Origin of the sequence: Cellulophaga geojensis KL-A (assembly GCF_000568425.1) — a bacterium.
Classification (GTDB): Bacteria; Bacteroidota; Bacteroidia; order Flavobacteriales; family Flavobacteriaceae; genus Cellulophaga; species Cellulophaga lytica.
In genome coordinates this window covers 57672-101130 of the sequence record NZ_ARZX01000015.1, presented here as the reverse complement: position 1 = coordinate 101130, position 43459 = coordinate 57672, and the positions used below count along the sequence as shown (strand labels likewise).

The 43459-nt window shown below is 33.1% G+C and carries 41 protein-coding genes, 1 tRNA gene and 1 pseudogene (1 of these 43 running past the window's edge); 21 read left to right on the top strand and 22 right to left on the bottom strand.

What is annotated here, in order from left to right; all coding sequences use genetic code 11:
- Positions 1-265, bottom strand: a pseudogene (locus KLA_RS11920) (hypothetical protein); the annotation flags it as partial.
- Positions 266-267: 2 nt separating this feature from the next.
- Entirely contained in the window at positions 268-636 is a 369-nt protein-coding gene (locus KLA_RS11915; protein WP_013620427.1) for a BlaI/MecI/CopY family transcriptional regulator, read from the bottom strand.
- 165 nt (positions 637-801) lie between these two features.
- Between KLA_RS11915 and KLA_RS11910 the strand changes: the two genes are divergently transcribed.
- Both KLA_RS11910 and KLA_RS11905 read left to right on the top strand, forming a co-directional pair.
- Positions 802-1320, top strand: a complete 519-nt coding sequence (locus KLA_RS11910; RefSeq protein ID WP_013620428.1) for a DUF456 domain-containing protein — start codon at positions 802-804, stop codon at positions 1318-1320.
- Between the two features lie 10 nt (positions 1321-1330).
- Entirely contained in the window at positions 1331-2266 is a 936-nt protein-coding gene (locus KLA_RS11905; RefSeq protein ID WP_034646116.1) for a M28 family peptidase, read from the top strand.
- 3 nt (positions 2267-2269) lie between these two features.
- Here KLA_RS11905 and KLA_RS11900 read toward each other — a convergent pair whose 3' ends face one another.
- Both KLA_RS11900 and KLA_RS11895 read right to left on the bottom strand, forming a co-directional pair.
- Positions 2270-2821: a nitroreductase gene (locus tag KLA_RS11900; RefSeq protein WP_013620430.1), complete on the bottom strand. Its 552-nt coding sequence runs from the start codon at positions 2819-2821 to the stop codon at positions 2270-2272.
- Between the two features lie 75 nt (positions 2822-2896).
- Positions 2897-3790 carry a LysR family transcriptional regulator gene (locus tag KLA_RS11895; RefSeq protein WP_034646114.1) on the bottom strand — a complete coding sequence of 298 codons (894 nt, stop codon included), beginning with the start codon at positions 3788-3790 and terminating at the stop codon, positions 2897-2899.
- A gap of 78 nt (positions 3791-3868) precedes the next feature.
- Between KLA_RS11895 and hutH the strand changes: the two genes are divergently transcribed.
- From hutH to KLA_RS11855, 8 genes are all read left to right on the top strand, one after another.
- Positions 3869-5449 (top strand): histidine ammonia-lyase, encoded by a 1581-nt coding sequence (gene hutH / locus KLA_RS11890; protein ID WP_034646112.1) that lies wholly within the window; start codon positions 3869-3871, stop codon positions 5447-5449.
- A 1-nt stretch (position 5450) separates the two neighbouring features.
- The gene (hutI, locus tag KLA_RS11885; protein ID WP_034646135.1) at positions 5451-6689 is read left to right on the top strand and encodes an imidazolonepropionase; all 1239 of its coding nucleotides are present in this window, start codon (positions 5451-5453) and stop codon (positions 6687-6689) included.
- A 38-nt stretch (positions 6690-6727) separates the two neighbouring features.
- Positions 6728-8731 (top strand): urocanate hydratase, encoded by a 2004-nt coding sequence (locus KLA_RS11880; protein ID WP_034646110.1) that lies wholly within the window; start codon positions 6728-6730, stop codon positions 8729-8731.
- Positions 8732-8891: 160 nt separating this feature from the next.
- Complete coding sequence (trxA, locus tag KLA_RS11875) at positions 8892-9209, top strand: thioredoxin (protein ID WP_013620436.1); 318 nt, start codon at positions 8892-8894, stop codon at positions 9207-9209.
- An 80-nt stretch (positions 9210-9289) separates the two neighbouring features.
- Positions 9290-11851, top strand: coding sequence for a M1 family metallopeptidase (locus KLA_RS11870; RefSeq protein WP_034646108.1), 2562 nt, complete (start codon positions 9290-9292; stop codon positions 11849-11851).
- Positions 11852-11854: 3 nt separating this feature from the next.
- Positions 11855-12778 carry a DUF58 domain-containing protein gene (locus tag KLA_RS11865; protein ID WP_013620438.1) on the top strand — a complete coding sequence of 308 codons (924 nt, stop codon included), beginning with the start codon at positions 11855-11857 and terminating at the stop codon, positions 12776-12778.
- 76 nt (positions 12779-12854) lie between these two features.
- Positions 12855-12928: transfer RNA gene (locus KLA_RS11860), tRNA-Asp, on the top strand.
- Positions 12929-13155: 227 nt separating this feature from the next.
- On the top strand, positions 13156-14043 hold the full coding sequence (locus KLA_RS11855) for a DUF808 domain-containing protein (protein WP_013620439.1): 888 nt from the start codon (positions 13156-13158) through the stop codon (positions 14041-14043).
- Between the two features lie 70 nt (positions 14044-14113).
- On the opposite strand, the gene KLA_RS11850 is transcribed toward KLA_RS11855, so the two are convergent.
- From KLA_RS11850 to modA, 4 genes are all read right to left on the bottom strand, one after another.
- Positions 14114-14671 (bottom strand): helix-turn-helix domain-containing protein, encoded by a 558-nt coding sequence (locus KLA_RS11850; protein WP_013620440.1) that lies wholly within the window; start codon positions 14669-14671, stop codon positions 14114-14116.
- A gap of 119 nt (positions 14672-14790) precedes the next feature.
- A complete protein-coding gene (locus tag KLA_RS11845; RefSeq protein ID WP_013620441.1) occupies positions 14791-15435 on the bottom strand; it encodes an ATP-binding cassette domain-containing protein in 645 nt (214 codons plus the stop codon).
- Between the two features lie 3 nt (positions 15436-15438).
- A complete protein-coding gene (locus KLA_RS11840) occupies positions 15439-16194 on the bottom strand; it encodes an ABC transporter permease (protein ID WP_013620442.1) in 756 nt (251 codons plus the stop codon).
- 80 nt (positions 16195-16274) lie between these two features.
- Positions 16275-17039 carry a molybdate ABC transporter substrate-binding protein gene (gene modA / locus KLA_RS11835; protein WP_034646104.1) on the bottom strand — a complete coding sequence of 255 codons (765 nt, stop codon included), beginning with the start codon at positions 17037-17039 and terminating at the stop codon, positions 16275-16277.
- A gap of 133 nt (positions 17040-17172) precedes the next feature.
- Between modA and hutG the strand changes: the two genes are divergently transcribed.
- Positions 17173-18120: a formimidoylglutamase gene (gene hutG, locus KLA_RS11830; protein ID WP_034646102.1), complete on the top strand. Its 948-nt coding sequence runs from the start codon at positions 17173-17175 to the stop codon at positions 18118-18120.
- 49 nt (positions 18121-18169) lie between these two features.
- On the opposite strand, the gene KLA_RS11825 is transcribed toward hutG, so the two are convergent.
- Positions 18170-19327: a homogentisate 1,2-dioxygenase gene (locus tag KLA_RS11825; protein WP_034646100.1), complete on the bottom strand. Its 1158-nt coding sequence runs from the start codon at positions 19325-19327 to the stop codon at positions 18170-18172.
- A gap of 379 nt (positions 19328-19706) precedes the next feature.
- Between KLA_RS11825 and KLA_RS11820 the strand changes: the two genes are divergently transcribed.
- The 6 genes from KLA_RS11820 (at position 19707) to KLA_RS11795 (ending at position 24518) form a co-directional block, all read left to right on the top strand.
- The gene (locus KLA_RS11820; RefSeq protein ID WP_013620446.1) at positions 19707-20594 is read left to right on the top strand and encodes an NDP-sugar synthase; all 888 of its coding nucleotides are present in this window, start codon (positions 19707-19709) and stop codon (positions 20592-20594) included.
- Entirely contained in the window at positions 20579-21649 is a 1071-nt protein-coding gene (locus tag KLA_RS11815) for a phosphotransferase enzyme family protein (protein ID WP_235183564.1), read from the top strand. The genes KLA_RS11820 and KLA_RS11815 overlap by 16 nt, the downstream gene beginning before the upstream one ends.
- 60 nt (positions 21650-21709) lie before the next feature.
- Complete coding sequence (locus tag KLA_RS11810) at positions 21710-22165, top strand: tRNA (cytidine(34)-2'-O)-methyltransferase (protein WP_013620448.1); 456 nt, start codon at positions 21710-21712, stop codon at positions 22163-22165.
- 108 nt (positions 22166-22273) lie between these two features.
- On the top strand, positions 22274-23266 hold the full coding sequence (lpxD, locus tag KLA_RS11805) for a UDP-3-O-(3-hydroxymyristoyl)glucosamine N-acyltransferase (protein ID WP_034646098.1): 993 nt from the start codon (positions 22274-22276) through the stop codon (positions 23264-23266).
- A 5-nt stretch (positions 23267-23271) separates the two neighbouring features.
- Positions 23272-23610 carry a hypothetical protein gene (locus KLA_RS11800; RefSeq protein WP_034646095.1) on the top strand — a complete coding sequence of 113 codons (339 nt, stop codon included), beginning with the start codon at positions 23272-23274 and terminating at the stop codon, positions 23608-23610.
- Positions 23611-23735: 125 nt separating this feature from the next.
- Positions 23736-24518 (top strand): DUF3050 domain-containing protein, encoded by a 783-nt coding sequence (locus KLA_RS11795; RefSeq protein WP_034646131.1) that lies wholly within the window; start codon positions 23736-23738, stop codon positions 24516-24518.
- A 3-nt stretch (positions 24519-24521) separates the two neighbouring features.
- Here KLA_RS11795 and KLA_RS11790 read toward each other — a convergent pair whose 3' ends face one another.
- A complete protein-coding gene (locus KLA_RS11790; RefSeq protein WP_013620452.1) occupies positions 24522-25412 on the bottom strand; it encodes a DMT family transporter in 891 nt (296 codons plus the stop codon).
- A gap of 201 nt (positions 25413-25613) precedes the next feature.
- On the opposite strand from KLA_RS11790, the gene KLA_RS11785 reads away from it, so the two are divergent.
- Positions 25614-26246 (top strand): hypothetical protein, encoded by a 633-nt coding sequence (locus KLA_RS11785; protein WP_034646093.1) that lies wholly within the window; start codon positions 25614-25616, stop codon positions 26244-26246.
- 1 nt (position 26247) lies between these two features.
- Here KLA_RS11785 and KLA_RS11780 read toward each other — a convergent pair whose 3' ends face one another.
- The 3 genes from KLA_RS11780 to KLA_RS11770 all read right to left on the bottom strand — a co-directional run bounded on the left by KLA_RS11780 (position 26248) and on the right by KLA_RS11770 (position 31333).
- Entirely contained in the window at positions 26248-27933 is a 1686-nt protein-coding gene (locus KLA_RS11780) for a helix-turn-helix domain-containing protein (protein WP_034646091.1), read from the bottom strand.
- A 130-nt stretch (positions 27934-28063) separates the two neighbouring features.
- Positions 28064-29143 (bottom strand): TPM domain-containing protein, encoded by a 1080-nt coding sequence (locus tag KLA_RS11775; protein WP_034646089.1) that lies wholly within the window; start codon positions 29141-29143, stop codon positions 28064-28066.
- Positions 29144-29149: 6 nt separating this feature from the next.
- Positions 29150-31333: an acylase gene (locus KLA_RS11770; protein ID WP_034646087.1), complete on the bottom strand. Its 2184-nt coding sequence runs from the start codon at positions 31331-31333 to the stop codon at positions 29150-29152.
- A gap of 158 nt (positions 31334-31491) precedes the next feature.
- On the opposite strand from KLA_RS11770, the gene KLA_RS11765 reads away from it, so the two are divergent.
- Positions 31492-33231 carry an ABC transporter ATP-binding protein gene (locus KLA_RS11765; RefSeq protein ID WP_034646085.1) on the top strand — a complete coding sequence of 580 codons (1740 nt, stop codon included), beginning with the start codon at positions 31492-31494 and terminating at the stop codon, positions 33229-33231.
- Between the two features lie 80 nt (positions 33232-33311).
- Here the strand turns inward: KLA_RS11765 and KLA_RS11760 are convergent, their stop codons facing one another.
- The 7 genes from KLA_RS11760 to trmB form a co-directional block, all read right to left on the bottom strand.
- Positions 33312-33641 carry a 2Fe-2S iron-sulfur cluster-binding protein gene (locus tag KLA_RS11760; protein ID WP_034646083.1) on the bottom strand — a complete coding sequence of 110 codons (330 nt, stop codon included), beginning with the start codon at positions 33639-33641 and terminating at the stop codon, positions 33312-33314.
- Positions 33641-34699: an NAD(P)/FAD-dependent oxidoreductase gene (locus KLA_RS11755; protein ID WP_013620459.1), complete on the bottom strand. Its 1059-nt coding sequence runs from the start codon at positions 34697-34699 to the stop codon at positions 33641-33643. The genes KLA_RS11760 and KLA_RS11755 overlap by 1 nt, the downstream gene beginning before the upstream one ends.
- A 75-nt stretch (positions 34700-34774) precedes the next feature.
- Positions 34775-35014 (bottom strand): NifU family protein, encoded by a 240-nt coding sequence (locus KLA_RS11750; protein ID WP_013620460.1) that lies wholly within the window; start codon positions 35012-35014, stop codon positions 34775-34777.
- A gap of 4 nt (positions 35015-35018) precedes the next feature.
- A complete protein-coding gene (locus tag KLA_RS11745; protein ID WP_013620461.1) occupies positions 35019-36161 on the bottom strand; it encodes an Mrp/NBP35 family ATP-binding protein in 1143 nt (380 codons plus the stop codon).
- A gap of 158 nt (positions 36162-36319) precedes the next feature.
- Positions 36320-36655, bottom strand: a complete 336-nt coding sequence (locus KLA_RS11740) for an MGMT family protein (RefSeq protein WP_034646081.1) — start codon at positions 36653-36655, stop codon at positions 36320-36322.
- Between the two features lie 2 nt (positions 36656-36657).
- The gene (locus tag KLA_RS11735; protein ID WP_013620463.1) at positions 36658-37290 is read right to left on the bottom strand and encodes a LysE family transporter; all 633 of its coding nucleotides are present in this window, start codon (positions 37288-37290) and stop codon (positions 36658-36660) included.
- Positions 37291-37293: 3 nt separating this feature from the next.
- The gene (trmB, locus tag KLA_RS11730; RefSeq protein WP_013620464.1) at positions 37294-37965 is read right to left on the bottom strand and encodes a tRNA (guanosine(46)-N7)-methyltransferase TrmB; all 672 of its coding nucleotides are present in this window, start codon (positions 37963-37965) and stop codon (positions 37294-37296) included.
- 70 nt (positions 37966-38035) lie between these two features.
- Between trmB and KLA_RS11725 the strand changes: the two genes are divergently transcribed.
- Entirely contained in the window at positions 38036-39139 is a 1104-nt protein-coding gene (locus KLA_RS11725; RefSeq protein ID WP_034646077.1) for a glycosyltransferase family protein, read from the top strand.
- Here the strand turns inward: KLA_RS11725 and KLA_RS11720 are convergent.
- Both KLA_RS11720 and KLA_RS11715 read right to left on the bottom strand, forming a co-directional pair.
- Positions 39064-40119 carry a sensor histidine kinase gene (locus KLA_RS11720; RefSeq protein WP_013620466.1) on the bottom strand — a complete coding sequence of 352 codons (1056 nt, stop codon included), beginning with the start codon at positions 40117-40119 and terminating at the stop codon, positions 39064-39066. The two genes, KLA_RS11725 and KLA_RS11720, sit on opposite strands and share 76 nt — an antisense overlap.
- A complete protein-coding gene (locus tag KLA_RS11715) occupies positions 40119-40808 on the bottom strand; it encodes a response regulator transcription factor (RefSeq protein ID WP_034646075.1) in 690 nt (229 codons plus the stop codon). Before KLA_RS11715 ends, KLA_RS11720 begins: the two co-directional genes overlap by 1 nt.
- Positions 40809-40987: 179 nt before the next feature.
- Between KLA_RS11715 and KLA_RS11710 the strand changes: the two genes are divergently transcribed.
- Positions 40988-43459, top strand: partial view of a TonB-dependent receptor gene (locus KLA_RS11710; protein WP_013620468.1) — the 5' portion only. 354 nt of this gene lie beyond the right edge of the window; 2472 of the gene's 2826 nt are visible here — the first part of the coding sequence; the start codon lies at positions 40988-40990; its stop codon lies beyond the right edge, outside the window.

Genomic DNA, 43459 nt, shown 5'->3' with positions numbered 1-43459 from the left:
CTTTAAGCCAAGGAAAACTGCTCTCTGCTGCCTGTGATGAATTTGCTGTTAATACAATTTCATCTAAAACAATGGCCGCATATTGTTGTGACACTACAGTTTTAAATACTGGCAACTTTACAAAAGGTAAAAATAAAGACACTAAAAACGTACCTATTAAATACACACGGTTGCTTTGAAAAAAAGTCTCCTTTTTTAAAAACAAATCATAAATTGCCAAAAACAACAACTGAAATGTGATTACTAAAACTATATACTGTACCATAACTATTCTTTTTTATCGTCCTCTTTAATATCTTCTAAAATAGATTCCAATTCAGATAAACTCATATCGTTCTTTTTCATAAAAAAAGAAACCATACTTTTAAATGAACCTTGAAAATATCCTTCCATTAATTTATTTATAGACTGATTGCTATAATCTGCTTTTTTTATCAACGGAAAATACAGGTATCCTCTTCCTAATTTTTCGTGGCCAACAAAGCCTTTATTTTCTAAAATACGTACAATAGTAGATACTGTATTATAGGCTGGTTTTGGTGTTGGCAATTTTTCTATAACAGCTGCTACAGTTGTTTTTTCTAACTCCCATAGCACTTGCATAATTTCTTCCTCTGCCTTTGTTAATTGCTTCATTCTCTTTTATTTTATATATATTCTAGAATATTTTGAATATTAAATTAGTACTATTTATCTTATATTCTTCTGCTAATATAACTAATATTTTAGTTTAAACTAATTTTTTAGGTAAAAAATTTGTAACAAATTGTTGTTATCTTCGTCAAACAAGTAAACTATTGTATGGATATAGCGCTTTTAATAATTGGTTTTGTTCTAATACTAACTGGTATTATAGGGAGTTTTTTACCAGTATTACCTGGGCCTCCAATTAGTTGGTTGGGTCTATTAGTACTTTATTTAACCAAAGCTATACCTAACGATTGGGTTTTTCTTGGTATAACTTTAGCAGTAGCTCTAATAGTTTTTGCATTAGATTATATTATTCCTGCAATTGGAACTAAAAAATTTGGAGGCACAAAAGCTGGTATGATAGGTACAACTATTGGCCTATTAGTAGCTGTATTTTTTCCTGTTCTTGGAGTATTTGGAATTGTAGTTTGGCCTTTTGTTGGTGCTTTAGTAGGTGAGCTTTTAAATAAAGCCGACCAAAAAACAGCTTTAAAAGCTGCTTTTGGTTCCTTTATTGGTTTTTTAACAGGTACTTTTTTAAAATTTATTGTTGCTATAGTATACCTTGGTTTATTTGTATCTAAAGTATGGGAATATAGTGAAGCGTTGTTTCCGTTTTTTTATAATTAAAACCACAAGTATGAGAAAAATACTATCAGCCATTCTACTACTTTCCTTTTTAATTTCTTGTGGACAAAAAAAGGTTAGCACCCAAACTGCAACTAATATAGATACGGTACGTATTAAAAATGACTTGCTAAAAATTACAAAAACACAAAATAGCCGGAATTATAAAAATATAAAAACTCTTAACTCAATTGCTAGCTACATTAAAGTGGAACTTGCTAAGGTGTGCGACACTACTGCTTACCAAGAATATAAGGTTGAGAATGAAACTTATAAAAATGTCCTTGGCTCTATTGGCACAGAATATAAAGAACGGTTAATTATTGGTGCCCACTATGATGTATACGGCGATCAAGAAGGTGCAGATGATAATGCAAGTGGTGTTGCAGGATTATTAGAATTAGCACGTTTATTAGCCAAAGAGAAACTTGATTATAGAATAGATTTTGTTGCCTATACTTTAGAAGAACCTCCTTTTTTTAGAACTGAGAAAATGGGAAGTTATGTGCATGCTAATTACTTAAAGGAAAACAACATAACCGTAAAAGGTATGATTTGCTTAGAAATGATTGGTTATTATAAGGACGAACCCAATACACAAACCTACCCAATTAAAGAGATGAGCACCATTTACGGCAATCGTGCTAATTTTATAACTGTTGTTCAAAATGAAAAAAGCGGCAATTTTGGTGCTGAAATTGAAAACTTAATGAAGAAACAGAAACTTATACCTACTGTATCTTTTAAAGGCTCTTCTCTTGTTACTGGCGTGGATTTTTCAGATCATTTAAACTACTGGAATTTAAATTACCCAGCAGTTATGATCACCAATACCTCTTTTTACCGCAACAAGAATTATCACACAAATAAGGATTCTCTTGAAACATTAAACATAAACAAGATGAGTGCGGTTATTCAGCAACTCTACTTTACTATTAAGGAACTCTAATAGTTAAAGCCAAGTTGTTTTATCTTCAACAGCACCTCTAGTTGCTTCCGGAAGTTCATCATCTGTGTACCCCATATAAAAGAAACCTAAACAAACTTCTCCTTCTTCCATTGCAAAAAAATCGCCCATATGTTTTATTAAGCCAGGAGAACTCCAATAACTACCTATACCTAAATCTGTGCACATAAGCCACATATTTTGTACTGCCATTGCCGTTGCCGCAACTTCTTCCCATTCTGGCACAGACTCATTAGGGTCTCTCTGCATACAAATAGCTATTATTGCTCCTGCCTTTTGCGGATTGTTTATTAGTTTTTCTACCTTAAATTTCTTTGGATTTGGGTCGTTTTCCATATATTTTAAAGACAAAAACATTCCTAGTTTTGCTCTAGTTTCTCCTTGTATTACTTTAAAACGCCAAGGTTCAGTTTTTTTGTGAGATGGTGCCCAATTACCTGCCTCCAAAACCTTTTCAATTAATTCTTTAGCTATTGGTTTGCTATTGTATTGCGCAGGAAACACAGATCTCCTCTTCTTTATTATATCAAAAATCATAATTCAATTTTAAGTTTTACAAAGATATAGCTTATGGTAATGTACGTTTTAAAAGTATTTGTTAATTGTTTAGTGTTATTTTTCATCACCCAACAACAACTGCATACAATGTTTTAAAACCGGGTTTCTATTGTCTTCTTTCCAAATAACAGACAATACGGCTCGCTGCGGTATTTTTTTTAGTTCTATAAATTTTACATTCATGTTAAAACCTTGTTGCAAAGATGTAGGTACAATGGCAACTCCCAAATTGTTTTCTACCAATGTAAAAATAGTTTGCGCATGTACAGACTTATGAGAAACCTTTGGAGTAAAACCAGCATCTTCACAAATACTCATTACCGTATCATAATACAGCGGACTATAATCTTGTGAAAACAGAATAAAATTTTCTCCTTTAAACTGTTCCATTCCATTAAATTTAGTTTCTGTTATTTTATAGTTTGCTGGTACAACCACAGAAAATGTATCATTAAATACTGGTTTAATACACAAACCCTTTGGTACCCTAACCATACGCACAAAACCAATATCTAAACCATCTTTTAAAACAGCATTTAACTGTGCATTGTTAGAGAGTTCTTCTAAACTTGTATTAATTTCTGGGAAAGCATCTTTCAGCTTTAATAACAAATCCGGAATTACGGTTTGCATTGCAGAACCCAAAAAACCTATGTTAAGCTCACCAAACTTACCCTGACTTACCAATTTTATATGTCGTTTTGTTAACTCTAAATGGTTTAAAATAAACTCTATTTCATCTTTTAAGTAAACTCCAGCAGCTGTTAAGGAAACCTTTTTTTTATTTCTAATAAAAAGCTGTGTCTCTAAAATTTCTTCCATTTGCTTTATTTGTCTACTTAAACCTGGTTGCGATATAAACAAACGTTCTGCTGCTTTTCTAAAGTGTAATTCTTCTGCTACAGCTAAAAAATAATTAAAATGGCGTAACTCTATTTGATAACTCATAGTTATTAATTATTGATAAATATGATATTGGTAATCATCAAACATAATCAATAATTTTATAGTATTAAAATATATGCTATGCGTAACGCACCTAAGACCTTTAATTTTGGAGAAGATCATTTAACGGCTGGTATTGCTCTTTCAATTGCAAGAGGCAAAACCAAAGGGTTAATTTCAGATTTTTCTCGCATAAAAATAAGAAACAGCAGTAAAACTGTTGCTAATATTGTAAAAAAAGGAGATCCTGTTTATGGTATAAACACCGGGTTTGGACCTTTATGTACTACTAAAATATCTAAAGAAGAAACAAAAATATTACAAAGTAACATTTTAAAAAGTCATAGTGTTGGTGTTGGCGAACCAATAGATAAAGAGATTGCTAAACTTATGCTTATCTTAAAAATGAATAGTCTTGCACAAGGATATTCTGGTATTGCAGAAGCAACTTTAGACCGTATTTTATGGCATATAAATACTGATGCTATTCCTGTTGTGCCGGCTCAAGGTTCTGTTGGCGCATCTGGTGATTTGGCTCCGCTTTCTCATTTGTTTTTACCATTAATTGGTTTGGGTAAGGTTAATTATATGGGTGAGATTATGGAAACCTCATCTTTGTTTGATAAAACAGAAATGCAAAGCATAAACTTAGGTCCTAAAGAAGGTTTAGCGCTAATTAACGGCACACAGTTTATTGCTGCACACGCTGTAAAAGTGGTAGAAAAATTGCAAAGTTGCCTTGCACAAGCAGATATTATTGGTGCAATGATGATTGAAGGCTTGCAAGGTTCTATTAAACCATTTTATAATGAACTGCACGCATTACGCCCTTTTAAAGGCAATATGTATGTTGCAAAAAAAGTAAAACGCTTGCTTAAAGGATCTGAGATAATGGAAGATCATGCAAATTGCAATAGGGTACAAGATCCTTATTCTTTGCGTTGTATTCCGCAAGTTCACGGTGCATCTAGAAATGCGTGGTTGCATTTAAAAGAATTGTTAGAAATTGAGTTAAATTCGGTTACAGATAATCCTATTATTATAGATGAAGAACTAACAATTAGTGGTGGTAGTTTTCACGGTCAGCCTTTAGCTATGGCATTAGATTATGCATGTTTAGCTGCGTCTGAGGTTGGTAACATATCTGACCGAAGAATATACTTAGCCTTAGAAGGTAATAGCCCTGGAGTGCCTAAATTATTAATGAATGAAACCGGAATTAACTCTGGTTATATGATATTGCAATACACTACTGCTGCCTTAGCTAGTGAAAATAAAGGTCTTTGTTTTCCTTCTAGTGCAGATAGTATACCAACGTCTTTAGGACAAGAAGACCACGTAAGTATGGGATCTATTGGAGGACGCAAAGCACTACAAGTTATTGGTAATGTAGAAAAAATATTAGCTATAGAAATGCTAACTGCTGCACAAGCTTTTGAATTTAGAAAACCACTTAAATCGGGCTTATTTTTAGAAGTAGTACATAAAAAAATTAGAGAAAAAGTTGCCTTTGCAGATAAAGATCGTGTGTTTGCTACCGATATTGAAGCAGGAATAGAAATGATACAAAACCAAACCATTTTAAATGCTATTGAAGAGGTAAAAGAACGAGAAAATTTAGAAATGGAAATTCCGTTTGCAGATGAATTTGAAATCTACTAATATGAAACAAAAACTTATAGGTCCGTTTACACAACTATTACCAATGACAGGCATTGCCGTTAAAGGTGCCGTTAAGGATGAAGAACTTGTAGTTATAGAAAATGGCGGCATTATAGTTGAAAATAATACTATAATAGCTGTTGACACATACAAAGAGTTATTAAAACAAATAGACATTAAAAATACCTTGTTAGAAGAAGTAATAAGTGATAGTGTTTGCTTCCCTGGTTTTATAGATTCTCATACACATATTTGTTTTGGTGGCACCAGAGCTAATGATTATGCTATGCGTAATGCCGGCAAAACTTATTTAGAAATTTCTAAAGCTGGTGGTGGCATTTGGGACACAGTAACACAAACCAGAAAAGCTAGTATTTTAGAATTAGAAGATGGCATTACTAAAAGAGCTAACAAACATTTAAAAAATGGCGTTACTACTATAGAGGTTAAAAGTGGCTACGGTTTATCGGTTTATGAAGAACTTAAAATGCTACGCGCTATAAAAAATGTAGATAACAGAATTAAAGCAGATTTAATCTCTACTTGCTTGGCTGCACATATGCACCCTAAAGATTACTCTGGTACGGCAAGTGAGTATTTAGAAGAAATAAGCATCTCCCTTTTCCCCCTTTTAAAAGAAGAACGTTTAACAACCAGAATTGATGCTTTTATTGAAGAAGGTGCTTTTACAGCAGAAGTAATTGCACCTTACTTTAAAAAGGCAAAGGAAATGGGCTTTACAATAACGGTACATGCAGATCAGTTTTCTACAAGTGGTAGCAAAGTGGCTGTAGATTTTAATGCTATAAGTGCAGACCATTTAGAAGCAAGTACTACAGAAGAAATAAATATTTTAGCAAAAAGCAATGTTATTGCTACAGCTTTACCTGGCGCTAGTATTGGTTTAGGTTGTGCGTTTACACCTGCTCGTAAGTTATTAGATGCTGGTGGTGCAGTTGCTATTGCTAGTGACCACAATCCGGGTTCTGCTCCTATGGGAGACTTACTTACCCAAGCCTCAATCTTAGGAACTTTTCAAAAACTGAGTAATGCAGAGGTTTTATCTGGTATTACTTTTAGAGCGGCGGCGGCACTAGGCCTTAAAGATAGAGGTGTGTTAAACAGTGGGTTTATGGCAGATTTTATTGCTTTTCCAACAGCAAACTATAAAGAAATTTTATACCAACAAGGACAACTAAAACCAAATATGGTTTGGAAAAAAGGAACTAAAATAGCTTAAAAAAATAACGAATTCAGCTTCATTATAACATATAAAAAATGGATTTTAAATCTCAAATTCTGCAAGGTATTCCATCTCTATTACCTCCAAAAAAAAATTACACCACAAATGCTAATCACGCTCCAAAAAGAAAAGACATTCTTTCTTTAGACGAAAAAAAATTGGCTCTAAAAAATGCCTTGCGTTATTTTCCTGTTGCTTGGCACGCAGAATTATCAAAAGAGTTTGCTAATGAACTACTAAGTTATGGACGTATTTATATGTTTAGGTTTAAGCCCAAATATGATATTTATGCCAGACCAATATCAGAATATCCAGCAAAAACACCACAAGCTGCTGCATTGCAATTAATGATTATGAATAACTTAGACCCTGCAGTTGCACAACATCCAGAGGAACTTATTACCTATGGTGGTAATGGTGCTGTTTTTCAGAATTGGGCGCAATACTTGTTAACTATGCAATATTTAGCAACAATGACAGAAGAACAAACTCTGCATATCTATTCTGGTCATCCAATGGGACTTTTTCCTTCTACCAAAGATGCACCTAGAGTTGTTGTTACTAATGGTATGATGATTCCTAACTATTCTAAGCCAGATGATTGGGAAAAATACAATGCACTTGGGGTTACCCAGTACGGACAAATGACTGCTGGTTCTTATATGTACATTGGCCCACAAGGTATTGTACACGGAACCACAATTACAGTTATGAATGCCTTTAGAAAAGTACTGCAACCTAATGAAACACCTTCTGGAAAAATATTTTTAACTGCTGGTTTGGGTGGTATGAGTGGAGCACAACCAAAAGCTGGTAATATAGCTGGTTGCATTACTATTTGTGCAGAAGTTAATGCTGCAGCTGCCACCAAAAGACATACACAAGGCTGGGTAGACGTTTTAATTGACTCTATTGACGATTTAGTTGATAGAACTAAAAAAGCACAAGAGAATAAAGAGGTTGTTTCTATTGCTTACATTGGAAATATTGTAGAAGTTTGGGAACGTTTTTATGATGAAAATATTTTTATTCATTTAGGGTCAGATCAAACATCTTTACACAACCCTTGGGCAGGTGGTTATTACCCTGCAGGTATTTCTTTTGAAGAATCTAATGAGTTAATGAGTACCAATCCTGATGCTTTTAAGCAAAAAGTACAAGAATCTTTAAAAAGACAGGTAGCTGCAATTAATAAGCATACAGCAAATGGCACTTACTTTTTTGATTATGGCAATGCCTTTTTACTTGAAGCATCGCGTGCAGGCGGCGATGTTATGGCAGAAAACAATATAGATTTTAAGTACCCATCTTATGTACAAGATATATTAGGACCTATGTGTTTTGATTATGGTTTTGGTCCTTTTCGCTGGGTATGTTCTTCTGGTAAACCTGAAGATTTACAAAAAACAGATGCTATTGCTTTAAAAGTAATGGAAGAAATTAAGGCTACTGCTCCAGAAGAAATTCAGCAACAAATGCAAGATAATATTACTTGGATTAGAGAAGCTGAACAAAACAAGCTGGTTGTTGGCTCACAAGCGCGTATTTTATATGCAGACGCAGAAGGTAGAGCTAAAATTGCAGAAGCTTTTAATAAAGCTATAAAAACAGGAGAACTTTCTGCCCCTGTAGTTTTAGGTAGAGACCACCATGATGTTAGTGGTACAGATTCTCCGTTTAGAGAAACCAGTAATATTTATGATGGCAGTAAATTTACCGCAGATATGGCCATACATAATGTAATTGGAGACAGTTTTAGAGGTGCCACTTGGGTATCTATACATAACGGTGGCGGTGTTGGCTGGGGAGAAGTTATTAATGGCGGTTTTGGCATGGTGTTAGATGGTTCTACAGAGGCTTCAAAAAAGTTGAAAAATATGCTTTTTTACGATGTTAATAACGGAATATCTAGACGTAGTTGGGCACGTAACAAAGAGGCTATTTTTGCCATAGAACGAGAGATGAAAAGAACACCAGAACTAAAAGTTACTGTTCCTAATTTGGTTGAAGAGCATTTATTAGATAATTTATTTGCGTAGCCGTAGAATTACAATTAATTTTAAAACATTAAAAAATAACTATACCCCTTATGTTCTGTTATAAAAATAATTAATAGAACAATAGATAATAGGTATAGTTCGTTGTTAAGGAAATAGGAATTTATTTGACTAACTTTGTATAATATTAAAAAATAAAATTATGGCATTAGAAATAACAGACGCAACTTTTGACGAAGTTGTTTTAAAAAGTGACAAACCAGTTGTTGTAGATTTTTGGGCAGCTTGGTGTGGTCCATGTAGAATGGTTGGTCCTATTATTGACGAAGTTAGTTCTGAGTACGAAGGAAAAGCTGTTGTTGGTAAAGTAGATGTAGATGCAAACCAAGAATTTGCAGCTAAATATGGTGTACGTAATATACCAACAGTATTAGTATTTAAAGGTGGTGAAATGGTTAGCAGACAAGTTGGCGTTTCTCCTAAACAAGTTTACACAGACGCAATAGACGCTTTATTATAGTCTATAAGCATATAATTATAAAAAAGGGTTTGGCGTTTGTCAAACCCTTTTTTATTTTTACTACTTACCTTTTTTTATTTATGAAAAAAATTACGCTCCTTACACTACTAGCCTTAACCTTAATTGGTTGTCCTCAAAAAAAAGAAATTAAACCTTTACAAGTTGAAAAAGGAATTTCTTTAGACCTTGCAAATTATAGAAAAGAACAAATTAAGAACTTGCATTATGCGCTAAATTTTTCTATTCCTAAAAGTCAAGAAGATCCAATACCTGCTACATTAGTACTTGCTGCAAAGATTACCGACCTGCAATATGATCTAATTTTAGATTTTAATGAAAATAAAGATCATTTAAAAACACTTAGCGTAAATGGTAAAAGCACTCCAATTAACCATACCAACGAGCATTTAATTATAGATAAAAATGCATTAGTAATAGGAGAAAATAAAATTGAAATTTCTTTTAACGCAGGTGAGTTATCACTTAACAGAAACAAAGAGTTTTTATATACGTTATTAGTGCCAGACAGGGCTAGCACACTGTTTCCGTGTTTAGACCAACCTAACTTAAAAGCAACTTACGACTTAACCATTACTGCTCCTAAAGATTGGAAAGTGCTTTGCGGTGGTACAGAAAAAGAACAAATAGAAAAAGAAGAGTACACTACCCATATTTTTAATACCACTGATAAAATGAGTACTTACTTGTTTTCATTTGTTGCAGGTAAATTTACTGAAGAAGCTAAAAACCCTGGTGCTTTTGATATGCGCTTTTTATATAGAGAAAATAATAAAGAAAAAATTGCAGAGAGTACAAATGAGGTTTTTAACATTCACCAACAGTCTTTAGATTTTTTAATAGATTATACCAACTATGATTTTCCTTTTCAGAAAATGGACTTTGCTAGTATTCCTCCTTTTCAATATGGTGGTATGGAGCACGTAGGTGCTATACAATATAGAGAGTCGTCTTTATTTTTAGATAAGAATGCTACGCAGAACCAAAAGTTATCTCGTGCTAAATTAATAGCACATGAAACATCACATATGTGGTTTGGAGATTTGGTTACTATGCAATGGTTTGATGATGTTTGGCTAAAAGAAGTGTTTGCCAACTTTATGGCAGATAAGATTATGAATCCGCTTTTTCCAGATATAGATCATCAATTAAAATTTATGATGACACACTACCCTAGTGCATATTCTGAAGATCGTACTAAAGGCACAAATCCTATTAAGCAACATTTGGGCAATTTAAAAAATGCAGGCTCTTTATATGGTCGTATTATTTACAACAAAGCACCAATAATGATGCAGCAATTAGAAGCCGTATTAGGAAAAGATGCTTTTAAAGAGGGAATGCAAGAGTATATAAAAACGTATGCCAATGACAATGCAGATTGGGACGACTTGGTTTCTATTTTAGATAAAAAATCTGACGTAGATATTAAACAATGGTCTAATGTGTGGGTAAACCAACCTGGAAGACCAGTTTTTACAGATAATATTACCTACAAGGATAACAAAATAATCAATTTTACAATTACGCAAAAGGCAGAAGATGGTACAGATAAAATATGGCCACAATCTTTTGCTATACAACTTGTGTATAAAGACAGTGTAAAAACTATAAATGCAGCAATAAATAGTAAAAACCTTCAACTAAAAGAAACTATAGGACTTGCAAAGCCCGAGCAAATTATATACAACGCTAACGGTTTTGGATATGGAGTTTTTCCGGTTAATGTTGCTCATATTTCTAAAATAAAAGAAATTAAAGATGCTACCGCTCGTGGTTACAGCTATATAAATTTATATGAAGTGTTTTTAAATAATAAGGTACCAGCTTTAGATGCTTTTAATATATTTTTAAACGGAGTAGCATCAGAAAAAAATGAGCTTGTTTCAAATTATATTACAGGAAGAACCAGAGATATTTACTGGAAATTTTTATCAGAAAAACATAAAGAAAAAATTCAGACTACAACAGAAAATAAGTTGTTTGCATTATTAAACAGCTCTAAACCAAAGGCTTTCAAAAAAGATATATTTAATCTGTATAAATCGCTTGCCATATCTTCTAAAGCATTAGAAAATTTACACGCTATTTGGACAAAAGAATTGAGTATACCACAATTATTTTTAAATGAGGATGATTACACTAGTCTTGCAAGCGAATTATCTTTAAAAAAGCACCCAAAGGCTACAGAAATTATAAAAGAACAAGAAAAGCGTATTAGCAACCCAGATAAACTTGCCAAATTTATATGGCTACAACCATCTATAAGTAACAATGTAAAGCAAAGAGATGCTTTTATGGTTTCTTTATTTGATGCCAAAAACAGAGAAAAAGAATCTTGGGTTACAACAGCACTAAGCTACATTCACCATCCGCTACGCCAAAATGAAAGTAAAAAGCATTTGACAAAATGTTTACAAAAGTTAGAAGAGGTGCAACTTACAGGAGATATATTTTTTCCAAAAAACTGGTTGGCAAGTTGTATTGGTAAATACAGCTCTAAAGATGCTTACCAAATACGTGAAGATTTTTTAAGCAAAAATCCTAACTTTAACCCTATTCTACTAAAAAAACTATTGCAAACTACAGATGATTTAGAAAGAGCGCAAACCATAAAAAAGTAAATTATGAACCTAAAGGACAATTTAAATGCGCAACCACTGCTAAACCTAGAGTTACTAGCAAAACAGGTCGTAGAGGGTTTTATTAGCGGAATACATAAAAGTCCGTTTCATGGGTTTTCTGCCGAGTTTGCAGAGCACAAAATTTACAACAAAGGAGAAAGTACCAAGCATATAGACTGGAAACTTTTTGCAAAAACAGATAAGTTATACACTAAAAGATATGAGGAAGAAACCAATTTAAGGTGTCATATGATCTTAGACAACTCTGCCTCTATGTATTATCCTGAAACAAAAAAACTAGATGTAAATAACCTAAATAAAATAGGGTTTGGCGTTTTAGCCATTGCCGGTTTAATGAATATTTTAAAAAAACAGAGAGATGCTGTTGGTTTAAGTATTTATTCTGATGCTTACAACTATTATGTATCAGAAAAAAGTAGTGAACGCCACCACCAAATGTTGTTGGCAAAGCTTACAGAAGTGGTAACAGATAAAAATCCGGCTCAAAAAACAAAAACATATACCTATTTACACCAGATAGCCGAAAAAATGCACAGGCGTAGTTTGGTTTTTCTTTTTACTGATATGTTTCAGACCGAAGAAGAGGACATAAAATTGTTTGAAGCATTACAACATTTAAAATATAATAAACATGAAGTTGTACTTTTTCATCTCCTTGATAAAGAAAAAGAACATTTTTTTAATTTTGATGATGCACCAAAGCGTTTTGTAGATGTAGAGACCAAACAAGAGATAGATTTGTATGCTGAAAACGTAAAAGAAGCTTACCAAAAAGAGCTAACTAATTACTTATCAGACATTAAATTAAAATGCGCACAATACAAGATAAAATATGTTGGCGTAGATATTGCTAAAAATTTTGCTTCGGTTTTTAACACGTATATGGTGGAGCGACAAAAATTTTAATTTTTTTTGAAAATTTCTTCAAAAAAGTTTTGCTGAATTAAATAACCTCTGTATATTTGCAACCGCTAAACGCCACGGTCTGGTAGTTCAGTTGGTTAGAATACCTGCCTGTCACGCAGGGGGTCGCGGGTTCGAGTCCCGTCCAGACCGCAAAAACCTTCAACATTTGTTGAAGGTTTTTTTGGTTTTATACCTTTTTTAAGGTGAAAAAAATCAGATCATCTTATAAAAGTTTTTAGCTCTAATTCTGTTTTTTATCAAAATCACTCGCCAAAACATCTCTCCTAAATTAAACTTTATTTTAATCATTTATATTTGTGACTTCATCAGTTTAAAGAAAAACTCTAATTTTAGACTTTAAAAAAAGATAGACATATATGGCATCAGGTTTTTTTGCATTATTAGATGATATAGCAGCGCTTATGGATGACGTTGCTGTAATGAGTAAAGTTGCTGCTAAAAAGACAGCAGGTATACTTGGAGACGATTTAGCGGTGAATGCAGAAAAGGCTTCAGGGTTTATATCAGACAGAGAATTACCTGTACTTTGGGCAATTACAAAAGGATCGTTTTTAAATAAACTTATAATACTTCCCTTTGCGTTTTTATTAAGTGCTTTTATACCAATTGCGGTAACCATTATACTTGTTTTAGGCGGATTGTATTTGGCTTATGAAGGTGCAGAAAAAATTTATGAGTTTTTAGCCGGTCATAAACACGAGAGTAATGAGCTTTTAGATGAAGACATTACTATTGAAGAACTACAAAAACTTGAAAAAGGACGTATTAAATCGGCCATATTTACAGATTTCATCCTTTCTGTAGAAATTGTAATTATTGCATTAGGTACAGTTACAGATCAGCCAATTTCTACACAAATAATGGTGGTAACAGTAATTGCCATTATTGCCACTGTTGGTGTTTATGGTATAGTTGCACTAATTGTTAGAATGGATGAATTTGGTTTAAAACTAATTAACCTAAACGAACAAGACAATAGCTTTTCTGACAAAGTAGGCAGACTGCTAGTAAACGCTTTACCTTGGGTAATTAAATTTTTAGCCGTTGTAGGCACACTAGCACTACTTTCTGTTGCTGGTGGCGTATTTGCACACAACATAGACTTTTTACACCACTTAATTGAAGATGTTCCGTTACCAGCTATGCTAAAAGAATTTTTATTAGGACTAGTAATTGGACTCTTAACTTTACCTATTATTGGCTTGTTTAAAAAGCTTTTTGGCAAAAAGAAAGATAAACATTAAACATAATATTTATACAAAACAAAAAACCTTCAGTTAACTGAAGGTTTTTGTTTTTTAAGCTTGTAGCTATTTAATGCAGTAAGTAAACTTTTAACAATACTGCAGGCTCATTAAACTTGTTAGATATACCATGTGCAACGGTACCATCAAAAAATAATAAATCTCCTTGGTCTAATGTTACCTCGTTGCCTTTTAGTGTATAAGTTGGCGAACCACTTAACACATAAACAAGTTCATTTGCATTGGTAGAAATAGGTTTTCTAACCGCTAATGGTAGTACAGTTATTAAATATACACGTATACTTTCTCCTTTAGAAGTATTAGATAATAAATGTGTATACTCTAATTGTTCAGAGTCTTCTCGGTCTTCTCTGGTTCCTGTACCCTTTTTAATAAGAATATAATCTCCATCAATACTAGAAGAAAGTTCTAATTCAGACAACTCTATCTGCAAGGTTTGCATAATTTTAAGCAAAACCGGTAAAGAGGGAGTTGTTCTAAGGTTCTCAATCTTTGAAATTAACCCTGCGCTTACGCCCGTTCTTTTGGCGACTTGCTGTAGGGTTAAGTTTCTCTTTTGGCGAGCCAGCTTTAGCTGTCTGCCAATGTTTATCAAAATGTCATCCATAAATAATTGGTTAGTGTAATAGTATGACTATCTACAGTTTATGTACCTCAAAAATAAGAATTATTTATTTATAGTATTAGTATTACAGCTAGGGTTTTATTTAACAAAATAAAAACAGTCTACAAACTAACCTTCTCTAAAATACCGTCTTTTAAACTTAAAATACTAGTTGCTAGTTTTTTAGCTTCACTTTCTGAGTGTGATATATGAACAATTACAAGTTGTAACTTTTGCGCTAAATTTTGGAGTAATAGTATAATTTCTGACTTTGTAGCTTGGTCTAATGCACTTAAAGGCTCGTCTAAACACAAAATTTGAGGATAAAAACTTAAAGCCCTACCAAGTGCCACACGTTGTTTTTCTCCTCCACTTAAGTTATCTACGCTTCTGTTTAGTAGTTGTTCTACTCCTAATAAAACAGCTAACTCTTGCACTCTTTCTTCAATTTTTAATTTAGGCCATTTTCTTATTTTTAGTGCAAAGCCTATATTTTCTGCTACTGTCATTGTAGAAAATAAAGCTCCGTCTTGCGGCACGTATCCTATTTGCCTTTGACCAGGAACTAGGTTTGTTATATTATTAGAGTGCAGTAATACTTGTCCTTTTTTTACTTTTCGCAATCCACAAATAGCCTCTATAAGTGTTGTTTTACCACTACCTGTTTTACCCATTAGCACCAAATACTCACCTTTATCAACTTTAAAATTAATATTAGACAAGCTAAAAGCACCTTGTTCTATTTCTAAATCTACACATTGTAACATAGGCTAAAAAGTATGTTTTTTAGTTCCATATATTCTAACTAACAGCAACACCAAAAAACCAGATGCTATCATTATTAAAGACACAGCTACAGCTGCTTCTATATTCCCTACAGACATTTCTAAAAACACTGTGGTTGGCAACACCTCTGTTCGCATTCTTGTAGCACCTGCAAAAATTAAAATAGGGCCAAATTCTCCCAAAGCTCTTGCCCACGCTAAAGAAGCTGCAGTTAAAATTCCGCTTTTAGCTTGTGGTAGTAAAATATAAAAAAAAGACTGTCTCTGGTTACAGCCCAAAGTTAATGCAACCTGTTCTTGTCTATTATTAATTTGCGAAAACGTAACATACATTGTACGTACAGCAAAGGCACAAGCAACCATAAACTGTGCTATTACAACACTGTACACTGTATAGGTAATTCTTAAATGACTCTCTATAAACTGCCCCAACGTTGTCTGAAAAAGTAATAGCAAACTTAAACCAACTACTAGTGGTGGCAACACTATAGGTATATCTAAAATAGCATCAATAATTTTTTTAAATTTAAAGTTATAACGCGCCATAAAATAGCCAATTGGTATAGCCACTATAACGCTTAACAACATTGTAATTGTGCTGCTCACCAAACTTAATTTTATAGCATACTGTATTTCCTTACTAGCTAAAGCCTTAAAAATATGATCTGGTGTGGTATAAAAAAAATCGGCCAACACCATTGCTAATATTAAAACTATATATGTAGACGCCACAATGCCCATTACCAAATAAAATGGTACGTTAGACCTAACCTTATGCTGTTTTATATGTTGCTCTTCTTTTTTGATAACTACGTATTATATTAGTACATTTTATACCCTAATTTTTTAAACACACTTTTACTTTTTGCATTCTGTAATAAAAATTCTGTAAACTTTAATGCCTCAGTTTGTTGCTTAGACCATTTTAAAACTCCAATTACTGCGTGCTCTTTATGCTGTTTAAAATTAGCTAACTCTATAGCATCTATTTCTTTGTACTGGTTAGCTGTAACATCCCAAATAACACCCGCATCTATAGTATTTAGTTTAATAGCATTAGCAACGTCAGACACTGTTGGCATTTGTACATATACGCATTTTTTAACTGCATCCCAATTACCAGATTCTTGCAGTATTTTTTTAGTTACAGTTCCTACAGATGCCGCATCTGGGTTAGCAATACCAAACCTAATACCTTTTTTACACACATCTTTAATAGTTGTTATATTTTTGGGGTTATTTGCACTAACTGCCAATACTGGAGTTATAGCAACTAATGGCTTACTTTGCTGTATTATATTGTATGCAATTGCTTGCTGCATGTAACTTGCATCTGCAGACAGGTACAAATCTCCTTGCTTGGCAACTCTAATATTAGCCAATAACGTACCAGAACCTCCATATTGCAAATCTATTTGTATACCTGTTTCTTTATAATATTCTTTTGCAACTTCTTCTAAAACAGGCTTTACTACAGCAGCACAATACACTAATAGTGTTTTTTGATTCTGCTTGTTTTTACAGCCTATCATTAAAAAAAATAAACATACAAGCACTATTACTCTTGTTGTACCAGTAAACTTCATTAGCATAAATTAAACTACTAAATTAAAAGTTTTACACTAAAACAATTGCATTTCCTGGTCTAATCTATTTTTTATTTAATTTGAAGTTTAAAAACTAAAATAACACCTTACTTTTGAGTTATAAATTTGCAAAATGGACAACTTTAAAAAACCAGATTCTTCTTTATGGCAAGGCCGAAAATCTAATGCCAATCTATATCTTCATGAAAAAGTAATTTGCGTAGATACTTTAAAACAAGAAACCACTAAAACTTTTGCTATATTAAGCTACGCTTGTGATGAAGGTGTTAAACGCAACCAAGGCAGAGTTGGCGCTGTTACTGGTCCAGAAGCTATTGTAAGGCAATTGGCTAAAATGCCAAATCATTTAAAAAAAGATACTCAGCTTTTAGATGTTGGCACTGTTTTTTGTACTGATAATGATATGGAGCAAGCACAACAAACTTTAGCTAATACGGTTACTATTTTACTAAAAAACAATACTTTTCCTATTGTTTTAGGTGGTGGCCACGATATTGCTTACGGACATTATAATGGCATTTTAAATGCGGTTGAAAAACACAAAACTATTGGTATTATTAATTTTGATGCTCATTTTGATTTAAGAGCTAATACAAATGGAAATAATTCTGGAACACCATTTTATCAAATAGCAGAAGATTGTAAAACCAACAATATTCCGTTTAATTATTTGTGTTTAGGAATTAGAGATGATGCCAATGACGCTTCTCTTTTTAAAACAGCAAAAGAACTTAAGGTAACGGTTATTAAAAATGAAGATTTTAACCTACATCAATCTATAAAAATACAAGAACAAATTTCTGCTTTTATAGCCAATGTAGATGTGGTATACACAACAGTAGATTTAGACGGTTTTTCATCTGCTTATGCAGCCGGAGTTAGTGCTGCATCTCCAATGGGCTTTTCTCCTGATATTGCATTGCAATGTTTACAAACCATTATAAAATCTGGCAAGCTCATTAGTTTAGACATTGCAGAAATGAACCCAAAATATGACCTTGACAACCAAACTGCAAAATTAGCCGCCTCTTTGGTACATACTCTTATACATACCTTATAAAAAAAGGAGGCTAATAAACCTCCTTTTTTATGTTATAATTTAAAACACATTACTCCATCCAAGATTGGTAATACGTACCATTATCTATATCTAACGCCAATTGCGTTAATTGCAAAGGCTTAAAAGTATCTATCATAACTGCTAATTCTTCAGTTTTAGATTTGCCAATACTAGCCTCGTAAGTACCTGGGTGAGGACCATGAGGTATACCAGCTGGGTGTAAAGAAATATAGCCTTTATCTATGCTTTTTCTGCTCATAAAATCGCCATCTACGTAATACAAAACCTCATCAGAATCTATATTAGAGTGGTTGTATGGTGCTGGTATAGACTCTGGGTGATAGTCGTACAACCTTGGCACAAAAGAACAAACAACAAAAGCGCTTGTTTCAAAAGTTTGGTGCACTGGTGGCGGTTGGTGCACACGCCCAGTAATTGGCTCAAAATTATGTATAGAAAATGCATACGGAAAATTGTAACCATCCCAACCAACAACATCAAACGGGTGAGATGCATATGTTAAGTGGTGTAATTGTCCTTGCTTTTTTACCTTTATTAAAAAATCACCCTTTTCATCATACGTTTGTAAGTTTTGCGGCAATTTAAAATCGCGCTCACAAAAAGGAGAATGCTCTAAATGCTGACCAAACCAATTTCTGTACCTTTTTGGTGTATATATTGGGTGGTAAGACTCTGTTACCAATAAACGGTTGTCTTCTGTATCAAACTCTATTTGGTAAATCATTCCTCTTGGAATAACAATATAATCTCCGTATTCAAAAGGGATTTCACCCAACATAGTTTTTAATGTTCCGGTTCCTTCATGAATAAACAAAAGCTCATCTGCATCTGCATTTTTATAAAAATACGTTGTTAACGACTTTTTTGGTGCAGCTAAACCAACGTGTACATCACTATTAAATAATACAGTTTTTCTACTCTCTAAATAATCATCTTCTGGTCTAATATCAAAACCTTTTAACAATCTAGATTTAATATTATGAGTCACAGCAGCTTTTGGAGACACATCTATACTTTCACCAACTTCTTTTACCATAGTTGGTCTGTGTTTATGATACATTAAGGACGACATTCCGTCAAAACCTATAGTTCCAAACAGTTGCTCGTAATGCAAAGTGCCATCTTCTTTTTTAAAGATGGTATGTCTTTTAGGCGGTATTTTACCTAATTTATGATATAACGGCATATTTCTATTGTTCTTTGTAAATAGACAATAAAAGTACAATAATTTGAACTTTATCTAAAAAATAAGCCTAAAATTATGTAATTAATAAATTGAAGAGTTTTGGATATAAAAAAAGCCTTCCAATAGGAAAGCCTTTCATTGGTTGATACCATCTAAAATGGTTTTCAACATTGCCTCAAAAAAAATTGAGACACAACACAACGCCGCAAAGATAGTAAAGCATTTTAATATTTAATACTTTAACCGTAAAATAGCGTTTTAAAAGCTAATTATGGTTGTATTTTTAAATCAAAAAAACAAAAAAGACCATACTATTTAACTAAAATACCACCCATTGCCACATTGCAAAACCTTATTTTTGTTAGACAAAATATAAAAAATGACACTACTTTTAATGGCTGCAGGTAATGGTAGCAGATACGGAAAACTTAAACAATTTGATGATCTTGGTCCCCACCACGAATTTTTAATGGAGTTTAGCATTTTTGACGCTATTAAATATGGCTTTACCCATATAGTTGCTATTACTAAAAAAGATAAGGTTGCCTTTTTACAAGAACATTTAGCCAAACGCCTACCAAGTAATGTAAAATTAGATGTTTTGGCTCAGGAAATTTCTGATGTTCCAAAAGGTACAAGTTACACTACAGAACGTTTAAAACCTTGGGGAACTGCACACGCGGTTTGGACTGCTAGAAATGTAATAACCGGTCCGTTTGCAGTATTAAATGCCGATGATTTTTATGGTAGCTTAGCTTTTAAAAATGCCGCCAAAATTATGCAGGCTAGTACTGCTAATACATACGCACTAATATCTTACACACTAAAGGATACATTGTCTACTCACGGCTCTGTTTCTAGAGGTGTTTGTAAAATTAACAATGGTATTTTAACTAAGGTTGAAGAACGTTTGAAATTAGAAAAACAAGGCGAAAAAATAGTAGATACCAATACAGGAATTGAGTTTACAGGAAACGAAGAAGTTAGTATGAATTTTTGGGTTTGTGACACATCTATTTTTTCAACTATAGAGCAAGCTTTTAAATTATTCTTGCAAGACGAAGAAAAAATTAAGTCTAGTGAAGTTTTCTTGCCTTTTATTATTCAGGAAATGATTAGTAATCAAAAATTAAATGTACCTGTAGTAAATTCTAAAAGCAATTGGTTTGGCGTTACCTATGCAGAAGACAGAGCAATGGCTGTGTCTAAACTAGCAGAAATGACTAATAACGGGGAGTACCCTTATAATTTATGGAATATAAACTAATAACTATGCCAATAGAACCTGCCAAAATATTAAGTCATTTTTCTGTTCCTAAAAAAGAGTACGTTTTTGAGCCAATTAATAATGGACTTATAAATGATACTTACTTAGTTTTAACAACCAACAAACCTGCATACATTTTACAACGTATAAACAACAATGTGTTTAAAAATGTAGCTGGCGTAATGCAAAATATAGAAACAGCACTACATGTACTTAAAAGTAAAAATTATAGTAGTGTAGCTGTAGTTAAGACTAAAAAAGACACAAGTTACCATAAAGAAAATGGCTTTTGGAGAGTACTTTCTTATATTGACAATAGCACAACTTACAACACCACCAAAAGTAATAATATTGCTTTTGAGGCTGGTAGAATTGTGGGCGAATTTCATTCGCTTTTAAGTTCTGAAGATGTTGTAAATTACCAAGATACAATTCCGGATTTTCATAATTTAATACACAGAAATAATCAGTTTTTTGATGCTTTAGAAAAGGCTAAAAAGGAACGTACAGCTGCCGCAAAAGACGCAATAGAATTTGCTGAAGAGTTGTTGCCAGATTTACTAGATTTTTGTTTTACAGAATTACCAATTAGAGTTTGCCATAACGACACCAAATTAAATAATATTTTATTTTCTAAAACTACAGATAAGGCTCTGTGTTTAATAGATTTAGATACGCTAATGAAAGGTTATTTTTATTATGATTTTGGGGATGCCGTACGCACTATTGTAAATACAGCTCCTGAGGACGAGAAAGACCTATCTAAAATAACTTTTAGTGAAGACCTTTTTACCAGCTTTGTAGACGGTTTAATCACTCATAACAGTATATTAACCAAAGAAGAAATAGCATCTTTACCACAGGGAACCGTGTTTATGCCATTTATACATGGCTTACGTGCACTTACAGATTATTTACAGAATGATGCTTACTACAAGGTTGCTTATCCTAATCAGAATTTAGATAGGTGTGTTAGTCTTTTTGAATTCTCTAAAAAAGCATTAGACAAGGTAGATTATATGAATGCTATTCTAAAGAAAAAATTTAGCCAATAAAACCAAATCTTTTTATTTTAAAAATTCAATCCGTTTCTTTGCTTAAACGCAAAATTATTTATGAGCTTTAACATTGTACTATTTGAACCAGAAATACCAAACAATACAGGTAATATTGGAAGATTAAGTCTGGCTTCTGGCTCTACATTGCATTTGGTTAAACCATTTGGTTTTGAGTTAAATGATAAAAGGGTTAAACGTGCTGGTTTGGACTATTGGCAGCATTTAGACCTAAAAATCTACGATAGTATAACTCATTTTTTTGAAGTTCATTCTGATAAAAAGTTCGCATTTTTATCTGCTAAAGCAGAAAAAAACTATTATGAAATTGATTATGAAGATAATATGTTTTTTGTGTTTGGTAAAGAATCTGTAGGCTTACCCGCATCTGTTGTAGAAAAACACAAAAATAGCCTTTACAAAATACCCCTTTTTAGCGAACATATAAGAAGTCTAAATTTGGCAAATGCAGTAAGTATTGTAATCTACGATGCAATAAAATCAAAAAAACTGTAGTTTTTATAACAAAAACAGTCAAAATATAAACTTTAATTACTTTTTATAAGTACTTTTAAAGCTTTCCATAATAAATAACCTTAACCAATAATACCTTATAAATTAAGAATGAAATCATTTACAGTACAAGAAATCAGCGAACTTTTAGGAGGAGAATTAGTAGGTAACACTACACACAAAATAGAAGGCGCAGAACAAATAGAAAAGGCTACCGAAAATCAAATTACATTTATTGGTGGCGTAAAATATGTTCGTCTTTGGAAAAATTCTAACGCAAGTGTAGCTATTGTAAATGACAATTTAAAAATAGAGCCAAGAGAAAATACTGCTCTAATAAAAGTAAAAAATGCAGACATTTCTTTAGCTAAACTTTTAGAAGCTTTTGATCCTGGAAAACCTGTTTTTGATGTAGACATACACCCAACAGCAGTTATAGATAGTACTGCTACAATTGGTGTAGGAAGTAAAATTGGAGCCGGCTGCTATATAGGTAAAAATGTTGTTTTAGGGGAAGGTGTTGTTTTATACCCAAATGTTACTGTTTTAGATGATTCTACCGTAGGCAACCAAACGGTAATGTGGTCTGGAACTGTTGTTAGAGAACGTAGCGAAATTGGTGCCCGTTGTACTTTTCATATCAACGTAAGTATTGGTGCAGATGGTTTTGGCTACAGACCAAGTGATGATGGCAGAGGTTTGGTTAAAATACCACAAATTGGTAATGTTGTTATTGGTAACGATGTTGAAATTGGAGCCAACTCTTGTGTAGACCGTGGTAAATTTAGTTCTACAGTTGTTGGTGATGGTTGTAAAATAGATAACTTAGTGCAAATTGCTCACAATTGTGTTATGGGAAGGTCTTGTATTATGGCAGGTCATAGTGGTTTAGCTGGCTCTGTTACTTTAGGAGACGGCGTTATTATTGGTGGTAGTGCATCTATAAAAGACCATACTACTATTGGTGATGGTGCTATTGTTGGCGCAGGATCTGGTGTTATGGGTAACATTGCCCCAGGCAAAACTGTTTTAGGTTATCCTGCTCAAGATTCTAGAGATATGCTAAAACAATGGGTGGTAATGAAAAAACTTAGTAGAAATTAGAAGTAATGATAAACTATAACGGTAAAATATTTAGACCGGCTAATAGTTCTAAAAATTCTGAAACCTCTAATGACACCGTTTTTACATATAAACAAAACGGTGCTATTTTAACTGCTGACTATGCAGGTGGTAACATAAAAAAAGGACACTTAATTGGCTTGGTTGATGCTACTGGCGTTATAGAAATGAGATACCACCAGGTAAATACCAACAACCAATTAATGACCGGAAAATGTACGTCTACACCAGAAATTTTGCCAAATGGAAAAATTAGATTGCATGAAAAATGGCAATGGACCTCTGGAGACAAATCTACAGGAAACTCTATTCTAGATGAAGAATAGCGTTTTTTTGTATAAAAATTCATCTAAAATAACACCTATGTATTAATTTTGCAGCGCAAAACCAATACTATTGTTTTTGCGTATGCAAAGTACAGTACCAATTGTTAGATATAATTTTAGAAAGAATGAACAGAATTGAGCACATAGAAGATGAAATTTCTGAATTAAGACAAGCGCTTCAAAACCACAAGCTTTATGCAAGTTTAAAAGACGTAAACGACATTAAAGTTTTTATGGAAAACCACGTTTATGCGGTTTGGGATTTTATGTCTCTTTTAAAAGCGTTACAAAAAAATCTGACCTGTACAGATACTCCTTGGGTACCTGCTAGTAATCCAACATTAGCACGTTTTATTAATGAAATTGTTCACGGCGAAGAAAGTGACATTAATGAACTTGGCGAACCTAAAAGTCATTTTACAATGTACTTAGATGCAATGCATCAAATAGGAGCAAACACCAATTCTATTGAAAATTTTATCAATCTTATACTTCAAAAAGAACCTGTTTCATCTGCCTTAAAAAAAGTAAACTTAGACACTACTGTAGCAGATTTTGTAAACTATACTTTTAAAATAATTGACACCAATAAGCCACATTTAATTGCCGCTGCTTTTACTTTTGGCAGGGAAGATCTTATACCTGATATGTTTATTGAGATTCTTAAAAATGCTGATGCTGAAAATAAACACTATAATAAACTTACGTATTATTTAGAGAGACATATAGAGTTAGATGGTGATGAGCACGGACCACTATCTTTACAAATGATTTCTGAATTATGTGGTAATGATGACACCAAGTGGCAAGAAACCTTAACGGTAGCCAAAGAAGCACTACAACAGCGCATTAATTTATGGGATGCTATTAGCAACCTAATTAACAAAAATGCAGTAGCAGTAGTATAACTTCTAAGACAATTTTCTTTTTAAAACTCTTTTTTTAGCAAATATACTTTTTTGGTAAAAGGTAATACGTATACCAAAAAGCAATACCAAACCACCCACTACCATCTGAGTAGAAATAGCCTCATCTAAAAATAACCACGCTAAAAAAGAGGCTAAAATGGCTTGTCCTAATAAACTAACCGACACTCTGGTTGCGCGCATATGCTTAGTTGCATAGCTAATTAGCAACCAAGCTAAAAGCTGGCACACCAAACCTTGTAGCAATAGCACTAACCATCCTGCATTAGAAAAACCCGTAAAAGGCTCATTAATTGCGTAACTTAATACCCCTAAAAATATAGTAGATGCAACCAAGCTTGTTGTCATAAACGTAAGTACATTTATTTGGTTTAAAATATCTTTACTTAGCAACATATATACTGCGTACAACATACCAGATAGCACTGCAAAGCAAAAAGCTAAATTAAAATCTAACGCAACAAATGTTTTAAAACCAACCAACATCACCATACCTATAATTGCAATTACGGTACCAAACCAAAAATTATTAGTAGGCTTATCTTTTAAAAAGAAAAAAGCTCCTACACCAACCCAAACCGGAGATAAATTGGTTAAAAGTGTAGCTTGTGTAGCTGTAGACTCTTGTATAGCTATGTTCCAAACAGCAACATCTAAACCAAAAATAACTCCGCATAACATTGCTAAGTAAAACGGTTTTTTAGCTGTAATTTTAAACTGTTTGGTTAGTAAAACATATGGCAAAATACATACTGTGGCTACTGCCATCCTATAAAAAGCAGATATAACACCTGGTGTTAAGTTTAACTTAACCAAAATAGGAAATATAGAGATGCATAAAACACCTAAAGCTAGAGCAACTTTTGCCTTTTTCATACGCCATAAATTAGCTGGCTAATTTAAAATAAAAAGGATATAAAAAAATACTTTTTATAAAAAGTTAGCGTTAAAAATTAACCCTATAAAAAAACTTGTAGTTTATCTAATAAATGACTCTTAACTGTTAATTTAACAACAAAAATTTACCATATGGCAAGGTATTTGCTATCTTTATCTTAAAATTTTTAAAGTAACTTAATGCGATTTTCATTACTCACATTATTAACCATTCTGTTTTTTGCTACACCAGTTGTAGCACAGGAAACGACTGTTATACCTTTAAAAATTGAAGCAAAGAAAGAGGTAAAAACTGCACCACCTGTAACTATTATAATACCAGAACCTAAAAAGCAACCTAACAATACAAACTTTTTAGATTCTATGATGAAGCCTAGAATAGATATGACTCCAGACAACAGACTTGTTAAACCTGGGCGTGATGTTAAATTGAATCCTCGTTTAGGTTTTGAAGAAAAAAAAGACTCTAAATCGTTTCATGGAGATCAATATTTAGGTGATGTAAAAACTACAGGAAAATTTGTTGGTATTGTTTGTAGAGATCACGAATATGTAGATGGTGACCGCGTAAAAATTTATGCAGACGGAAAAGTAATAGAGCACAATTTAATGCTTGGCGGCGCTTTTAAAGGAGTAAACCATACACTAAAAAAAGGTTTTAACCGTATAGATTTTGAAGCATTAAACCAAGGTACATCTGGTCCAAATACCGCACAAGTAAACATTTATGATGAAAACGGGAAAGTGATATCTTCTAAAAAATGGTTGCTTTCCACAGGATCTAAAGCTACTATTATTGTAATACAAGAGTAAGTTACTCTCTACCAATAAAAGCTAGTGCCAGCTTAATATCGTTATAATCTACTTTTTTATTTAAGGCTTCAAAAATAGCTTTTAAACTTACAGGCTCTCCTTTTTTCTGCTTGCTTTTAGCCTTTTCTACATCTTTAATTATTTGTTCTTTAGGCTGATAAAAACTAAAATCCTCTTCAGGGTAATCTTTACATAATTTAATTAAATGTCCCGCTATAGTTCCACTAGATAACCCTCTTTGATCTGCAATTTCTTCAATACTTAATTTCTTTCTAAAATAATCTAGGGTTACATCATAGGTAGAATCTTTTTTAATTTTCTTATCTATTATTTTTTTAGCGTGCTTTTCTATAGCTTTTATATTGGTTAAGCCACCACACTCTACTACAAATTTAATTGCTTCTTCCTCTAAATTATCTAAGGCATATTTTTTATCTGCTTCATCAGATAGTTCTAAAAATCTTTTGTCTGCTTTAGAAGCTAGTCCATCTACCTGCAAAGCCATTTCGTTAAAACCTAATAACTTTAGGTTTTCAATATTTTTTAAACGAGATAAAGCTACATAACCCTGGCCTTTTTCAAAAGTTTTAGATAGGTCTATGAGCGCACCTTCTAGCGTCATACCCTGACATTTATGTACAGTTATTGCCCAAGCTAAACGCAATGGTATTTGGTCTAAACTAGCCAAAACTTTTCCGGTATCGTCCTGCACACCCCAATTCTCTTGCTTTACAGAAATTCGTTTTCCTTGGGCTGTTTTTACTACCGGAAATCCATCATCATTAAAACTAACAATAGTACCTAATGTACCATTTACATACCCTTGTTCTTGGTTGTTACGTACAAACATAACTTTGGTATGCATTTTTAACTCTAACTCTTCTTTAGCTAAGACTGATTTTTTTAAAGTTTCTACCAGTTTTTTGTTTCCTTTAGTGGTAGCCTTAAATCTTTTTATCTTACCTTTTAATTGTTGTAAATGCTCGTTATTAATCTGATCTACATCATAATTGTGCGTAAACAATTTGGTAGGCTCATCATCTTTACTAAACGTATTCTGCTCTGCTTTTTTAAGTTCTTCTATACTTTTTTTAGATATTTTTCCTATTCTAATTTCATTTAAAATAGTATTTAAAACATCTTCATTTGCTTGCCTATATTGCTCCGTTAAATAACACACATTAAATTTAGCAGCAACCCAAGCAGCAGACATAAAAGCAAATTTATCTTTACTTTTTTCATTTTGATTACCTATTGGTGGTAACTGAAAAAAATCGCCACTGACAACAACTTGTATGCCTCCAAAGGGCTCATCATTCTCTTTAAAAAATTGCAAAACAGTATCTACCATATCTAACTGTTTTTTATGCAGCATTGATATTTCATCAATAATTAAAATTTTTGCATTTTCTAAATGTTCTTTAAGGTACTTTTTCTCCTTCATAGCATTTAGATTAGCTCTGGTAAGTTGTTCTTTTATACCAAAACCAGCCCAAGAGTGTATGGTCATCCCATTCATATGCGTAGCTGCAATACCTGTAGATGCTGTTATAGCAACAGGTATTCTTCGTTTTTTTAAATAGGTAATGTACTGGTTTAAAACATACGTTTTACCTGTACCTGCAGAACCTGTTAAAAATACATTTTTACCAGATTTTAATAATGCTAAAGCTTTTTGTTGTTGCAATGGTTTGTGTGTTATTTAGAATAACCTTACTATTATTCCAATTCACAATATCATTATAAATTTTAAGATATAAAAATTAGAGTGCTAATTCCTGTAGTTTTAATCCCGTACCAATCTTAATCAAATTACACTACCAACTTCCACTTGCGCCGCCGCCGCCAGAACTTCCTCCTCCGCCAGAAAAACTGCTAGAACTACTACTAGAGCCACTACTGCTATAACTACTGTATGAACCACTTGAAGAACCACCACTTCCACTTGACGAACCAAAACTTTTTATAGCTTTTACAACAGTATCATAGTCACTTTTAAATAACGAAAAAGATAATTTAGTTTTATTTTTTACAACAAGATTTACAAATGAGATTACAGTTAACATAGCAATGAACAATACTATTGTTACACAAAAAATTAAGGTAAAATTAGTTTCTACGAATGGTTCAACCTGATAACCATATTTTTTAAAACCGGCCAAAACAACAAATGCTATTAGTATAACACCAATACAATAGTAAAGTATAAAAACCAGCAAATTTATGATAAAAAAAAGCAACCCTATTTTAGCTGTAAAAAAAGCCTTGAAAATTTTAAGAGCTGTTTTTACTGACTGATAAACAATAAAACTACCTGCAAGTAAAAATATACAACAAAAAATATATAATACTATATTTCCAATTCTTTCTTGCTTACGATCTCTCTCTTTTATGAGTTCTTTAAACTTCTTTAGTGCTTCGGGATTTTTAATAAAGTTTATTAATTGGTCTGTAGCTTTGTCTATTCCTGTAAAATAAGCACCTTCTTTAAACTCAGGAATCATAGTGTCCTCTATAATTCGTTTTGCCACTATGTCTGTAATATATGGTTCTAAACCGTAACCAACTTCAATTCTAACTTCTCTATCTATACTAGAAAAGAGAATTAAAATACCATTATCTTCCTTTGCTTGCCCTAACTTGTTTTGGTTAAATGTTTTGTTTGCAAAATCTTCTATGATTTGCCCATTAAGAGAGTTTATAGTTAGCACCACCAGTTGCGTAGTTGTTTCTGCTTCAAAATTTGTCAATTTATTACGCAAAGCTTGTGCTGCTTCTGTCTCAAATATACCTGCATTATCAGTTACGATATCTTTAATTACAGGATACTGATAATCTTGTGCTGAACCAACAACTGTAAAACATACAAAAAGTAAAAAAACTATTTTCTTAATCATACTCAATTACTTTACTTCTCCAGGATGGTATGTTTTTTCTGCTTGTTTTAAAACATCATCCTTATAAAAAGCTACGGTCTTAAATTGCATATTTATGTATGCATCAGTTTGGTCGTTAAAATGTGGAGAAGTTGGATCTCCACTTTGCCCGCCTGCTAAAATAGTCTTCGCTTTTACTTTTTCTCCAAACTCTACCGCAGCAACAAAACTATTGCCACGCGTACCATATATTTTTTTGGTATTATTGGTATAGCTAACACCATAGGCTGCTAAAGCTCCCCAACGACCAGAAGCAAAACCAACTGCAACACTTGGCTCATCATCATTAAAAGCTTGTTTTATGTCGCCATTTAAACGTTGGTACCTATTTACCTCTCCCCACGGAATATTCCAAGTTCCAAAGTCGGACTCTAACTTTTTTATTACAGCTCTAAAAACGGACAAACGCTCAGCCATTGGTGACGCAGATCCAAAATAAGTCATTGCCTCCATATCACTCATTTTTCGCGGTCGTTTCCCGTTTCTACCATACATAGTGCCGTAATAGTGTGCCAGTGTCATTGCCACAGATTCTTTTGAAGTTTTAAAATCCCAGTTGCGTAGCTCCTCTATTGGCAAACTTAAAAGTTTTGTTTTGTCTGTTGTATCATATGCCTCTACTAATCCAGGAATTAGTTTTTCAAACGCTGGCAAATAGGGATCGTGTGCTAATTTTATAAGACTATCTAATGTGTACTCTTTTTTATCTGTTAATAAACGTATTGCGTGTACACCCCTAAAGTTTTCTTGATCTTTAGACATATATTTAGGATAGTTTTTTCTTTTTGGACTGTTTTCTAACGCTGCAGTATAAGGTGTAGAATTACAGTTTTGCAACCATCCGTTTTTAGGATTTAAAAGCAATATATTTTCATCTACAGTGTGCAATCCTTTCCAATCTGTTTGCGGATTACTACCATCTACTGGCTTTGTAAAATCAAAAACAGTATCGCGTACTGGCACAAAATTACCGTGAAAATAAGCTATATTACCACCAGCATCTGCATACACCGTATTGTTAGATGAGTTGGTACGTATATTCATCATTTCTCTAAAACCCTTGTATCCGTTTTGTTTTGTTCTAATGTAAGATTGTTCTAATGCTTTTACAGGTTCCCACATCATAGCAGAGGCTGTCCATTTTCCGTCACTTTTATGCGTAATTGGTCCGTGATGTGTTCTGTACGTTTTAAACGTTTTTTGTTTTATAGACTCACCAGATTTGTACTTTAAGGTAACCGAATCTTCAACAACATCTCTAAGTTCTTCTCCGTACTGGTATTTTAAATCGCCTTTAAGATTTACAATAGTTTCTTTAAACTCATCCATAACATCTGTGTATGTAGATGTGTGCATCCAACCGGTTTTTTCATTAAACCCTTGGTACACAAAAAACTGTCCCCAAGTAACTGCTCCGTATGCATTTAAACCCTCTTCACTAACTACGTGCACTTCTCCTCTAAAGAAAAATGAGGTATGCGGATTAATTAAAAGCATTGCATTGCCAGACTGTGTTAAGTTACCAGATATTGCAATACCGTTAGATCCTTGCGGTTCTAACTCTGCTTTTTCTTCTTCAATTTTTAATTCTGTTCCTTCAGGAATTTCCATATCACCCTCATAAAATGCTTTTATTTTACGTGTAGAAATTCGTTCTATATCACCACCAATAGAGCCTTCACTAAAATACATTGGCATCCAAGGCTCAAACTTTGTCAACAACCTAGGTGTAACCTCTGGGTGCGTGTGTAAATAATAATTTATACCATCTGCAAATGCATTGCACAACTCTTTTAACCATTCTGGACTCTTATTGTAGTTAGCAATTGCCTCTTCTTCTGTCATAAATAATTTAGCTCGCAGATCACTATACAAAGCTTCTTCACCATCTACCTCTGCCAACCTACCAGTTGCCCATATGTAATTTTGCTCTACTCGGTTAAAATCGTCCTCACATTGTGCATACAACAAGCCAAAAACAGCATCAGCATCTGTTTTACCATAAATATGTGGCACACCAAATGTATCTCTAATTATAATGGTGTTATCTGCGTGTGCTTGCCAACGATCTACATTTTTATTTTGTTTGGTTGCTTGTTTACAACCAACTAACAAGCTTAAAAACACAAGGGTATATATGCTAATTTTCATCTAAAAGAACTATTAAAATGGTTTGTGTGAAAATACTAGACTTCTGTTTTAAAAACTAATTTTAAAGGTTTTTTTAGGTTGATAACCTCATTAAAAAAGCAGATAACTAAAATTAACATAGATTTAAATTACCTTGCATACAAATTGAAAATAGAACGATGGCAGAGAAGAAAGTAAGCATTTTAACCGCATTTAAAACTATTATTTGGCCAAGACGCAAACTTGTTTTTATTGGTCTTTTATTAATTGTAATAAGTAAGGCCGCAAGTTTTGTTGCTCCAATATCTCTTAAATATTTAATGGATGATATTGTACCAAATAAAGATATTCCCTTTTTAAAAACTTTAGTAGCACTGGTAATTGCTGCTTTTTTGGTGCAAGCAATAACATCATTTTTACTTACCAAAGTATTAAGTATACAGGCACAGTATTTAATATCTGAGCTACGTGCGCAAGTACAGAAAAAAGTATTGTCTTTACCTATTAGTTTTTTTGATAATAACAAGTCTGGCGGATTAGTATCTAGAATTATGAGTGATGTAGAAGGCGTACGGAATTTAATAGGCACTGGTTTGGTACAATTAGTGGGTGGTACTATTACCGCTGTAGTATCTGTTGTTTTGTTGGTGCAAATTAGTTTAACAATGACGCTAATGGCGTTTGCACCCTTAATTTTATTTGCCTTTATTTCTATAAAAGCATTTAAAATTATACGCCCTGTTTTTAGAGAACGTGGTAAAATAAACGCTGAAGTAAAAGGCAGGTTAACAGAAACTTTAAGCGGAGTTAGAGTTATTAAAGGTTTTAACGCCGAAGAACAAGAAAATAAAATTTTTGAAAAAGGTGTTGCTAAATTATATAAAAATGTAAAAAAGAGTTTAACGGCAACCGCTGTAATGACAAGCTCATCTACTTTTTTATTAGGACTTGCCACAACAGGGATTATGATGGGTTATGGTGGTTATTTATTAATTACAGGTGACTTAACAACGGGTGAGTATTTTCAGTTTACATTTTTACTTGCACTTATGGTTGCCCCAATTGTACAGATGAGTAACGTTGGTAGTCAGCTTACAGAAGCCCTTGCAGGTTTAGACCGTACAGAGGAGCTTATGAATATGACCGCAGAAGCAGATGAAAAAGACCGTACAATTGTATTAGACGATATTAAAGGTGATGTAGCTTTTAAGAACGTCTCTTTTGCTTATGAAGAAGATAAAGAAGTAATTACCAACGTAAGTTTTGCAGTAAACTCTGGTAAAGTGGTTGCTTTGGTTGGCAGTTCTGGTTCTGGAAAATCTACCATTGCTGGTTTAGCTGCAAGTTTTTTAAATCCGGATGGCGGCACAATTACTATTGATGGTAACGACTTATCTAAAATAGACTTAAACAGTTTTAGACAACATTTAGGTGTGGTTTTGCAAGACGACTTTTTGTTTGAAGGCACCATACGTAATAACATCCTTTTTCCTAGACCAAATGCTACAGAAGAAGAACTTTTAAACGCCGTTGAAGCTGCCTACGTAAATGAATTTACAGATAGATTTGATGATGGCTTAGAAACTTTAATTGGAGAACGTGGAGTTAAATTATCTGGCGGACAACGCCAACGTATTGCTATTGCTAGAGCTATTTTGGCCAATCCTAAAATATTAATTTTAGACGAAGCCACCTCTAATTTAGATACAGAGAGTGAAGCTTTAATACAAAAAAGTTTGGCCACATTAACGCAAGGCAGAACTACTTTTGTTATTGCACACAGACTAAGTACTATACGCAAGGCAGACCAGATTTTAGTGATAGAAAATGGTGAAATTGCAGAAAGCGGCACTCACGATGAACTTATTGCTAAAGAAGGACGTTACTTTAACTTGTTTACCTACCAAGCAAGAATATAATAACGAAGAATATTACAAGTAAAAAGCTCAAATTCTTAATTTTAGAATTTGAGCTTTTTATATTTTTAATTAAATTGATTTTAACTCTCTGGAGCCAACTCAACTTCTAAACCATCTAAATCTGGCGTCATATGTATTTGACAACCTAATCTGCTGTTATCTTCTACATTAAAAGCTTCTGCCAACATAGCATCTTCATCATCAGACATTTCTGGTAGCTCATGATCCGACGTAACATAACACTGACAAGAGGCACACATTGCCATACCACCACAAATACCAATTGTACCCTCTGGAGCAAGCTCGTAAGAACGTACAACTTCCATTAAATTCATATTCATATCAGTAGGTGCATCTACCTCGTGTAAAACACCTTCTCTGTCTGTTATTTTTAATTTAATATCACTCATTATTCTATTGCTTTTACAACTGCTTTAGGTGCTTCTTTTTTAGTACCATCAAAACCAGACACACCACCAACGGTAGTATATTTCATAACATATTTTTTATCTGGATATATTTTTTGGTAGGCACTCTGACACATTAATGTAGCTTCATGAAAACCACACAATATGAGCTTTAGTTTTCCTGGATATGTATTTACATCTCCAATAGCATAAATACCAGGTATGTTTGTTTGGTAATCTAAAGCATTATCAACTTTTATTGCATTTTTCTCTATCTCTAATCCCCAATCTCCTATTGGACCTAATTTTGGAGATAAACCAAATAAAGCAATAAAATTATCTACCTCTAAAACAAGGTTTTCTTCTTCTCCTGTTTTTTTAATTTCTACAGCAGTAAGTGTATCATCACCTTTTAAACCAACAATTTCTGCCGGAGTAATAAGGTTAATTTTACCTGCATTTTTAAGTTGTTGCACTTTTTCAACCGAGTCTAAAGCTCCTCTAAACTCATTTCTTCTATGCACCAAAGTAACCTCAGCAGCTACATCAGCTAAAAAAATACTCCAATCCAAAGCAGAATCTCCACCACCAGCTATAACCACTTTTTTATTACGATAAACTTCTGGATCTTTTATCATATAAGCAACGCCATTGTCCTCAAACTTAGATAAGTTTTCTAACAAGGGTTTACGAGGTTCAAAACTACCTAAACCACCTGCAATTGCAACAATTGGTGCGTGGTGTTTTGTACCTTTATTTGTTGTAACTATAAAGGAACCATCTTCTTGTTTATCTATAGTTTCTGCACGTTCACCCAAAGTAAAACCTGGCTGAAACGCTTTTATTTGCTCCATTAAGTTATCTACCAAATCACCTGCCAGTACTTCTGGAAAACCAGGAATATCATAAATTGGTTTTTTAGGATAAATCTCAGAACATTGTCCGCCTGCTTGTGGCAAGGCATCTATTAAATGGCACTTTAGTTTTAACAATCCGGCTTCAAAAACAGCAAATAATCCTGTTGGACCAGCACCTATAATTAATATATCTGTCTTAATCATGTAAAAGTAGTCTTAAAAATAAATGTAAAATTACAGAAGTAATTATGCTTATAATATGACAATTATCAGCACAAATTAACCAACGTTAATTACTTCTTCAATCTGTGGCACATACTTTTTAATGGTCATTTCTACACCACTTTTAAGTGTCATTTGGTTTACACTACAACCAACACACGCACCTTCTAACTTTACTTTTACAGAAGTATCATTATCTATTGAAATTAGAGAAATATCACCACCATCACTCTGTAAAAATGGGCGGATTTCCTCTAATGCTTTCTCTACGTTAGTTCTTACCTCTTCTGTTGTCATTTTCTTATTGCTTATTAACAGGCGAGCAACCCGCCATAGTTGTTATTTTAATAGCCTCTGTTGGTGGCAAATCTGTATTTCTACTTACCACTTGTTGCACTACATTTTTTGTAAGCTCGTTAAAAGCAGTTTCTATAGGTGTACCTTCTTGCATTGCTGCAGGTCTACCAACATCACCAGCTTCTCTTATGCTTTGTACCAAAGGAACTTCTCCTAAAAAAGGCACTTTTAAGTCTTCTGATAAGTGTTTTGCTCCTTCTTTACCAAAAATATAATATTTGTTGTTTGGCAACTCTTCTGGAGTAAAATACGCCATATTTTCTACAACTCCTAAAACAGGTACGTTAATAGAATCTTGCTGAAACATTGCTACACCTTTACGTGCATCTGCTAAAGCTATTTCTTGTGGTGTACTTACTACTACAGCACCAGTTACAGGCATTGCCTGCATAATACTTAAATGTATATCTCCTGTTCCTGGAGGCAAATCTATAAGCATAAAGTCTATTTCTCCCCAATGCGCATCAAAAATCATTTGGTTTAATGCTTTAGATGCCATTGGCCCTCTCCAAATTACAGCTTGGTTTGGTTGTGTAAAAAAGCCAATAGATAGCAATTTAACTCCGTAACTTTCTACTGGTTTCATTTTAGACTTACCGTCTATATTTACTGCTAAAGGTTTTTCTTGAGCCACATCAAACATAATTGGCATAGATGGCCCGTAAATATCTGCATCTAACAAACCAACTTTAAAGCCCATTTTAGCTAAGCTTACAGCTAGGTTAGCTGTTACTGTAGATTTACCTACACCTCCTTTACCAGAGGCAACAGCTATAATATTTTTAATTCCAGGAAGTGGCTTCCCTTTAATTTCGTTAGTTTTTGGCTTTGCAGCTTCTGCATCAACCTTAATATTAACTTTAATTTTAGCTTTTTCATACACTTCTGCATGTATAGCTTTTAAAATTTCTACCTCAGTTTTTTTACGTGCTTGTAAACTAGGATTGTTTATAGTTACATCTACAACTACCTCATCACCAAAAACCATAACATTGGTTACAGCTCCGCTTTCAACCATATTTTTACCTTCTCCAGGAACTGTTATCTTTTCTAATGCCTTTAAGACATCTTGTTTATTTAGCTTCATCTATAGTACTTTCTTTTTCAGCTTTTTACTTAAACTGATTCTAAACTACAAAGATAGTGTATAGGGCTGAGATTAAGAAGCAGCAGAATTGAAATATAACATACTTTTATAAGTTTAAAATATATTATTTAGACAGCATATAGATTTTAAAGCTAAGGCTACCCTAGTTCTTCTATAGGATCCCAAAAATAGGTTTCTAAGTTTTGTATTTGATTGTTTATAACCACAACACCTTCATTCTCTAAAAGCTGTTGCATAAGGTTGGTTCCGTCAAAATGATGCTTACCTGTTAGCAACCCTTTACGGTTTACTACTCTGTGGGCTGGTATTTCTTCTTTTAAATGAGATGCATTCATAGCCCAACCTACCATACGCGCACTACGTGCAGCTCCTAAATATTTAGCTATTGCCCCATAAGAGGTTACTCTGCCATAGGGTATTTGTTTTGCTACCGCATATACTCTTTCAAAAAAATTCTGATTATCTGTTGCCATTTTTAATGATTATATACTCTTATTAAAGTTATAATAAAAAGTAACAGCATTAAGGCACTTATAATGTAATTAGAGTTTTTAGAAAACCCGTTAGATTTTTTCTCTAGTTTATTAAAATAAACAGTGTATAAGTACAACACTGCAAAAGTACCACAGCCTGCAGCAAGTATAAACACTAAAATATCCCAAACCTGAAATTTAATCCAGCCTGATGCCTTCCACATTGCATTCATACCACTGTAATACGGAATTGTAAGAAGGTTTATTGCTGCTAAAAAAACACCTTTAAAAAAACTATTACGCTTACTAATTTTAGGCTTGGCCTTCTTTTTAGGTTTAATCCACTCTTTTGCCATAGCAAAAAAATAAATGCCTAATAAGGCAAATACTCCTAAAGCTACTTTTAGCAGTACTCCAACAAAATCTGGATTATTGTGTAAAAATTTAGATATTATTACCGCTATGTATGCTTGTAAAATTACCGTTATAGCTACGCCAATACTAAATATTATACCATTTAACTTTCCTTTTTCTACACTAATTTTAGCAGCATTCATATTTAACAACCCAGGAGGCACAGTTGCCATAAAGGCCCCAGAAAATGTTGCAAAAAAGAGTATGAGTAAGTGTGTCATTGGTTAATTGACTCTAAATTTTATATAGGTGATTGGTTTTCCTTTCTCAAGATACTGATTTTCATAGAAAGTCTGAATTTCTAATACTTCTTTTGGACTTCCTTCATTTTTATACACATCATGATTTGCGTAAAGCACCTCTAAACCTTTACCATGCAAAAGACCTAAAGTGTAACCGTGCATAAACTCGCTATCGGTTTTTAGGTTAACAACACCATCTGCTTTTAATATTTGCCTATACTTAGCTAAAAAAGCCTCGTTAGTTAACCTGTGCTTGGTACGTTTGTATTTTATTTGAGGATCTGGAAAAGTAATCCAAATTTCAGAAACTTCACCTTCTGCAAAAAGTTGATCTATTAACTCTATCTGAGTTCTAATAAAACCAACATTATCCATATTTTCTTCGGTTGCTGTTTTAGCTCCTCTCCAAAAACGAGCTCCTTTTATGTCTACACCAATAAAATTTTTGTTAGGACTTTGCTTTGCCAAACCAACGGTATACTCTCCTTTACCACAACCCAACTCTAGTATAATTGGGTTATCGTTCTTAAAAAAAGTATTCCACTTGCCTTTTAAAGCAAATGTTTCATCTACTATTTCTTCTCTGGTTGGCTGAATTACGTTATCAAACGTTTCATTTTCTTTAAACCTCTTTAGCTTGTTTTTACTTCCCACAACATAAATTTAATGATTTGGCAAAGCTAAGGAAATCTATTTATGTTTTTATAGTAGTTTCTTTATAGGTATGAATAAAAGCAAACGCATATTGGTTGCCCCATTAAACTGGGGTTTAGGGCACGCTACAAGATGTATTCCTATAATTAATGCTTTATTAACCCAAGGTTTTACTCCTGTTATTGCCTCTGATGGCGACGCACTTAACCTTTTAAAAAAAGAATTTCCGGGCTTGGAGTTTCACGAATTGCCATCGTACAAAATAAAATATGCCAAAAACGGAAAAAACTTTAAAATAAAATTACTTTGGGATTCTCCTAAAATGCTTAAAGCAATACAAAAAGAGAAAAAACAAACTAAAAAACTGGTAAAAGAGTTTAATATTGATGGTATTATATCTGACAACCGTTTAGGTGTTTGCTACAAAAAAGTACCTAGTGTTTTTATTACGCACCAATTAAATGTGCTGACCGGTAACACCACTTGGATGACCACTAAATTGCACCAAAATATTATTAAAAAATTTGATGAATGTTGGGTGCCAGACACTAAAAAACAGCCTAACCTATCTGGCAAACTTGGCCATTTAAAAAAATCTAGCCTTAAAATTAAATACTTGGGACCACTAAGTAGGTTTAGTAAAACTGACACACCTAAAAAGTACGATTTAATGGTGCTGTTATCTGGTCCAGAACCACAACGTTCTATGCTTGAAGAAAAAATATTTGATGAACTTATTGGCTATCCTAATGATGTACTTTTTGTAAAAGGTATTATAGAGGAAGAGCAAAAAATATCTTCATTAAGAGGCAACATTGTTGTATACAACTTTATGAGTTCTAAAGCTTTAGAACGCGCTATAAACGAAAGCAAACTAATACTTTGCAGATCTGGCTACACTACTTTAATGGATTTAGCCAAACTAGAAAAAAAGGCGTTTTTTATACCAACACCTGGACAGTTTGAGCAGGAGTATTTAGCCAAAAGATTAAATAAAAAAGAAATAGCACCAACTTGCCAACAAGATGACTTTACACTAGAATTATTAAAAAAAGTGAAAGATTATAAAGGTTTAACCAAATTTAAAAGTACTGTAGACTACTCTTCTTTATTCTCTATTTTTTCTAAAGTAAAAGAAAACTCAGATCCAACATCTACTACACTTTCTACATAAATTTTTTCATTATGTGCTTCTATAATGTGTTTTACTATAGATAAACCTAGTCCAGAGCCACCAACCTCTCTGTTTCTACTTTTTTCTACACGGTAAAAACGCTCAAAAAGCCTAGATAGGTGTTCTTTAGATATACCTTCGCCATTGTCTGTAACACGTACAATTACTTTATTTTTTATAAGGTTCTCTACACTAACCTCTGTAGTACCGTTAGTGTGGCCGTATTTTATTGAGTTTACCAACAAGTTAGACACCACCTGTTGCATACGCTCCTTATCTGCCCTAACTAGTATTGGCTCTTTATACTCCATATCAAAAGTTAATGTAATTTGCTTTTTAGCAGCACGCATTTCTAGCAAATCAAAAACATTTTGTATGAGCTCTACAATATCAAAATCTTCAAATTCCATTGTTAAACCACCTGCCTCTAGCTTGGTAATCATATCTAAATCTTTAACAATGTATATTAAACGCTCTACACCTTTATTAGCACGCTCTAAATATTTTTCGCGCACTTTTTTATCGTCCATAGCACCATCTAACAACGTTAAAATATAACCTTGTACCGTAAACAATGGTGTTTTTAACTCATGAGATACGTTACCTAAAAAATCTTTTCTGTATTCTTCTCTAATTTTAAGCGTGTCAATTTCTATTTTTTTTCCTTTGGCAAATTTTTCAATCTCCTCTGTCAAGGTTTTTATATCTGTAGTAATAGGGGCAGATGAAAAAGAAGTAGACTCTAGTAAAGAAACATCATCATATATTTTTTTTATTCTTCTGTATATAAAACGCTCTACTCTATGCTGTATAATTAAAAACGATATACTAAAGCTAACAAGTGCAAAACATAACAAAAACAGCCACTCTACAGTAGCTGCATAATACATATATAATCCTAACAACAGTGTTAGTGTTATTACAATAAAAAATGACGAACGGAATGCGAATTTATATGACTTTTTTAGTCTTTTTGCCATTATAAAACAAACTTATAACCAACACCTTTTACAGTTTTAAAATGGTCGTCTCCTATTTTTTCTCTTAATTTTCTAATGTGCACATCAATAGTTCTACCACCAACAACAACTTCGTTACCCCAAACCTTGTCTAAAATAACTTCTCTTTTGTACACTTTATTAGGCTTAGAGGTTAACAAAGCTAAAAGCTCAAACTCTTTTCTTGGCAATACTATTTCTTGGCCATCATTAATAACCTTGTACTCTTCTCTATTAATTACAATGTTACCAACTTTAACTATATCTTCTTGCTCTGCAGCATTGTCTTCTTTTAACCTTCTTAACAAAGCTTTTACTTTACTCACCAAAACTTTTGGCTTAATAGGCTTTGTAATGTAATCATCTGCACCAGCATCAAACCCGGCAACCTGAGAATAATCTTCTCCTCTAGCCGTTAAAAAGGTAATTATAGTGTTTTGCAAACCAGGTGTGTTGCGTATAATTTCGCAAGCTTCAATGCCATCCATTTCTGGCATCATTACATCTAAAATAATTAAGTGAGGATGTTTTTTCTTTGCTTTAGCAACAGCTTCAACCCCATTCTTTGCTGTAAAAACCTCATATCCTTCTGACGAAAGGTTGTAACTAACAATTTCTAAAATGTCTGGTTCGTCGTCTACTAAAAGTATTTTAATATCCTTCTTTTTCATTTTTATATTTTATTGATTGGTTCGCCAAAAGTAAAGATAATACTTATACTTCAAAGCTGCTTAACATTCATTTAATATCATAACATTTAAATAACAATTAAGAATTAAATTGTTAACACATAGGTAACATCGCGTTCACAGGTTGACACGTTCTTTGCGCCAACTATTAAACGAAATTAATGAGACTTTTATTATTGACATTTTGCCTACTAACGTGCTTAGTATCAAAGGCACAAGAAACAGGAAGCGTTGTTGGGAAATTAACCGACAAAGAAATGAATAATGACCCGTTACCATTTGCTAACGTACTAATTAAAGGAACGACTAAAGGAACAACATCAGATTTTGATGGCTTATATGAGATTGCAAATTTAGAGCCGGGTACATACACCGTAGTATTTAGTTATGTTGGATATGAAACTGTAGAAATACCTAATGTAGCTATTGTTGCTGGCAAGGTTACTACAATAAATGTACCAATGGCAGCTAACGAAGGAATGATGTTAGATGAAATTGTTATTACAACAGTTACAAGAAAAGATTCTGAAACAGCTTTATTACTAGATCAAAAGAAAGCTGTAGAAATGAAAACTGCAATTGGCGCACAAGAATTAGCACGTAAAGGTGTTAGTGATGTTGCTACTGCTGTTACCAAAACAACCGGTATTTCTAAACAAGAAGGTTCTGGTAGTGTTTTTGTACGTGGTTTAGGAGATCGTTACAACGTTACTACAATGAATGGATTGCCTTTACCAACCAATAATCCTTCTAGAAAAAACATTGATTTAGATATTTTTTCTACTGATATTGTTGAGTATATTGGTATTGATAAAACATATAACGCCAAAAACTACGGTGACTTTGCAGGTGCAAATATTGATATTTCTTCAAAAAACTATAAAGGATCTGGATTTTTACAACTAGGAGTTGGTACTGGTATTAACACTGAAGCTATTGGCGAAAGTGATTTTTACTTAAACGATGGCCCAGATGTATATGGTTTTTATACTAATGACTATCCAGATTTTCCATTAAACAATTACAACTACACAACCAGCTGGGACAGAGAATCTGCTCCTACACCTATAGTTACTAGCCTATCTTTATCTGGTGGCGATTCTTATACCTTAGGTGAGCAAAGTAAATTAAGCTTTTTTGCTGTTGGTACTTTTGATAACGACTACAAATATAAAGAAGGTGTTGCAAGAGGTAGCACTTCTCCTAGTGGCTTAATTGCTAAAGATTTTGACTATACTAGTTACGAGTATAGCACAAACTCTACATTAATGGCTAATATTGGTTATACAATAGGTAGATCATCAATTAAATACAACTCTTTATACGTAAACACATCTACTCAAAAACAACAAGAATACAATGGTGTTATTAATGTTTTTGATTACGCGCCAGAAGGCGGTGGTTTAATACAAAGAGGAACTTTTGAAAGAACTTCTCTTTTTGTAAATCAATTATTAGGAGATCATAAAATTGGAGAACAATTAGAGGTTAATTGGGGAGCATCATACAACACTGTAGAAAGTAGTATTCCTAACAGAAAACAAACTACACTATCTCCTGATGATTGGGATGAGCCAAACGGACCAAAATCTTTCCGTAGATCTATTAGTAACTCTGATAACCACAGGTTTTATCAAGACTTAACTGAAGATGAATTAGCTGCTAATTTATCTGCAACTTATAAGTTTAAGAAAAATGAGGATGATTTATATGACGGTAAATTAACTGTTGGTTATAGCGGAAGATTTAAAGAAGTTGATTTTGAAGCTACTCAATTTAACTTTAATATAAATACAAGAAATAATGATGGGTCTACAATACCACAACCTATTATTACTGACCCTTACAATTTAGATGCTTATTTTACTCAAGAGAACTTAAATGCAGGCTTATTTAGCTTAAGTACCTTTAGAGGTAATGCCAATAACCCAATTGCACTACAACCACAAACTTATAATGGTAACCAAGATATACACGCCGCTTATACTAATTTAGAGTATGCTTTTAATCCTAAATTTACATTAATTGCAGGTTTACGCGTAGAGCAAATTAACCAAAGTATAGATTGGAGTACATCTATAGACCCAGCGGGAGATTCTAATGAATTTGAAAAAACAGAATTTTTACCTGCTTTATCTTTAAAATATGAACTAAACGATAAGCAAAACTTAAAGTTTGCAGCTAGTAAAACATATACCTTACCACAATTTAAAGAAAGAGCATTATTCTTATTTGAAGATGTTACAACAACTTACACTGGTAACCCAAGTTTATACGCTTCTACAGATTACAACTTTGACTTAAAATGGGAAATGTTCCCTAACTCTAGTGAAATTATTTCATTAGGTGTTTTTGGTAAATATATTGAAAACCCTATTAATGAAATTACAATTAACTCTGCATCTAACGTAATTAGCTACGTAAACTCTGGTGACTGGGCAAAAGCATACGGTGTAGAACTAGAAGTAAGAAAAGATCTTTTTGCTACAGAAAAAGATACTGAAGACAGCGTATTAAAAACTGTATTATCTGCAGGCTTTAATGCATCTTACATGAATACAAATCAAGAGCTAAACCCTGATAAGATAATTGAAGAAACTACCGCTGCTGGCTTTCCATTAAGCGTAAACTTT

Coding starts and splice junctions, on each gene's coding strand:
- KLA_RS11770 (WP_034646087.1), bottom strand. CDS start 31,333: ATGAAAATTAGCATATATACCCTTGTGTTTTTAAGCTTGTTAGTTGGT.
- hutH (WP_034646112.1), top strand. CDS start 3,869: ATGCGTAACGCACCTAAGACCTTTAATTTTGGAGAAGATCATTTAACG.
- KLA_RS11785 (WP_034646093.1), top strand. CDS start 25,614: ATGCGATTTTCATTACTCACATTATTAACCATTCTGTTTTTTGCTACA.
- KLA_RS11815 (WP_235183564.1), top strand. CDS start 20,579: ATGGAATATAAACTAATAACTATGCCAATAGAACCTGCCAAAATATTA.
- KLA_RS11765 (WP_034646085.1), top strand. CDS start 31,492: ATGGCAGAGAAGAAAGTAAGCATTTTAACCGCATTTAAAACTATTATT.
- KLA_RS11725 (WP_034646077.1), top strand. CDS start 38,036: ATGAATAAAAGCAAACGCATATTGGTTGCCCCATTAAACTGGGGTTTA.
- hutG (WP_034646102.1), top strand. CDS start 17,173: ATGGACAACTTTAAAAAACCAGATTCTTCTTTATGGCAAGGCCGAAAA.
- KLA_RS11810 (WP_013620448.1), top strand. CDS start 21,710: ATGAGCTTTAACATTGTACTATTTGAACCAGAAATACCAAACAATACA.
- KLA_RS11865 (WP_013620438.1), top strand. CDS start 11,855: ATGAACCTAAAGGACAATTTAAATGCGCAACCACTGCTAAACCTAGAG.
- KLA_RS11800 (WP_034646095.1), top strand. CDS start 23,272: ATGATAAACTATAACGGTAAAATATTTAGACCGGCTAATAGTTCTAAA.
- KLA_RS11745 (WP_013620461.1), bottom strand. CDS start 36,161: ATGAAGCTAAATAAACAAGATGTCTTAAAGGCATTAGAAAAGATAACA.
- KLA_RS11720 (WP_013620466.1), bottom strand. CDS start 40,119: ATGGCAAAAAGACTAAAAAAGTCATATAAATTCGCATTCCGTTCGTCA.
- KLA_RS11895 (WP_034646114.1), bottom strand. CDS start 3,790: ATGAGTTATCAAATAGAGTTACGCCATTTTAATTATTTTTTAGCTGTA.
- trxA (WP_013620436.1), top strand. CDS start 8,892: ATGGCATTAGAAATAACAGACGCAACTTTTGACGAAGTTGTTTTAAAA.
- lpxD (WP_034646098.1), top strand. CDS start 22,274: ATGAAATCATTTACAGTACAAGAAATCAGCGAACTTTTAGGAGGAGAA.
- KLA_RS11790 (WP_013620452.1), bottom strand. CDS start 25,412: ATGAAAAAGGCAAAAGTTGCTCTAGCTTTAGGTGTTTTATGCATCTCT.
- KLA_RS11825 (WP_034646100.1), bottom strand. CDS start 19,327: ATGCCGTTATATCATAAATTAGGTAAAATACCGCCTAAAAGACATACC.
- KLA_RS11840 (WP_013620442.1), bottom strand. CDS start 16,194: ATGGGCATTGTGGCGTCTACATATATAGTTTTAATATTAGCAATGGTG.
- KLA_RS11755 (WP_013620459.1), bottom strand. CDS start 34,699: ATGATTAAGACAGATATATTAATTATAGGTGCTGGTCCAACAGGATTA.
- KLA_RS11915 (WP_013620427.1), bottom strand. CDS start 636: ATGAAGCAATTAACAAAGGCAGAGGAAGAAATTATGCAAGTGCTATGG.
- KLA_RS11900 (WP_013620430.1), bottom strand. CDS start 2,821: ATGATTTTTGATATAATAAAGAAGAGGAGATCTGTGTTTCCTGCGCAA.
- KLA_RS11880 (WP_034646110.1), top strand. CDS start 6,728: ATGGATTTTAAATCTCAAATTCTGCAAGGTATTCCATCTCTATTACCT.
- KLA_RS11905 (WP_034646116.1), top strand. CDS start 1,331: ATGAGAAAAATACTATCAGCCATTCTACTACTTTCCTTTTTAATTTCT.
- KLA_RS11750 (WP_013620460.1), bottom strand. CDS start 35,014: ATGACAACAGAAGAGGTAAGAACTAACGTAGAGAAAGCATTAGAGGAA.
- KLA_RS11910 (WP_013620428.1), top strand. CDS start 802: ATGGATATAGCGCTTTTAATAATTGGTTTTGTTCTAATACTAACTGGT.
- KLA_RS11735 (WP_013620463.1), bottom strand. CDS start 37,290: ATGACACACTTACTCATACTCTTTTTTGCAACATTTTCTGGGGCCTTT.
- KLA_RS11740 (WP_034646081.1), bottom strand. CDS start 36,655: ATGGCAACAGATAATCAGAATTTTTTTGAAAGAGTATATGCGGTAGCA.
- KLA_RS11715 (WP_034646075.1), bottom strand. CDS start 40,808: ATGAAAAAGAAGGATATTAAAATACTTTTAGTAGACGACGAACCAGAC.
- hutI (WP_034646135.1), top strand. CDS start 5,451: ATGAAACAAAAACTTATAGGTCCGTTTACACAACTATTACCAATGACA.
- KLA_RS11795 (WP_034646131.1), top strand. CDS start 23,736: ATGAACAGAATTGAGCACATAGAAGATGAAATTTCTGAATTAAGACAA.
- KLA_RS11850 (WP_013620440.1), bottom strand. CDS start 14,671: ATGGATGACATTTTGATAAACATTGGCAGACAGCTAAAGCTGGCTCGC.
- KLA_RS11855 (WP_013620439.1), top strand. CDS start 13,156: ATGGCATCAGGTTTTTTTGCATTATTAGATGATATAGCAGCGCTTATG.
- KLA_RS11760 (WP_034646083.1), bottom strand. CDS start 33,641: ATGAGTGATATTAAATTAAAAATAACAGACAGAGAAGGTGTTTTACAC.
- KLA_RS11845 (WP_013620441.1), bottom strand. CDS start 15,435: ATGTTACAATGTGTAGATTTAGAAATAGAACAAGGTGCTTTTAGCTTG.
- modA (WP_034646104.1), bottom strand. CDS start 17,039: ATGAAGTTTACTGGTACAACAAGAGTAATAGTGCTTGTATGTTTATTT.
- KLA_RS11870 (WP_034646108.1), top strand. CDS start 9,290: ATGAAAAAAATTACGCTCCTTACACTACTAGCCTTAACCTTAATTGGT.
- KLA_RS11775 (WP_034646089.1), bottom strand. CDS start 29,143: ATGATTAAGAAAATAGTTTTTTTACTTTTTGTATGTTTTACAGTTGTT.
- KLA_RS11820 (WP_013620446.1), top strand. CDS start 19,707: ATGACACTACTTTTAATGGCTGCAGGTAATGGTAGCAGATACGGAAAA.